At 59.3% G+C, this 56330-nt stretch carries 54 protein-coding genes and 1 other RNA gene (2 of these 55 only partly in view); 32 read left to right on the top strand and 23 right to left on the bottom strand.

Annotated elements, in window-relative coordinates; translation table 11 throughout:
• On the top strand, positions 1 to 555 hold the 3' portion of the coding sequence (locus tag D3P04_RS07145) for a J domain-containing protein (protein WP_119747341.1). The gene continues 72 nt to the left of window position 1, outside the view; 555 of the gene's 627 nt are visible here — the last part of the coding sequence; the start codon falls outside the window, past its left edge; it ends in the stop codon at positions 553 to 555.
• A 123-nt stretch (positions 556 to 678) separates the two neighbouring features.
• Here the strand turns inward: D3P04_RS07145 and D3P04_RS07140 are convergent, their stop codons facing one another.
• From D3P04_RS07140 to D3P04_RS07130, 3 genes are all read right to left on the bottom strand, one after another.
• On the bottom strand, positions 679 to 1890 hold the full coding sequence (locus D3P04_RS07140; RefSeq protein WP_119747339.1) for an NADP-dependent isocitrate dehydrogenase: 1212 nt from the start codon (positions 1888 to 1890) through the stop codon (positions 679 to 681).
• Between the two features lie 87 nt (positions 1891 to 1977).
• Positions 1978 to 2493 carry a hypothetical protein gene (locus D3P04_RS07135; RefSeq protein WP_119747337.1) on the bottom strand — a complete coding sequence of 172 codons (516 nt, stop codon included), beginning with the start codon at positions 2491 to 2493 and terminating at the stop codon, positions 1978 to 1980.
• A gap of 303 nt (positions 2494 to 2796) precedes the next feature.
• Positions 2797 to 3459, bottom strand: coding sequence for an alpha/beta hydrolase (locus D3P04_RS07130; RefSeq protein WP_119747335.1), 663 nt, complete (start codon positions 3457 to 3459; stop codon positions 2797 to 2799).
• Between the two features lie 178 nt (positions 3460 to 3637).
• Between D3P04_RS07130 and iscR the strand changes: the two genes are divergently transcribed.
• Complete coding sequence (gene iscR / locus D3P04_RS07125) at positions 3638 to 4096, top strand: Fe-S cluster assembly transcriptional regulator IscR (RefSeq protein WP_119747333.1); 459 nt, start codon at positions 3638 to 3640, stop codon at positions 4094 to 4096.
• Positions 4097 to 4109: 13 nt separating this feature from the next.
• On the opposite strand, the gene chrA is transcribed toward iscR, so the two are convergent.
• Positions 4110 to 5297, bottom strand: a complete 1188-nt coding sequence (chrA, locus tag D3P04_RS07120; RefSeq protein ID WP_220475283.1) for a chromate efflux transporter — start codon at positions 5295 to 5297, stop codon at positions 4110 to 4112.
• A gap of 244 nt (positions 5298 to 5541) precedes the next feature.
• Here chrA and ftsW point away from each other — a divergent pair, with 244 nt between their 5' ends.
• From ftsW to D3P04_RS07055, 13 genes are all read left to right on the top strand, one after another.
• Positions 5542 to 6705, top strand: a complete 1164-nt coding sequence (ftsW, locus tag D3P04_RS07115; protein WP_119747329.1) for a putative lipid II flippase FtsW — start codon at positions 5542 to 5544, stop codon at positions 6703 to 6705.
• Complete coding sequence (gene murG, locus D3P04_RS07110) at positions 6705 to 7790, top strand: undecaprenyldiphospho-muramoylpentapeptide beta-N-acetylglucosaminyltransferase (protein ID WP_119747327.1); 1086 nt, start codon at positions 6705 to 6707, stop codon at positions 7788 to 7790. The genes ftsW and murG overlap by 1 nt, the downstream gene beginning before the upstream one ends.
• Complete coding sequence (gene murC, locus D3P04_RS07105; RefSeq protein ID WP_119747325.1) at positions 7787 to 9214, top strand: UDP-N-acetylmuramate--L-alanine ligase; 1428 nt, start codon at positions 7787 to 7789, stop codon at positions 9212 to 9214. The genes murG and murC overlap by 4 nt, the downstream gene beginning before the upstream one ends.
• Positions 9211 to 9498 carry a DUF2484 family protein gene (locus D3P04_RS07100; RefSeq protein WP_119747323.1) on the top strand — a complete coding sequence of 96 codons (288 nt, stop codon included), beginning with the start codon at positions 9211 to 9213 and terminating at the stop codon, positions 9496 to 9498. The genes murC and D3P04_RS07100 overlap by 4 nt, the downstream gene beginning before the upstream one ends.
• Before the next feature lie 80 nt (positions 9499 to 9578).
• Positions 9579 to 10520, top strand: coding sequence for a UDP-N-acetylmuramate dehydrogenase (gene murB / locus D3P04_RS07095; protein ID WP_119747321.1), 942 nt, complete (start codon positions 9579 to 9581; stop codon positions 10518 to 10520).
• A 265-nt stretch (positions 10521 to 10785) separates the two neighbouring features.
• Positions 10786 to 11676 carry a D-alanine--D-alanine ligase gene (locus D3P04_RS07090; RefSeq protein ID WP_232844928.1) on the top strand — a complete coding sequence of 297 codons (891 nt, stop codon included), beginning with the start codon at positions 10786 to 10788 and terminating at the stop codon, positions 11674 to 11676.
• Entirely contained in the window at positions 11664 to 12608 is a 945-nt protein-coding gene (locus tag D3P04_RS07085; protein WP_232844919.1) for a cell division protein FtsQ/DivIB, read from the top strand. Before D3P04_RS07090 ends, D3P04_RS07085 begins: the two co-directional genes overlap by 13 nt.
• 3 nt (positions 12609 to 12611) lie before the next feature.
• Complete coding sequence (gene ftsA, locus D3P04_RS07080; protein WP_119747319.1) at positions 12612 to 13946, top strand: cell division protein FtsA; 1335 nt, start codon at positions 12612 to 12614, stop codon at positions 13944 to 13946.
• A 231-nt stretch (positions 13947 to 14177) separates the two neighbouring features.
• Complete coding sequence (gene ftsZ, locus D3P04_RS07075; RefSeq protein WP_119747639.1) at positions 14178 to 15770, top strand: cell division protein FtsZ; 1593 nt, start codon at positions 14178 to 14180, stop codon at positions 15768 to 15770.
• Between the two features lie 228 nt (positions 15771 to 15998).
• Positions 15999 to 16931 (top strand): UDP-3-O-acyl-N-acetylglucosamine deacetylase, encoded by a 933-nt coding sequence (gene lpxC, locus D3P04_RS07070; protein ID WP_119747317.1) that lies wholly within the window; start codon positions 15999 to 16001, stop codon positions 16929 to 16931.
• 187 nt (positions 16932 to 17118) lie between these two features.
• Positions 17119 to 17970, top strand: a complete 852-nt coding sequence (locus tag D3P04_RS07065) for an outer membrane protein assembly factor BamD (protein ID WP_182912763.1) — start codon at positions 17119 to 17121, stop codon at positions 17968 to 17970.
• Between the two features lie 31 nt (positions 17971 to 18001).
• Complete coding sequence (gene recN / locus D3P04_RS07060) at positions 18002 to 19654, top strand: DNA repair protein RecN (RefSeq protein ID WP_119747315.1); 1653 nt, start codon at positions 18002 to 18004, stop codon at positions 19652 to 19654.
• Positions 19655 to 20028: 374 nt separating this feature from the next.
• Positions 20029 to 20283, top strand: a complete 255-nt coding sequence (locus D3P04_RS07055) for a DUF2312 domain-containing protein (RefSeq protein WP_232844918.1) — start codon at positions 20029 to 20031, stop codon at positions 20281 to 20283.
• Between the two features lie 113 nt (positions 20284 to 20396).
• Here the strand turns inward: D3P04_RS07055 and flbT are convergent, their stop codons facing one another.
• The 5 genes from flbT to D3P04_RS07030 form a co-directional block, all read right to left on the bottom strand.
• Positions 20397 to 20831 carry a flagellar biosynthesis repressor FlbT gene (flbT, locus tag D3P04_RS07050; protein ID WP_119747314.1) on the bottom strand — a complete coding sequence of 145 codons (435 nt, stop codon included), beginning with the start codon at positions 20829 to 20831 and terminating at the stop codon, positions 20397 to 20399.
• A complete protein-coding gene (gene flaF / locus D3P04_RS07045) occupies positions 20828 to 21193 on the bottom strand; it encodes a flagellar biosynthesis regulator FlaF (protein ID WP_119747312.1) in 366 nt (121 codons plus the stop codon). Before flaF ends, flbT begins: the two co-directional genes overlap by 4 nt.
• A 78-nt stretch (positions 21194 to 21271) precedes the next feature.
• On the bottom strand, positions 21272 to 22198 hold the full coding sequence (locus D3P04_RS07040; RefSeq protein WP_119747310.1) for a flagellin N-terminal helical domain-containing protein: 927 nt from the start codon (positions 22196 to 22198) through the stop codon (positions 21272 to 21274).
• 330 nt (positions 22199 to 22528) lie between these two features.
• The gene (gene bfr / locus D3P04_RS07035; RefSeq protein WP_119747308.1) at positions 22529 to 23014 is read right to left on the bottom strand and encodes a bacterioferritin; all 486 of its coding nucleotides are present in this window, start codon (positions 23012 to 23014) and stop codon (positions 22529 to 22531) included.
• Positions 22962 to 23255, bottom strand: coding sequence for a (2Fe-2S)-binding protein (locus D3P04_RS07030; RefSeq protein ID WP_119747306.1), 294 nt, complete (start codon positions 23253 to 23255; stop codon positions 22962 to 22964). The genes bfr and D3P04_RS07030 overlap by 53 nt, the downstream gene beginning before the upstream one ends.
• A 142-nt stretch (positions 23256 to 23397) precedes the next feature.
• Here D3P04_RS07030 and queA point away from each other — a divergent pair, with 142 nt between their 5' ends.
• From queA to lpdA, 3 genes are all read left to right on the top strand, one after another.
• Positions 23398 to 24444, top strand: a complete 1047-nt coding sequence (gene queA / locus D3P04_RS07025; protein WP_119747304.1) for a tRNA preQ1(34) S-adenosylmethionine ribosyltransferase-isomerase QueA — start codon at positions 23398 to 23400, stop codon at positions 24442 to 24444.
• An 89-nt stretch (positions 24445 to 24533) separates the two neighbouring features.
• A complete protein-coding gene (locus D3P04_RS07020; protein WP_119747302.1) occupies positions 24534 to 25850 on the top strand; it encodes an MFS transporter in 1317 nt (438 codons plus the stop codon).
• A gap of 80 nt (positions 25851 to 25930) precedes the next feature.
• Positions 25931 to 27322: a dihydrolipoyl dehydrogenase gene (gene lpdA, locus D3P04_RS07015; protein WP_119747300.1), complete on the top strand. Its 1392-nt coding sequence runs from the start codon at positions 25931 to 25933 to the stop codon at positions 27320 to 27322.
• A 185-nt stretch (positions 27323 to 27507) separates the two neighbouring features.
• Here the strand turns inward: lpdA and D3P04_RS07010 are convergent, their stop codons facing one another.
• Together D3P04_RS07010 and D3P04_RS07005 are read right to left on the bottom strand one after the other, a co-directional pair.
• On the bottom strand, positions 27508 to 28254 hold the full coding sequence (locus D3P04_RS07010; protein WP_119747298.1) for a Bax inhibitor-1/YccA family protein: 747 nt from the start codon (positions 28252 to 28254) through the stop codon (positions 27508 to 27510).
• Between the two features lie 98 nt (positions 28255 to 28352).
• Complete coding sequence (locus D3P04_RS07005) at positions 28353 to 29321, bottom strand: NADPH:quinone oxidoreductase family protein (RefSeq protein ID WP_119747296.1); 969 nt, start codon at positions 29319 to 29321, stop codon at positions 28353 to 28355.
• Between the two features lie 177 nt (positions 29322 to 29498).
• Here D3P04_RS07005 and D3P04_RS07000 point away from each other — a divergent pair, with 177 nt between their 5' ends.
• The 12 genes from D3P04_RS07000 to D3P04_RS06945 all read left to right on the top strand — a co-directional run bounded on the left by D3P04_RS07000 (position 29499) and on the right by D3P04_RS06945 (position 43771).
• Positions 29499 to 29855, top strand: coding sequence for a helix-turn-helix domain-containing protein (locus D3P04_RS07000; protein WP_119747294.1), 357 nt, complete (start codon positions 29499 to 29501; stop codon positions 29853 to 29855).
• Positions 29856 to 29951: 96 nt separating this feature from the next.
• Entirely contained in the window at positions 29952 to 30737 is a 786-nt protein-coding gene (locus D3P04_RS06995; protein ID WP_119747292.1) for an inositol monophosphatase family protein, read from the top strand.
• Between the two features lie 56 nt (positions 30738 to 30793).
• Positions 30794 to 32206 (top strand): magnesium transporter, encoded by a 1413-nt coding sequence (mgtE, locus tag D3P04_RS06990; protein ID WP_119747290.1) that lies wholly within the window; start codon positions 30794 to 30796, stop codon positions 32204 to 32206.
• Entirely contained in the window at positions 32203 to 32754 is a 552-nt protein-coding gene (locus D3P04_RS06985; RefSeq protein ID WP_119747288.1) for a 5-formyltetrahydrofolate cyclo-ligase, read from the top strand. Before mgtE ends, D3P04_RS06985 begins: the two co-directional genes overlap by 4 nt.
• Positions 32755 to 33231: 477 nt before the next feature.
• Positions 33232 to 36879, top strand: coding sequence for a vitamin B12-dependent ribonucleotide reductase (locus D3P04_RS06980; protein ID WP_119747286.1), 3648 nt, complete (start codon positions 33232 to 33234; stop codon positions 36877 to 36879).
• Positions 36880 to 37130: 251 nt separating this feature from the next.
• The gene (locus D3P04_RS06975; protein WP_119747284.1) at positions 37131 to 38045 is read left to right on the top strand and encodes a LysR family transcriptional regulator; all 915 of its coding nucleotides are present in this window, start codon (positions 37131 to 37133) and stop codon (positions 38043 to 38045) included.
• Positions 38046 to 38102: 57 nt separating this feature from the next.
• The gene (locus D3P04_RS06970; protein ID WP_119747282.1) at positions 38103 to 38918 is read left to right on the top strand and encodes a putative hydro-lyase; all 816 of its coding nucleotides are present in this window, start codon (positions 38103 to 38105) and stop codon (positions 38916 to 38918) included.
• Positions 38919 to 38945: 27 nt separating this feature from the next.
• Entirely contained in the window at positions 38946 to 39983 is a 1038-nt protein-coding gene (locus tag D3P04_RS06965; RefSeq protein ID WP_119747280.1) for a TRAP transporter substrate-binding protein, read from the top strand.
• A gap of 23 nt (positions 39984 to 40006) precedes the next feature.
• Complete coding sequence (locus tag D3P04_RS06960) at positions 40007 to 40552, top strand: TRAP transporter small permease subunit (RefSeq protein ID WP_119747279.1); 546 nt, start codon at positions 40007 to 40009, stop codon at positions 40550 to 40552.
• Positions 40549 to 41832: a TRAP transporter large permease gene (locus D3P04_RS06955; protein WP_119747277.1), complete on the top strand. Its 1284-nt coding sequence runs from the start codon at positions 40549 to 40551 to the stop codon at positions 41830 to 41832. Before D3P04_RS06960 ends, D3P04_RS06955 begins: the two co-directional genes overlap by 4 nt.
• Positions 41833 to 41843: 11 nt before the next feature.
• Positions 41844 to 42512: a DUF2848 domain-containing protein gene (locus D3P04_RS06950; RefSeq protein WP_119747275.1), complete on the top strand. Its 669-nt coding sequence runs from the start codon at positions 41844 to 41846 to the stop codon at positions 42510 to 42512.
• Positions 42509 to 43771 carry an amidase family protein gene (locus D3P04_RS06945; RefSeq protein ID WP_119747273.1) on the top strand — a complete coding sequence of 421 codons (1263 nt, stop codon included), beginning with the start codon at positions 42509 to 42511 and terminating at the stop codon, positions 43769 to 43771. The genes D3P04_RS06950 and D3P04_RS06945 overlap by 4 nt, the downstream gene beginning before the upstream one ends.
• Positions 43772 to 43899: 128 nt before the next feature.
• On the opposite strand, the gene kdgD is transcribed toward D3P04_RS06945, so the two are convergent.
• Positions 43900 to 44808: a 5-dehydro-4-deoxyglucarate dehydratase gene (kdgD, locus tag D3P04_RS06940; protein ID WP_119747271.1), complete on the bottom strand. Its 909-nt coding sequence runs from the start codon at positions 44806 to 44808 to the stop codon at positions 43900 to 43902.
• A 213-nt stretch (positions 44809 to 45021) separates the two neighbouring features.
• Between kdgD and D3P04_RS06935 the strand changes: the two genes are divergently transcribed.
• Positions 45022 to 46239, top strand: a complete 1218-nt coding sequence (locus D3P04_RS06935) for an aminotransferase class I/II-fold pyridoxal phosphate-dependent enzyme (RefSeq protein ID WP_119747269.1) — start codon at positions 45022 to 45024, stop codon at positions 46237 to 46239.
• A 17-nt stretch (positions 46240 to 46256) separates the two neighbouring features.
• Positions 46257 to 46955 (top strand): FadR/GntR family transcriptional regulator, encoded by a 699-nt coding sequence (locus D3P04_RS06930; RefSeq protein ID WP_182912762.1) that lies wholly within the window; start codon positions 46257 to 46259, stop codon positions 46953 to 46955.
• 81 nt (positions 46956 to 47036) lie between these two features.
• On the opposite strand, the gene ssrA is transcribed toward D3P04_RS06930, so the two are convergent.
• The 11 genes from ssrA to D3P04_RS06875 all read right to left on the bottom strand — a co-directional run.
• Positions 47037 to 47392: a transfer-messenger RNA gene (gene ssrA, locus D3P04_RS06925) on the bottom strand.
• 14 nt (positions 47393 to 47406) lie between these two features.
• The gene (locus D3P04_RS06920) at positions 47407 to 47877 is read right to left on the bottom strand and encodes a DsrE family protein (RefSeq protein ID WP_232844917.1); all 471 of its coding nucleotides are present in this window, start codon (positions 47875 to 47877) and stop codon (positions 47407 to 47409) included.
• Positions 47878 to 47975: 98 nt separating this feature from the next.
• Positions 47976 to 50027 (bottom strand): TonB-dependent receptor domain-containing protein, encoded by a 2052-nt coding sequence (locus D3P04_RS06915; RefSeq protein ID WP_119747265.1) that lies wholly within the window; start codon positions 50025 to 50027, stop codon positions 47976 to 47978.
• 108 nt (positions 50028 to 50135) lie between these two features.
• Positions 50136 to 50579: a PaaI family thioesterase gene (locus D3P04_RS06910; RefSeq protein WP_119747263.1), complete on the bottom strand. Its 444-nt coding sequence runs from the start codon at positions 50577 to 50579 to the stop codon at positions 50136 to 50138.
• A 16-nt stretch (positions 50580 to 50595) separates the two neighbouring features.
• Entirely contained in the window at positions 50596 to 51444 is an 849-nt protein-coding gene (pdxY, locus tag D3P04_RS06905; protein ID WP_119747261.1) for a pyridoxal kinase, read from the bottom strand.
• A complete protein-coding gene (locus D3P04_RS06900; RefSeq protein WP_119747259.1) occupies positions 51441 to 52121 on the bottom strand; it encodes an MOSC domain-containing protein in 681 nt (226 codons plus the stop codon). Before D3P04_RS06900 ends, pdxY begins: the two co-directional genes overlap by 4 nt.
• 17 nt (positions 52122 to 52138) lie before the next feature.
• Positions 52139 to 52522, bottom strand: a complete 384-nt coding sequence (gene rbsD, locus D3P04_RS06895; RefSeq protein WP_119747257.1) for a D-ribose pyranase — start codon at positions 52520 to 52522, stop codon at positions 52139 to 52141.
• 12 nt (positions 52523 to 52534) lie between these two features.
• A complete protein-coding gene (locus tag D3P04_RS06890; RefSeq protein WP_119747255.1) occupies positions 52535 to 53716 on the bottom strand; it encodes a dipeptidase in 1182 nt (393 codons plus the stop codon).
• A gap of 111 nt (positions 53717 to 53827) precedes the next feature.
• Positions 53828 to 54298, bottom strand: coding sequence for a GNAT family N-acetyltransferase (locus D3P04_RS06885; RefSeq protein ID WP_119747253.1), 471 nt, complete (start codon positions 54296 to 54298; stop codon positions 53828 to 53830).
• Entirely contained in the window at positions 54295 to 56112 is a 1818-nt protein-coding gene (locus D3P04_RS06880) for a M3 family oligoendopeptidase (protein ID WP_119747251.1), read from the bottom strand. Before D3P04_RS06880 ends, D3P04_RS06885 begins: the two co-directional genes overlap by 4 nt.
• 164 nt (positions 56113 to 56276) lie before the next feature.
• A protein-coding gene (locus D3P04_RS06875) for an Hcp family type VI secretion system effector (protein ID WP_119747249.1) crosses the window boundary here: on the bottom strand, positions 56277 to 56330 show its 3' portion. 444 nt of this gene lie beyond the right edge of the window; only the last 54 of its 498 coding nucleotides appear in the window; its start codon lies off the right edge, out of view; the stop codon is at positions 56277 to 56279.

Genomic DNA, 56330 nt, shown 5'->3' with positions numbered 1-56330 from the left:
CGTGGAATGTCGGGCGCGTTCGAAACCTCGACCCGCATTTGCGAGAAAGAGGGATGCAACGAGCCTGGCAAATACCGTGCCCCGAAAAATCCGCGCAACCTGGATGATTATTTCTGGTTCTGCAAAGAGCATGTGCGTGAATACAACCAGAACTGGAACTATTTTCAGGGCCAGAGCGAAGAGGAGTTCCAGAGATTCCTGGACAATGCGACCGTATGGGATCGCCCCACGAAGCCTTTCGGACGTGCCGGGAAGGAACAGGCCTGGGCGCGGCACGGCGTCAGTGACCCGCTCGAGATATTGGGGGCGAATGGAACCTCGCCGGAAGCGCGTGCGAAAACCGGCCGGAAACTGCCCCCGACCGAGCGTAAGGCGCTGGATATTCTTGAGGCGAAAGATCACTGGACGCGCGGAGAAATTCGCAAACAATACAAATCTCTGGTGAAGGATCTTCATCCAGATATGAATGGCGGAGACCGCTCGGACGAGGATCGGCTGGCAGAGGTTGTCTGGGCGTGGGATCAGGTCAAGGACAGCCGCAATTTCCGCGATTGAAGCGCGGCGAAATCGATATCAGGCATAGCCGTAAAGGAAGAATCGGCGCGAGGCCGGAAGAGAGATAAAAGTAAGGCCGGGCTTTATGCCCGGCCTTACTTTTACCGTCCAAAGCAGGCTCGATCAGTCGAGCGCCTTGTTCAGATATTCGTCTATCTTTTCAAGGAAGCCCATGGTGGTCAGCCATTTCTGATCCGGACCGACCAGCAGAGCCAGATCCTTGGTCATGAATCCGTCTTCAACCGCCTGCACGGTCACTTTCTCAAGCGTATCCGCGAATTTGGCCAGTGCGGCGTTGTCGTCCAGCTTGGCGCGATGCTTCAGGCCGCCCGTCCAGGCGTAGATCGAAGCGATCGAGTTGGTCGACGTGGCATTGCCCTTCTGATGTTCGCGGTAGTGGCGGGTCACGGTGCCATGGGCGGCCTCGGACTCGACGATTTTTCCGTCGGGCGTCATCAGTACCGAGGTCATCAGGCCAAGCGAGCCGAAACCCTGCGCGACCGTGTCGGATTGCACATCGCCGTCGTAGTTCTTGCAGGCCCAGACATAGCCACCCGACCATTTCAGAGCCGAGGCGACCATATCGTCGATCAGCCGGTGTTCGTAATGGATGCCCTTTTTCTTGAACTCGGCTTCGAATTCCTGCTCGTAGACTTCCTGGAACAGATCCTTGAAGCGGCCGTCATAGGCTTTCAGGATCGTGTTCTTGGTCGACAGATAAACCGGCAAGCCACGGTTCAGGCCATAGTTCAAAGATGCGCGGGCGAAATCCCTGATCGAATCGTCAAGGTTATACATCGCCATGGCGATACCGGAGCCCGGAGCCTGGAATACCTCATGTTCGATGGTCTCGCCGTCATCGCCGACGAATTTGATCGTCAGCTTGCCCTTGCCGGGGAAACGGAAATCAGTGGCGCGATACTGGTCGCCATAGGCATGACGGCCGACGATGATCGGCTGCGTCCAGCCCGGAACCAGACGCGGTACGTTCTGGCAGATGATCGGCTCGCGGAAAATCACGCCGCCAAGGATGTTGCGGATCGTGCCGTTGGGGCTGCGCCACATCTTTTTCAGGCTGAATTCCTCGACCCGCGCTTCATCGGGGGTGATGGTCGCGCATTTGACGCCCGCGCCATATTGTTTGATCGCTTCGGCCGCATCGATGGTGATCTGGTCGTCGGTCCTGTCACGCTCTTCGATGCCGAGATCGTAATATTTCAGGTCGATATCCAGATAGGGCAGAATCAGTTTTTTCTTGATGAAATCCCAGATGATCCGGGTCATCTCATCGCCGTCAAGTTCGACGACGGGGTTCTCTACCTTGATCTTCGACATGGAGGGTCCCTTCGGCTGTTGGATTCGCTGAGGCGGCTATAAAGGATCGCCGGTTAAAAGGAAAGCGCAGTATGCGATTGCATACTGTTATGATTGGGGATTGCTTGGAGGAGTAGCTGCGACGTCCGGGTCAAGGGAGTAGCCCAGACGGGCCTCCAGTTCCGGGTCAAGTTGCGTCAGGACGAAGCTGCGATCTTCGGCGGAGATCTCGCCCACGTCTCTGCGAAGATCCCTCCTGTGAGCGATTGGGGGATCGGCCCGTTCGATTGTGTCACGGATAGAGTCATTTCGGCATTCAAGCTGGAATGTGGATTGTATGTCGGACAGCAATCCAACCGGGTCCCGGTTCAGATCCTCGTATCGGATGAACAGGAAGTTGGAGGCCCGGTTCTTCAGCCCGAACCACGCCCGATATTTCAGTGTGCGCATTTCGCAGACGGAACTGAAGGCGCGGCCTTCGATCGGGTGGCGGTCAAGCTGCAACGGGTGCCGGCCGAGATTGGGGATGAATTGCATTCCCCATTTTTCCCAGCCCTGAATGCGGGGACGACAGATCGAATGCCACGGCGATCTGATCCATTCCGAAAACCCAAGCTCGGACATGTTTGGGTCCATCTCGTACGGAGTGCGATAAAATCGTCTGAGCCAGTCAAAGGGCGCGCGGGTTATCACCACGCACAGGCTTTGCCTCCATATTCCCGGCATGGTCGGAAAACCGTGTTTCCAGCCGTAATGATGAACTGCCTTGATCTTGAAATTCTCGTTCAGGATTTGATCGAGGTAGTTCGTTCCTGAACAACGCTCTCCAAAGACCTGATAGTCCAAAATTTTCTCTGTGCCGCGTGAATGATCTACGAAGCACGGGGCGTGCGTTGCCTGGTGAGTGCCATCGCGCGACACAGGTGTTTAACGCGAACTCTCGGTCAACCGCCTGCGCACGTATGTCTGCACCATGTCGATCATCGGCTTCATATGCGCCTCTTCGTCCCGGAAGAAGTGATCCGCGCCCTCGATTTCCTCGTGGGTGATGGTGATGCCCTTCTGCTCCCGTAGTTTGGCGACCAGCGAATGCGTGTCCTTCGGAGGAGCGACACGATCAGCCGTACCATTGACGATCAGCCCGGAATTGGGGCAGGGGGCGAGAAAGCTGAAATCATACATATTCGCAGGCGGTGCCACGCTGATGAAGCCGGTGATCTCTGGTCGCCGCATCAGAAGCTGCATCCCGATCCATGCGCCGAAGCTGAATCCGGCAACCCAGCAATGCTTGGAATTTGGGTTCATCGCCTGCAGGTAATCAAGCGCCGAGGCCGCATCCGACAATTCGCCGATGCCCTGATCGAATTCGCCTTGCGACCGGCCTACGCCACGGAAATTGAACCGCATCGCCGTGAAGCCCATGTTGTGAAAGGCATAATGCAGGTTATAAACCACCCGGTTATTCATCGTGCCGCCATATTGCGGATGGGGATGCAGGATGATGGCGATAGGGGCGTCCGGTATTCCGGGCTGGGGATGGTAACGACCCTCTAGGCGGCCCTCGGGGCCCGGAAAAATCAACTCTGGCATCGTATTCCTTCAGCGGCTTTCTGGGTTTCTTGACGCATTCCTGCGAGGCTTCTAGACGATTATCTGGTAAGCCGGTACCGCAGACGCAAGAAGACGGGCATAAGGGGCATAACGTAGTGTCAAGGGGGCCGTCAATCTGTGGCCGGATTGCCGCAGGGGCACAGGAAGGGAAATAGCGATGAAACTGTCAACAAAAGGCCGCTACGCCATTATTGCACTGGTCGATCTTGCCATCGCCCGGGGTGACGAATTGACCTCGCTGGCCGAGATTTCGAACCGTCAGGATATATCGCTGCCCTATCTGGAGCAGCTTTTCGTCCGCCTGCGGCGGGCAGAGCTGGTTACCTCGGTGCGTGGTCCGGGCGGCGGTTATCGCCTGGCGCGTGCCCCTGAAACGATCCGGGTAGCCGAAATTCTCGAAGCGGTGGACGAAACCGTCAGCGCCATGCATGTGGGGGCGGGGGCGTCCGGCGGCGTATCGGGATCCCGAGCGCAGACGCTGTCGAACCGCCTGTGGGAAAGCCTGTCCGCCCATGTTTATGTGTTTCTTCACAATCATACGCTGGCGGATGTGGCGAAGAATCAGTTGCTGCCCTGTCCGGCATTGCCGCAAATCCTTAACGTGGTGGATGAATAGCGGCGGCCGGGCCTCACACGAGGCCGGAAAGCGCCATGCCGCCCAACGCACCGGCAATCACCACCTGCCATGCGGGTCTGCCCCATAAACCAAGCATCAGGAAAAGGGCCACGGCCAGCGCAAGATCCGCATCGCCACGGATTCCCGAGGTGAAAACCGGCTCGTAAAGCGCATGTCCCAGAATGCCGACGACTGCAGCATTCGCGCCGGCCATGGCGTGACGCGCATTGCTTATCCGTGACAGCGCAGCCCAGAATGGCATTGCGCCGGCCATCAGAAGAAAGCCGGGAAGAAAAATCGCGACAAGCGCGATTACTGCACCGGGCAATCCGCCCGTTACCTGACCCAACCAGCCCGCAAAGGTGAATAGCGGCCCCGGCATCGCCTGCGCTGCTCCATATCCGGCCAGAAAGCTTGCGTCGGAAACCAGTCCCTGAGTGCCGTTTTGCAGCAGCGGCAGGACGACATGCCCTCCGCCGAACACCAAGGCCCCTGCGCGATAAAAGATATCGGCGAGTTCCACTGGCCAGCCAATTGTCGCCAAAAGGGGAAGCCCGATCAGCAGGACGGTAAAAGTCGCAAGACAATATGCGCCGCCTTTCCGGGACAGTGCGCGCAGGGGCGGGGTGGCCATTTCCCGCAAGGGCGGCGCAACCCGAAAGACGAAGCCAAGCCCTGCGCCCAGCAGGATGGCGGCGACCTGCACAATGGCTTCCGCTGGCAGCAATGCGATCATTGCCAGCGCCGCAAGCGCAATCCCGGCACGGGCGCCTGTCGGAGCAAGGCTTCGCGCCATGCCCAGAACCGCATGCGCGACGATCGCCACAGCGGTGATCTTCAGTCCCGCAACCAACCCTCCGGCCAGCCCGGTTTCCGGCGGCGTCGACCCGGCAAGCGCCGCAAGCAGGATCATCGTCAAGGCGGATGGCAGCGTAAACGCTAATGTCGCGAGCAATGCTCCGGCAAAGCCGCCACGCTGCCAGCCCAGTGCAAATGCGACCTGCGAGGATGCCGGTCCGGGCAGGAACTGACTAAGCGCAAGGATTTCGGCATAGCTGTCATCGCTGATCCAGCGCCGGCGCTGGATCAGTTCAGAGCGAAAATAGCCAAGATGCGCAATCGGCCCGCCAAAGCTTGTCAGACCAAGCCGTAAAAAGGCCGAGGCGATTTCGAGAAGGGCGGGGCGGTTGGCTTCGGTCATCCGGGGATATTGGCGCATTTATATGACAATGCTACAAAATCCTGCCCCTTGTCGCGCACATAAGGCCATTTCGGCGTCGAGCTAGTGTCGATCGCCCCGATCTCACGCGATCATGGCAAAGGCCAGATACAGATTTTCCATGGACTTCACACAATAGGTAGTGGCGCGGCGATGGAAATCGCGCTATGCTTTCCCCCAGATCCGGAAAACCGGACATGGCAGAGGCAGTGACGGCAGGATATCCATGACCGAGATGGTCTTTGGCACGGCTCAGGTGCGGGCAGGCGATCCGATTCTTCCCAGATGGTGGCGAACCGTCGATAAATGGTCCTTGGCCTGTGTGCTGGGGCTGTTTGCGATGGGCATCCTGCTGGGGCTGGCGGCGTCGGTGCCTTTGGCAGAAAAGAACAATCTGCCCAGATTCTACTATGTCGAACGACAGGCGATGTATGGCGGTCTTGCGCTAATCGTCCTGCTGGTCTTCTCGATGATGTCGCCCCGGCAAGTGAGGCGCTTCGGGGTCATGGGTTTCGCTGTGGCGCTGCTGATGCTTTTCGTCCTGCCGGTACTTGGGACGGATCACGGCAAGGGCGCGGTGCGCTGGTTGAGCATTGCGGGATTTTCCTTGCAGCCGTCGGAATTCCTCAAACCGGGTTTCGTCGCGCTTTGCGCATGGTTCATGGCGGCAAGTCAGGAAGTGGGTGGCCCGCCGGGCAGGCTTTATTCCTTCATAACAGCCGGGGTAATCGTGCTGCTGCTGGCGTTGCAGCCTGATTTCGGGCAGGCGTCGCTGGTGCTGTTCGCCTGGCTGGTGATGTATTTCGTCGCGGGTGCGCCGATGGTGCTGTTGATGGGCGTGGCTGGCATGGCGGCGCTGGGCGGCTTTTTCGCCTATGGCGCGTCCGAGCATTTCGCCCGTCGGATCAATGGCTTTCTGTCACCCGAGATCGATCCCCGCACCCAGATCGGCTATGCGACCAACGCCATTCAGGAAGGCGGATTTTTTGGGGTCGGCGTGGGCGAAGGCACAGTGAAGTGGTCACTGCCGGATGCGCATACCGATTTCATCATCGCAGTCGCCGCCGAGGAATACGGGCTGATCATGGTGCTGGCGATCATTGCGCTGTACTGCACCATCGTTGTGCGCAGCCTGTTCCGTCTGCTGAAGGAACGTGATCCTTTCACCAGAATTGCCGGTGCCGGGCTGGCCTGTTCTTTCGGGGTCCAGGCGCTGATCAATATGGGGGTCGCGGTCCGGCTGCTGCCCGCCAAGGGCATGACATTGCCCTTCGTCAGCTATGGTGGCTCGTCGATCATCGCGTCCGCGGTCACGCTGGGAGCGCTGCTGGCGCTGACGCGCACCCGTCCTCAGGGCGAAATCGCTGAAATCCTTCGGCGGAGACGCTGATGCCCGCACCGCTTGCACTGATTGCTGCCGGGGGAACCGGCGGACATATGTTTCCTGCGCAGGCGCTGGCCGAGTTGCTGCTTGCCGAAGGATGGCGGGTGAGATTGTCCACCGATGAGCGCGGCGCACGCTATGCCGAGGGTTTCCCCGAGGCGGTCGAGCGCTCGGTGGTGCAATCCGCGACCACGGCGCGGGGTGGGGTCATCGGCAAGCTGACCGCGCCATTCAAGATTGCCGCGGGGATATTGGCGGCACGTGCCGCGTTCCGGCGTGACCGGCCCTCGGTCGTGATCGGATTCGGCGGCTATCCGACCATTCCGGCGCTTGCCGCAGCGGTCAGCATGGGCCTGCCGCGCATGATCCACGAACAAAACGGTGTGATGGGCCGGGTGAACCGGCTGTTCGCGCCACGGGTTCATCGCGTGGCCTGTGGTATCTGGCCCACGCGGTTGCCTGATGGCGTCGAGGCCGTCCATACCGGCAATCCGGTCCGCGCCTCGGTGCTGGAGCGGGCAGGGGCGGTCTATGATGCGCCGGGCGATGGTGATCTGCATCTTCTGGTGATCGGCGGTTCGCAAGGGGCACGGATATTGTCGGATCTCGTGCCAGGCGCCATTGCGGCCTTGCCGGCAGAGATGCGCGCGCGGCTGCATGTCAGCCATCAGGCCAGAGCCGAGGATGGGGACAGGGTGACCAAAGCTTATCAGGCTGCGGGTATCCGCGCCGATGTGCAGTCCTTTTTCAATGACGTTCCCCAGCGGATCGCACAGGCGCAGCTGGTGATCAGCCGGTCGGGCGCCTCTTCGATCGCCGATATGACCGTGATCGGGCGTCCCGCGATCCTGATTCCTCTGGCGACCGCTGCCGGGGATCATCAGACGGCCAATGCGCAGGCGCTTGCCGATGCAGGGGCGGCATTCGTCCTTTCGGAAGCGGTGCTTGATGCCGAAACCCTGACACGCGACATCCGCGCCATACTGACGGATCCTGTGCAGGCTGGAAAAATGGCTGCTGCTGCCGGTGAACTTGGCCGCCCGGACGCGGCACGGCGGCTTTACGATATCGTGATGGAGATCAAGGAATGAACGCGGCGACCAAACTGCCCGGAGAACTCGGCCCGATCCATTTCGTCGGCATCGGCGGCATCGGCATGTCCGGCATCGCCGAGGTATTGCTGACGCTTGGCTATGCGGTGCAGGGCAGTGACCTGAAACGCTCGAAGATTACCGACCGGCTGGAGGGTCTGGGCGCGACGATATTCGAGGGGCAGGAGGCCGGGAATATCGAGGGCGCCGGTGTGATCGTGATCTCGACCGCGATCAAGAAGGGCAATCCCGAACTCGAAGAGGCCCGCCGCCGTGGCCTGCCCGTGGTGCGCCGCGCCGAGATGCTGGCCGAGCTCATGCGGATGAAATCGAATATCGCCGTCGCGGGCACCCACGGCAAGACGACGACGACGACCATGGTCGCAACCCTGCTGGATGCGGGCGGGCTGGATCCGACCGTTATCAATGGCGGGGTGATTCACGCCTATGGCTCGAACGCCCGCGCCGGTGCGGGCGAATGGATGGTGGTCGAGGCGGATGAAAGCGATGGTAGCTTCAATCGTCTGCCGGCCGATATCGCCATTGTCACGAATATCGACCCCGAGCATATGGAGCATTGGGGCAGTTTCGATGCTCTGCGGAAGGGTTTTTATGATTTCACCTCGGGGATTCCGTTCTACGGTCTGGCGGTGTGCTGTACCGATCATCCCGAGGTGCAGGCGCTTGTCGGCCGGCTGACCGATCGCCGGGTGGTGACGTTTGGCTTCAATACGCAGGCCGATGTGCGCGCGGTCAATCTGCATTACGACAAGGGTATCGCGCATTTCGATATTGCGCTTCAGGCCGAGCGGGACGAGACAGGCGAGGGTTTCCTGACGATCGAAGGCTGCACCCTGCCGATGCCGGGGGATCACAACGTCTCGAACTGTCTCGCGGCGGTCGCCGTCGCGCGGCATCTGGGCATGAAAAGATCCGAGATCCGCGAGGCGCTGGCGAATTTTGGCGGGGTGGGGCGCCGTTTCACGCGTGTGGGCGAAGTGGACGGCGTCACCATCATTGACGATTACGGCCACCATCCGGTCGAAATCGCGGCAGTGCTGAAGGCCGCGCGTCAGGCAAGTTCGGGCCGGGTCATCGCCGTGCATCAGCCGCATCGCTATTCGCGTCTGTCCAGCCTGTTCGATGATTTTTGCACCTGTTTCAACGAAGCCGATGTCGTCGCGATTGCCGAGGTCTATGCCGCCGGCGAAGATCCGATCCCCGGCGCCACGCGGGACGATCTGGTCGCTGGATTGATTGCCCATGGTCACCGACACGCCCGCGCAATCCTGAGTGAAGAGGATCTGACGCGGCTAGTCCGGGAACAGGCCCGGCCCGGCGATATGGTCGTCTGCCTGGGTGCGGGTACGATTTCGGGCTGGGCCAATGCCCTGCCTGAACGCCTGCGGGACCAACCGGCATGAACGCCATGTACTCGATCTCGGGCGGGTTGGCATTGCTTTGGCTTTTTCTGGCATGTTTCCTGCCGCGGCGCTCGCCCGTGGGGCAGGCGCGTCTTGTGGCGGGCATGATCGCCATAGGTGTTCCGATCCTGGGCTGGCTGACCCTGCATTGGGGGCCTGCTGTGGGAATATGTGCGTTTGCGGCAGGGCTCGGCGCGATCCTGCATCGCAACCGGCAGGATATGCGCGAAAATATCGATCAAGGAGATGACGGCGCGGATTTGTCAAAAAGAGCGCTTCGCTGAATTTCCGACAGATATCTGGCCCGGGCCACGGCCTGCCGGTGCAGATTGACCTTCGGCAAGGCCCTGTTTACCAGCATGTCATGACATTAGAACTTCCTACACCCCGCGGTGTCCTCACACCAAACCGCCGCCTGGACAGCCTGACATGGCTGCGGGTCGGTGGCCCGGCAGACTGGCTGTTTCAGCCTGCGGATACGGAGGATCTTGCCGGATTTCTGCGCGATCTCGCCGCGGATATGCCGGTTTTTCCGATCGGCGTCGGCAGCAATCTGATCGTGCGGGACGGCGGAATCCGCGGCGTGGTCATCCGGCTTGGGCGCGGGTTCAACACGATCACGGTCGAGGATGATCGGGTCATCGCAGGAGCGGGAGCCTTGGACGCTCATGTCGCCCGCCGGGCAGCGGATGCCGGCCTGGATCTGACATTTCTGCGCACGATTCCCGGCTCGGTCGGGGGGGCGGTCAGGATGAATGCGGGGTGCTATGGCTCCTATATCGCCGATCATCTGCTTGAAGCCCGGGGCGTGTCGCGTGACGGAAGACCGGTCGTCCTGACCCCGGACGATCTGCGTTTCGCCTATCGCCATTCCGAATTGCCCGAAGGATGGGTCATTACCGAGGCGGTTCTTGGGGCCGGGAAGGGCGATCCGGATGCATTGCACGCGAAAATGGCTGCGCAGCTGGCCCGGCGAGACGAGACCCAGCCCACGAAGGAACGCAGCGCCGGCTCGACCTTCCGAAATCCGGCCGGGTTCAGTTCGACGGGGCAGGCGGATGATACGCATGACCTGAAGGCATGGTCGCTGATCGACCGTGCGGGGCTGCGCGGCCATAGCTGGGGTGGCGCGCAGATGTCCGAGAAACACCCGAATTTCCTGCTGAATGCGGCGGGAGCAACGGCTGCCGACCTTGAGGCTTTGGGCGAACTGGTCCGCCGTCGTGTGCTTGAGGATAGCGGTCAGGAGTTGCAATGGGAGGTGATCCGTATCGGAGAACCCGCAGCCGAACAGGATGAGACCTGATTTTCGGTTGTTGTCTTGCCGGAATCCTGCCGCGAACAGCCGGCGATCAGATCATTCTTTACACCGGTAAGATCATAATATCCGCCCAACCGCAAAAAGGCTCTTTTGTGATTCGGCCTTTGCGGTTATCCTGCGAAAACAATGATTGCAGGATCGGGAAAAACCCGACCGCATCGAACCAGACAAGTCCCGGATCAACCGGGTGACAAGAGGCAGAAACGTGACGGGCAGGTCGAGCAGGACAGCCCATACCGTAGCCGTTCTGATGGGTGGCCCCTCGGCCGAGCGCGAGGTGTCGCTGTCATCGGGGCGTGAATGCGCTGCGGCGCTGCGGGTGGCGGGCTATGATGTGATCGAGATCGAACTCGGTGCAAGCCGGGGCGGCGATATCGTTGCCCGGCTGGCTGAGGCGCGTCCCGATGTCGTTTTCAATGCATTGCACGGCCGCTGGGGCGAGGATGGCTGCGTGCAGGGCATCCTTGAATGGCTGGGGCTTCCCTATACGCATTCCGGAGTCATGGCTTCGGCCATGGCCATGGACAAAACCGTAGCCAAGTCGGCATTCCGTGCAGCGGGCCTTCCGGTGCTCGAAAGCGTGATTGCCGATGCCGTGGATGTCGGTCGCAATCATGTTCTGGTGCCGCCCTATGTCGTCAAGCCGAATAACGAAGGCTCCTCGGTCGGGATCTATATCGTGCATGACGGCGCCAATGCCCCTCCGCAACTCGCCGATACGATGCCTGCAAGTGTCATGGTCGAGACTTATGCCCCCGGGCGCGAACTGACGACGACGGTGATGGGCGACCGGGCGTTATGCGTGACCGAAATCATCACCGATGGCTGGTATGACTATGACGCAAAATACAAGGAGGGTGGATCGCGGCATGTTCTTCCGGCGGAATTGCCCGGTGATATCACTGAAGCTTGTCTAGATTATGCCCTTCGGGCGCATCGCGCGCTTGGTTGCCGCGGTCTGACGCGGACGGATTTCCGGTGGGACGAAGCGCGTGGACTGGACGGGCTGATCCTTCTGGAGGTCAATACGCAGCCCGGTATGACTCCGACATCGCTGGCCCCTGAACAAGCCGCGCATATGGGAATCGACTTCCCTGCATTGATGCGCTGGATGGTGGAGGATGCGCTGTGTCATTCGTGATCGACCATCGTCCCGGGCGTCAGTCAGAACCGCCTTTGCCGCGGCCCAAGCGGGATCCTGCGCCTTCTCGCCTGAAATATCGGCTCGAACGGATGTGGCTGACACCGCTTTACCGGCGGGTGGTCCGGGTTGGCTTGCCCGCTTTTCTGATCGCGATGACCGCCGGGCTATGGATGGCGGATGAGGGGCGCCGTGCAATGCTGACCGACGGGATCGCCGGAGTGGTCGAGAAGATCCAGAGCCGCGATGCCTTTCAGGTCAAGATGATGACGATCGAGGGTGCCTCGCCTGCGGTTGACAAGGCCTTGCGGGGAATGTTGCCGATCGATCTTCCCGCTTCCAGCTTTGATATAGATCTGGTGGCACTGCGCCTGCAGGTTCTGCAACTCGACGCCATTGAAGATATTGATTTGCGGATCAAGCCCGGCGGCGTGCTGTCGGCGGTGGTGAAAGAGCGCGTCCCTGCATTGCTTTGGAGACATCCCCGCGGGATCGAGATGCTGGATGCCACCGGGCACCGGGTGGCCGGGGTGACTTCGCGTGATGTTCGCCGGGATCTGCCATTGATCGCCGGCGTGGGCGCGGATCAGGCCAGCGAAGAGGCATTGGAACTGATCGATGCTGCCGGGCCGATCCTTCCGCGTGTGCGCGGACTGGTACGCCGGGGCGAGCGCCGCTGGGATTTGGTTCTGGACAAGGGACAGCAGATCAAACTGCCTGCGGAAGGCGCGGTAACGGCTCTGGGCGCCGCAATCGCGATGCATCAGGCGGAGGATATTCTGGGCCGGGATATCCGCGTGGTCGATCTGCGGAATCCGTCGCGTCCGATCGTCCAGCTTGGGACCGATGCACAGAACACGATCCGTTCGGCGCGAGGGCAGCCTTTGCTGGGGCCGGATGGAAAGCCATTAGAAGAAGAAAAGGGGGGCTGAACAGTGGCGGAACTGTATCAGACGCAGCGGGCTATGCGGAACATGCGGCGGGCAGCCCTGCAACGCGGGGTGATCGGGATCCTGGATATCGGCACCTCGAAGATCGCTTGCATGGTGCTGAAATTCGATGGTTCGGGAACCATGCGCGAAACCGATGGCGTCGGACCCATGGCCGGGCAGGCGAATTTCCGGGTGATCGGGGCGGCCTCGACCCGTTCGCGTGGGGTGCGTAAGGGCGAGATCGAGACCATGGCCGAGACCGAGCGTGCGATTCGCACAGTGGTGGCGGCGGCGCAGAAGCTGGCCGGCGTTCGGGTTGATCATGTCATTGCCTGCATGTCGGGGGGGCAGCCGTCATCTTATGGACTGGATGGCCAGATCGTACTCGAATCCGGCAAAGTGACCGAACATGACGTCGCCTCGGTGCTTGCATCCTGCGAGGTTCCCGACTTCGGACGGGGACGAGAAGTTCTGCACGCCCAGCCGGTGAATTTCGCAGTGGATAACCGCAGCGGTCTGTCGGATCCGCGGGATCACGCGGGCAATAAACTGGCCTGCGATATGCATGTGCTGACGATCGACGGCGATCTCATCGGCAATCTGGTGCAATGCATTCGCCGCTGCGATCTGGAGCTGGCTGGAATTGCCTCGGCTTCCTACGCATCGGCGCGCGCGGGGCTTGTCGAAGATGAGCAGGAACTGGGGGCCGCATGTATCGATTTTGGCGGTGGCGGCACTGGCGTTTCGATTTTTGTTAAGAAACACATGATCTTCTCGGATAATATTAGAATCGGCGGAAATCTCATCACGCAGGATCTTGCCCAAGGGCTGCGCGTTTCGCTTCCGGTGGCCGAGCGCCTGAAGACGTTGAACGGAGGAGTCGAGGCGACCGGTCGGGATGATCGCGAGATGATCGAGGTCGGGGGCGATACCGGCGACTGGGAAGCAGATCGCCGCACCGTCAGCCGTGCGGATGTGATCGGGATCATGCGCCCCCGAGTTGAAGAAATTCTGGAAAATGTGCGCCAAACCCTTGATGCAGCAGGATTCGATCACATGCCCAGTCAGCAGATCGTCTTGACCGGGGGCGGCAGTCAGATTCCGGGGCTGGACGGGTTGGCGACGCGAATCCTTGGGCCGAATATTCGTTGCGGACGTCCCTTGCGTATCGATGGGCTGGCACATCAGCTGACGGATCCCAGTTTTTCAAGCGCGGTCGGGTTGGCCTTGTTCGCCGCTCATCCGCAGGATGAATGGTGGGATTTCGAGATGCCGGCGGACAGCTATCCGGCGCGCAGCCTGCGCCGTGCATATCGCTGGTTCCGCAACAACTGGTAGACGCGCCGGCTCTGGTGCGGCGTGGAATTGGTGGGGTGCCAAGCTCAACCACCATATTCGGGTAGTTTGGCAAGATACCGCCGAGAGTTGCGGTAATAACCGCAATATTTTGCGGTCAGATTGTGTTTTTCGGGTGACGGGGAAAGCCATATTCGTTACGATCATCCTAATAACAGGGATTCGGACGGGTGAATCACACCCGCGATGATCAGCGACAGACAGGCGGAAACCATGAACCTCAATCTGATGATGAACGACGAACAAGAGCTGAAGCCTCGCATCACCGTTTTCGGTGTTGGTGGTGCGGGCGGCAACGCGGTCAACAACATGATCGAGAAGCAACTCGACGGGGTCGAGTTCGTGGTTGCGAATACCGACGCTCAGGCGCTTGCCCAGTCCCGGGCGACCAGCCGCGTGCAGATGGGGCCGAAAGTGACCGAGGGTCTTGGCGCAGGCGCCAAACCCATCATCGGCGCGAAGGCTGCTGAAGAAACGATCGAGGATATCGTCGATCATCTGATGGGCGCCCATATGTGCTTCATCACAGCCGGGATGGGCGGCGGCACCGGCACCGGGGCTGCGCCGATCATCGCGCAGGCCGCGCGCGAGATGGGCATCCTGACCGTCGGCGTCGTGACGAAGCCGTTCCAGTTCGAGGGAACGAAGCGGATGCGTCAGGCCGAAGAAGGCGTCGAATCGCTTCAGAAGGTCGTCGATACGCTGATCATCATTCCCAACCAGAACCTGTTCCGGCTGGCGAATGAAAAGACCACCTTTACCGAAGCCTTCGCCATGGCAGACGATGTTCTGTATCAGGGCGTCAAGGGCGTGACGGACCTGATGGTTCGTCCGGGCCTGATCAACCTTGATTTCGCCGATGTTCGCGCCGTCATGGATGAAATGGGCAAGGCGATGATGGGAACCGGCGAGGCTGCGGGCGAGAATCGGGCGCAAGAGGCCGCGGAGCGCGCCATTGCCAACCCGCTTCTGGACGAGATCAGCCTGAATGGCGCCAAGGGCGTTCTGATCAATATCACCGGCGGCTATGACATGACCCTGTTCGAACTGGACGAGGCCGCCAATGTCATCCGCGACAAGGTGGATGGCAACGCGAATATCATCGTCGGTTCGACGCTGGATCCGGATATGGAAGGATCGCTTCGCGTATCGGTCGTGGCGACCGGTATCGACGCGTCTGCCGCCATCGAAGATGTGCCTGCGCCTCGTCGCAGCATGGCCGAGCCATTGACCCAGAACCCGCCCGTCATGCGCGAAGCGAATGCAGAGGCGGATGCCGATCTGGCCGTGCCGCCACGCCGTATTCCGGCGGCTGTCAGCGAAAAAACTGAACTCGCCGCGAAGCAGGCCATTGATGACGACCTTCCGCCTCCGGCTTGGCAGGGCCGTGCGCCGGCCCGTACGGCTGCGGTTCATATCGACGACAACCCCGATGATTTCGTTGCTCCCAGCCGCCCGGCAGGCCAGCCCCGGCCAGAAGTGCAGGAGCGGCTGCGCAGAGCGGTCGAGCAGCAGGGCGCGCCCATGGCCGAGCGCAAGGAACGCAAGCCGCAACAGCCTGAAACCGATTCCAAGGGCATTCAAAGCCGGATGAGCGGTCTGGGCCGGATGCTTGAAAGAATGGCCGGACATCAGGATCAGGGCGGACAGACGAAACCTGCGGCATCCTCGATCGCAGAGCGTGTCAACGAGCGTGTGGCGGCCCGCAACCGCCAGCAGGAAACGGATTTCGATGACCTCGCCAGTCCCGATCATGCCGAGGACAATGTCGAGATTCCTGCTTTCCTGCGCCGTCAGGCAAATTGAGCGTATCACAAATTTAACCGATAATGATTCGGGAAGAGCCGCAGTCAGCGGCTCTTTTTTTGTTCTTAATCAGATGTCTATAGGGGGTATGTGTGTTGATATCTTCAAAGCGGCTGCGAATGTTACAAACGTTCATAATTCGTTAATTGAACCTCTGTGTGGCTCGTCTTAGCTGGATAGCTACCGGAAGAACTCTGTTTCCGGAAAAGAACAAAGGCAGGCTGGACCATGCAGGCAACGCTAAAAACGAATGTGATCTTTGAAGGAGTCGGCTTGCACTCGGGTGCCCCGGCTCGTCTGGAGATTCGTCCCGCACCGGCTGGTCATGGCATCGTGTTTCGCCGGATCGATCTGAAGCCGTCGGTTGATATCCCTGCAAGATGGGATTTCGTGACTCCGTCGAAACTGTGCACCTTGCTTGATAACGGGCAAGGTCAGACGCTTTCCACGGTTGAACATATCATGGCGGCGCTGGCGGGTACGGGTATCCATAACGCCCTGATCGAAGTCGACGGGCCCGAGGTGCCGATTCTGGACGGATCCGCTGCGCCTTTCGTTGCCGGTATCCTGCGTACGGGTATCGAGATGCATGCCGAGCCGCTGCGTGCGATTCGCGTCTTGCGCCCTGTCGAGGTGCGCGACGGCGAGAGCTTTGCGAGACTGCGCCCTGCCGATCATCTTGAGATCGAGTTCGGTATCGATTTCGTGGACGAGGCAATCGGCCATCAGGAAAAGCGCCTGGATATGGCCAATGGCGCATTCCTGCGCGAATTGGCGGATAGCCGGACCTTCTGCCGGCAGTCGGATGTGGATGCGATGCGCAAAAGCGGGCTGGCTTTGGGCGGTACCTATCTGAACGCGGTGGTTGTCGACGGCGCGCAGGTGCTGTCGCCGGGCGGATTGCGCCATCGGGATGAGGCCGTGCGGCACAAGATGCTTGATGCGATGGGCGATCTGGCGCTTGCCGGTGCTCCGCTTCTGGCGCGTTATACCGGGCATCGGGCAGGTCATGCGATGACCAACCGCCTGCTGCGTGAATTATTCGCCGATCCGACCGCGTGGACGTGGGAAATCTGCTCACCTTCGCTTGAAGAACGCCTGCCGGGCGCCGGCGTCGCCAACTATCGCTATGCGGCCGAGGGCGAGCTTCTCGTGCGGTGATGCACGGGTCTTTATGCATGTTTCGACCCCAAATGGCCCTATCAGCGACAGGGCCATTTTTCACCGGAAAATTCTTTTGTGATTTTCAAAGGATTGCCATTTTGCGCCCCCTGATGTTCTGTGCTAGGAGGTTGCGGCTGCCAGACCTAAAGGGCGGCGGCACAGCAGAATCGTTGGGCAGGTGAAGATGGTGCGCTCGAAATTCTCGGCTTCCTTGATGGCTGCTGTTCTGGCAGGCATGACTCTCGCAGGGTGCTCTGCTCTGCGTGATTCGGATGATGACAAGCAGAATCTGGAACGCTTCACTGCCGAGCAGATCTATAAACGTGGCGAATACGAGCTTGAGAACAATCGCAAGCCCGAAGACGCCGTTCATTATTTCAGTGAGGTCGAACGGCTTTACCCCTATTCCGAATGGGCCAAGCGGGCATTGATCATGCAGGCCTATGGGTATCACCGGGCGGGTGATTACGAAGAGGCGCGGGGTGCTGCCCAACGTTTCATCGCGACCTATCCCGGCGATCAGGATGCGGCTTATGCCAAATACCTGCTTGCGCTTTCCTATTACGACCAAATCGATGAGGTCGGGCGCGACCAGGGACTGACCTTCCAGGCGCTGGTGGCGCTGCGTGAGGTGATCGAGGAATATCCCGACTCGGAATATGCCCGCAGCTCGATCCTGAAATTCGATCTCGCATTCGACCATCTGGCTGCCAAGGAAATGGAGATCGGGCGCTATTACCTGAAGCGTGGCCATTATACGGCGGCGGTTAACCGGTTCCGTGTCGTTGTCGAGGAATATCAGACGACCACACAGACGCCCGAGGCATTGATGCGTCTGGTCGAGGCCTATCTTGCGCTTGGTCTGACGGATGAAGCGCAGACCGCAGGCGCCATTCTTGGACATAACTTCCAGTCTTCCCCATTCTATACGGATGCATATCGTCAGTTGCGTGGGCGCGGTCTGACGGCCGAAGCGCGCGGGGATAGCTGGCTGACCAATGTCTATCGTCAGGTGGTTCAAGGGAAATGGCTGTGAGCTGCTAGGCCACAGCAGCCGGAAAGAAGCCATGCTTCAATCGCTGGACATCCGCGACATGCTGCTGATCGACCGGCTGGATCTGGAGTTTCAGCCGGGGCTGAATGTACTGACCGGCGAAACCGGCGCGGGCAAGTCGATCCTCCTGGATTGTCTGGGCTTTGTTCTGGGCTGGCGCGGACGTGCCGATCTGGTTCGGACGGGTGCGGCTCAGGGCGAAGTGACAGCAGTGTTCGACCTTCCGAAAGATCATCCGGCGCGGGGGATACTGGCCGAGGCCGGAATCGAATGTGAAGAAAATGAGCTGATCCTGCGCCGCGTGAATGGCGCGGATGGACGAAAGACCGGCTGGATCAATGACAGGCGAAGCTCTGGCGAGGTATTGCGCAAGCTGTCGGAATATCTGGTCGAGTTACACGGTCAACATGATGATCGTGGTTTGCTGAATCCACGCGGGCATGCTGCGCTGCTGGATGCATTTGCGCGGATCGACAAGGGGCCGGTCCGGCAAGCATGGGCATCCCGGCGCGATGCCCGGCGCAGGCTGGCCGAAGCCGAGGCAGCTTTGACCAAGGCCCGCGAGGAAGAGGATTTCCTTCGCCATGCGGTTGCGGAACTGGACGAATTTGCCCCACGGCCCGGCGAAGAAGCAGAACTGGATACGCGCCGGCGCAGCATGCAGGCCGCTGCGCGAATCCGGGAAGATGTCGCCCGCGCCTTGCAACTTCTTGGGGTCGAAGGGGCCGAATCCGCAATTCTGGACGCAAATCGCTGGCTTGAAGGGGCGGCAGACTCGGCAGAAGGACGGCTGGATGCCCCGATCTCTGCTCTGTCGCGTACACTGGTTGAGCTGGGTGAAGCTTATGCCGGCGTCGAAGCCGCGCTTTCGGAAATGGAATTCGATCCCCACGAACTGGAAACCAGCGAAGAACGGCTGTTTGCGCTCCGGGCTCTTGCCCGAAAGCACGATGTTCTGCCGGACGATCTGGCAGGTCTTGGCGACGATCTTCGTGTACGGCTTGAACGGATTGTTTCAGGTGAGCAGTCATTGACGGAACTGCGCAAACAGGCCGAGGCGTCGGAACGTGAATGGCAGACCGAGGCGGATGCCTTGACGGCGATACGTCGTGAGGCTGCCGTCCGCCTTGACAAGGCGGTGATGGCCGAGCTTGCACCGCTGAAGATGGAACGCGCCGTTTTCCAGACCGGCATTACCCAAGGCGATCCGGGCTCCGATGGTCAGGACGATGTTGCATTTACGGTGGCAACCAATCCGGGAGCTCCTGCCGGACCCCTGGACAAGATTGCTTCGGGGGGCGAGTTGTCGCGTTTTCTGCTTGCGCTGAAAGTATGTCTGGCACGGGGAAACGATGCGTTTGTGCTGATCTTCGATGAGATTGATCGGGGCGTTGGCGGCGCGACGGCTGATGCGGTCGGAAGGCGATTGAAGAAACTGGCACAGGATGCGCAGGTTTTGGTCGTAACCCATTCCCCGCAGGTGGCCGCATTGGGCGACAGGCATTTCTTTGTCTCGAAATCGGTCGAAGACGGCATCACGACCTCGGCCGTTGCAGAGTTGAACCCCGAGGCGCGGGTGCAGGAAATTGCCCGGATGCTGTCAGGAGACAAGGTGACCGATGCCGCCAAGGCGGCAGCGAGATCCTTGCTGGACGGATCGGAATGAGATCGATGGCGATGCGCCGGGCGCAACAGCATGCAGGTCCCTGCCGGGATGCCCATACCGACTGAAATCTTCGGCTTCAGGCTTCAAATTCGTGACGGATGTGCTTATTGGATGCTCGTCAGGGGGCACCGCCCGTCCGGGTGGGCTGGCGATGAAAGAGATGACAGTGAATATGGTGCATCGTGGAATTGACTGAACAGCGCGGGAAACAGAGGGTGATCAGCTTCCTGCAGCCCGGTTACCAGTCGTTCACGCCAATACATGCAGAGACGATGCATTTTGAATTCTGAACAATGGCTTGAAATAACGGCATGCGAACTTCGAAATTCGCTGAACGCTGAAAGAACCCGATCCGGTTTGTGAAGGAAGATGAAATGGACATGCAGGCTGAAACCTATCAGGTCACCGCGGACGAGTTGCGGCAATTCGTCGAGCGTATCGAAAGGCTGGAGCAGGAAAAGAAAGATATCGCCGATCAGATCAAGGAAGTATTCGCAGAAAGCAAAAGTCGCGGCTTCGATGCCAAGGCGCTCAAATCGATCATTTCCTTGAGAAAGAAAGACAAGGATCAACTGGCCGAGGAAGAAGCGGTGCTGGAGCTCTATAAGGAAGCTTTGGGAATGGTTTAGGCGTCGTTACCCGATCGGACCCGTGTTTTCAAAGCGACCCGGGTGGGACCGCTCTGACGGGCAAGTGCGCAGCTCATCGGCGTCGCGCGTTCGCACGACACCAATCCGGCAGCTTATCCGGCGGAGCTCCGTCTTACAGGATCGTGTTGATCCTGAGCGGCGAAAAGCCGCGCCTCTCTGGGCAGCAGTTCCTTCAGCTTGCGCATCGCGCGATAGGCGTTATTCGCAACTGCATGCTCACTTGCTGCGCTTAGAAGGATGCGGCTGTCACGGTCGTCGAAGACCTGGCTAAGCTGTTCTATGGCGATTATCAGTTGCTTGCGGCCCCGATCGGGATCCGTGGTACCAGCGATCAGAAGCTGTGCGATATAGCAGGCTCGGGAAACCGGAGTTTTGGCATCATCCGGATGAATCGCGTCTTTCAGGCGTAGAATATGGGTATTTGGCGTCTTGATCGTAAAGCTGGTTCTACGGGCGCCGTTTTCGATGACCGCGCCGTTGATCAGGATGCGTTCATTCGGGTTCAGTTTGAGAGTAAGACCGCTCATGCCTGCACCTCGCCACGCAAACCTTTCATGACTGACATATTGATATCGATCAGAACGTCGACGGAAAGCTTTCGAAACATGACAGCGCGGCCGTGTCGAAGCGAAAAATCGGCAAGCGACAACAGCCCGGCCTTGGCATTATCCGGAAGTTTATTACCCTCACTCAGCAGATCCGAAGACAGAATGGTCCAAAGGCGATTATTGTGATCCACGGCATCGATGATCTTCAAATGATCGTTATCTGCGGATGCGTTTCGCAACAGGCGGGTGACGCGGGCTAAGGCGTCGTATTCCGTGTCACGGGGGGTGCGCGTAATCTGCGCGCCGTAACCATGCGATGAGGATGTTGCAATCGCGCTCACGTTAGTCGTTCCCGGACTGAAATGTTAGGAGATCCGGGACGCCGATATGCGTCCCGGAGGTTCTTGAGGGGGTTCCGGTTAGCGGAACAGGGCCAGAACCGCGCCCGGCGCCTGGTTGGCGATGGACAGTGACTGGATGCCAAGCTGCTGCTGGGTCTGCAGGGCTTGCAGGCGGGCCGAGGCCTCTTCCAGGTTGCTGTCGACCAATGCTCCGATGCCCGAGGTCAGGTTGTCCTTGATCTGACCTACCGATTTTTCCTGCGCTTCGATGCGGTGTTGTTTCGCGCCGAGTTTCGCAGCGGCGTTGATCGAGAATTCGATCAAGGCTTCGACGCTGGTATCGGTATCGGCCGTAACAGTTGACGTTACCTTCCCGGTGGTCGCGTCGACTGCGTGATCGACGGCCCCACTGATAAGTGCTTCAGCCGCCTTGGAGGTGGTTGGCTTGGTCCATGCCGCCAGTTTGTCGTAGACTGCGGTAGTAAAGTCCTGGGACTGGACGACGATCGCCGTATGACCGGTAGTTGTTGCGCCATAGCTGCGGTCAAGAGAGGCAAGAACGGTATATTGTGTTGCCGGATCGCCGCCGGTTCCACCCGTGTTCAGCAGATTCACGCCGTTAATTTGCGACGAATCGATCTTGGCCTTGATTCCGTCAATCAGTTCGCTGATCTCGTCCCAGTTTTTTGCCACATCCTGATCAGAATTGGACGAAGCTGTCAGGCGATCCTTGATGATTTTCAGGTCATCGACGATGCCATTGGCATTTTCAACCGCGGTCGAGACAACCTTTGATGCGACATTAAGGCCCTGTTGAATCGTCTTGAAAGCATCGCGGTCGGTCTCCATCGTCTTGGCGACGGCCCAGATGGCCGAACCGTCGGCGGCGGTGTTGATGCGCTTGCCGGTCGAGATTTCACGCTGGGTTATGCCCAACATCTTGTTGGTGTTTTTCAGCGTTTGCAGCGCGACGATGGCGCCGTTATTGGTCAGAATGCTGGTCATTCACATTATCCTGTAAAAAGGCGAATTATCCGCCAGAGTTTCGGTAACATGGCCTTCTGACCGGGCTGGGTATCCCCACGACTTCTGTTCGAGATCGGTTCTATCGAGGGGTGGTTGACGGTTCGTGAAGAAAACCGCGTCATAAGTCCGAGAAATAATACAATTTTATCGAGTTCCGGAATTGCAGTGCCTGCGGGATGCGGCGTGCAACAAAAACGGCCGTGCGCGAGGCACGACCGTTGTGATCCGGTGGCTTGAGCACCGGACCTGTTTTGCAGATTTCATAAATCCAGCGCCTGCATCCGTTCCCGGAGCCCGGCCGGAACGGTTTTATTCGGCTTCGTTCGCAGGGCTGGCGTTGAGCTGGCCGTAATTTTCGGCCCCGATTGTTCCGTAAAGCTCGAGCTGGGTTTCGAGGAAGTCGATATGACCCTCTTCATCGGCGATCAGATCTTCGAACAGCTGCTTGCTGACATAATCCCCGACCTTCTCGCAGTGATCGCGCGCTTCGATATACAGGGTGCGCGCGTCATGTTCCCCCGCAAGATCGGCCTCGAGCGTCTCCTTGAGGCTCTGCCCGATTCGCAGCGGGTCGAGTTTCTGGAGATTCGGGTGACCTTCGAGAAAGATGATTCGCTGGATCAGACGATCCGCATGGTTCATTTCTTCGATTGATTCTGCACGCGATTTGCTTGCGATCTTACCGTAACCCCAATCTTCTTGCAGGCGATAATGCAGCCAATACTGGCTGACCGCCGTCAATTCAGACCGCAGTGCGGCGTTGAGATATTCGATGACTTTTGCGTCGCCCTTCATTTGGGTGGCCCTCCATGCTGCCTGATGCTGCCCGCAAAATCGGCGGGGCGACACCCAGATTATCGCAGTGGCGCATGGTGTCCAGAAACAGCGGCATGCAACTGCCACAATCTGCACGTTTTCCCAGGGCGTGATAGATTTTACCCGGTGTGATGATCGTTTGCGGATCCGAGGCGCGCATCCAGTCGATAGCGGCGTGGATGTCGTGATCCGAAATCTGTGTGCAGTGGCAAACGATCATGAAAGGCTCCTGTACCAGAAACACTTATCAAACTTGTCGGGTATGTAAAGACCAAGTTTTTCACTTAGCTTTTCACATTACCGCTATCGGCTTTTGTCCAGCTATCTTGACCGGGCAGACATAGCGGAGCAAAAGCCCGGATATGAACCTGTCGGATTTCGATTTTCACCTGCCTCAACACCTGATTGCGACCCGTCCCGCGCGGCCGCGAAGTTCGGCGCGTCTGCTGCTTGCCGAAGGCGGGAGGATTGCGGACCGGCATGTCTTCGATCTGCCGCAGATCCTGCGTGCGGGTGACTTGCTGGTGCTGAACGACACCAAGGTGATTCCGGCAAGACTGACGGGCGTGCGCCGGCGTCAGACCGGGCAAGGCGAGGTGGTGGCGAAAGTCGAGGTAACACTTCTGGAACCCGCCGCCGATGGCTGGCACGCGATGGCAAGGCCGTTGCGGAAATTGCGCGAAGGAGAAGTGATCAGTTTCGGCGATGCGCTATCCGCAACGGTTGCCGAGATTGCCGAGGGAAGCCTGCGTCTGCGCTTTGATGCCGAGGGTGACGCTTTCGATGCGGCACTGGCCAAAGTGGGGGCGATGCCGCTGCCACCCTATATCGCCTCATTGCGCGCACCGGATGAGCAGGACCACCGGGATTACCAGACCGTCTGGGCAAGGCGGCAAGGCGCGGTCGCTGCGCCAACTGCCAGCCTGCATTTCGATACGCCTCTGCTGAAAGCTTTGGAAGAACGTGGCGTCGAGTTCGTTCACGTCACCCTGCATGTGGGCGCCGGCACCTTCCTTCCCGTCAAGGTCGAGGATGTGACCACGCACCGGATGCATGCCGAATGGGGAGAGGTCAGCGATCAGGCCGCCGCCCGGATCAACGCCGCGAAGGCCGAAGGACGAAGGGTCATTCCGGTCGGGACAACGGCCTTGCGATTGATCGAATCAGCGGCCGATCCAGAAGGCCGGATGCAGGCCTTTGCCAGTTCGACCGAGATTTTCATCTATCCCGGTTATCAATTCCGGGTGAGCGATGGGCTGATGACCAATTTCCATCTGCCGAAATCGACTCTGCTCATGCTGGTTTCCGCGCTTATGGGGATCGATAAAATCAAACAGATTTATGCGCATGCCGTTTCCGAAGAATACAGATTCTTCAGTTATGGAGACGCATCGCTTCTGTTACCCTAGGCGCGAATCCCACTGGCAAACCGTTGCGTTCGCAGTTAGGGGCGATCGCTTGGTCTGATCGATTCGATATTACTGGAGCGGGTGTCGGCATGACGTCGGTAATGCGCAGCACATGGCCCCTGTTGATGGGCGTTCTCTTCCTGATGGTGGGTAACGGGATGCACGGCACCTTGCTGGGTATCCGGGGCGAGATCGAACATATCGGCACGTTCCATATGTCCGTCGTCATGTCCGGATATTACGGCGGTTTCCTGCTGGGCAGCCTGATCGTACCCAATATCATCCACAATGTCGGCCATGTGCGGGTCTTTGCCGCCCTGGGCTCGATGATCTCGGCGATATTGGTGCTTTTTGCCATCGGACCGAACTGGATTTCATGGACGATTTTGCGCTTCCTGATCGGGTTCTGCTTCTGCGGTGTCTATATCACCGCGGAAAGCTGGCTGAACGAATCCTCGACCAATGAGAATCGCGGCAAGACGCTGGCCGCCTATATGATCATGCAGCTTCTGGGGATCGTCGCGGCGCAGGCATTGCTGAATGTCGGTGATCCGGCCGGGTTCCTGTTATTCGCCATTCCTTCGGTGCTGGTGTCGCTGGCTTTCACGCCGATCCTGCTGTCGGCCCGACCGGCTCCCCGGTTCGAGACGATCAAACGGATGTCCTTTTCCCGGCTTTACCGTGCGTCGCCTCTTGGTTGCGTGGGGGTCTTCCTGATGGGAGGCGTATTCGCAGCGCTTGCAGGCATGTCGGCGGTCTGGGGCGCAAGGGTTGGGCTGTCGGTCGCCGAGATCTCGATTTTCGTGGCGGCGATATATGCTGGGGGACTGGTGCTGCAATACCCGCTGGGATGGGTGTCGGATCGGTATGACCGCCGCAAACTGGTGATGCTTCTTGCCGCAACCGGCGCGTTGACCACAGTTTTCGTCGTGGTTCTTCAACCGGGCGGTGCGGGGCTGGTTCTGGCCGGCGCGGTGCTTGGCGGCGTATCGCATCCGATCTATGCGATGTTGCTGGCATATACGAACGATTATCTGGATCAATCCGATATGGCTGCAGCCTCGGCGGGGCTTTTGTTTATCTACGGGCTTGGCTCGTTGGGCGGTCCGATCATCACCGGTTGGCTGATGGGGGTTACGGGGCCGGACGGATACTGGATTTACATGGGTGTCCTTCTGGTTGCGGTGACCGCCTATGCGGCGTGGCGGATGACCAGGCGCCCGGCATTGACCGCAGACGAACAGGGCAGTTATGCCGCCATTGGCACCAATGCCACGGCGCTGGTTGTCGAGGCGGCTCTGGACGAGGCGCAATCCGATACCCCTTCCGACGAAAGCGGAGACGGACAGGCCGAGCCACTTGCAGAGCGGAAACCGGATGACGCGGAGTCTTCGGATACAGTTTGACGGAACTCCTCCCCGGCTGCGCTTGCCGCCTATGAGATAATGGTTTAACGCTGAACTATCTTCAGTAAGCGGGGGACCGGATGGCTCAGAATTTCGATATGGTGGTGATCGGCGCAGGGCCGGGCGGTTATGTCGCCGCGATCCGGGGCGCGCAGCTTGGTCTGAACGTGGCCTGTATCGAGCGCGAACATCTGGGCGGTATCTGCCTGAACTGGGGCTGTATCCCGACCAAAGCCCTGCTGCGCAGCGCCGAAGTGTTTCACCTGATGCACCGGGCCAAGGATTTCGGTCTTAGTGCCGACAAGATCGGCTTCGATCTGGACAAGGTGGTTGAACGTTCTCGTGGTGTGGCCAAGCAACTGACGGGCGGGATTGGGCATCTGTTCAAGAAGAACAAGGTCACGACCATCATGGGCGAGGCGAAGATCACCGGTAAGGGAAAGATCACCGTCAAGACTGACAAGGGCACCGAAGAGGTGACGACGAAATCCATTGTTCTGGCGACGGGCGCGCGGGCGCGGGAATTGCCGGGGCTTGAGCCGGACGGAAAACTGGTCTGGAACTACAAGCACGCGCTGAAGCCGCCGCATATGCCGAAAAAGCTGCTGGTGATCGGCTCGGGTGCGATCGGAATCGAATTCGCCAGCTTTTTCAACACGCTGGGCGCGGATACCACCGTGGTCGAGGTCATGGACCGTGTGCTGCCGGTCGAGGATGCCGAGATCAGTACCTTTGCGAAGAAACAATTCGTCAAGCAGGGCATGAAGATCAGGGAAAAGGCTTCCGTCAAGAAGCTTGACCGTGCTGGCGCGAAGGTGACCGCTCATATCGAGGCGGGAGGCAAAACCGAAAAGCAGGAATTCGATACCGTGATTTCGGCGGTCGGCATCGTCGGTAATGTCGAGGGGCTGGGTCTGGAAGAGCTTGGCGTCAAGATCGACCGTAGCCATGTCGTGACCGACGAATATTGCCGCACCGGGGTCGAGGGGCTGTACGCCATTGGTGATGTGGCCGGCGCGCCCTGGCTTGCGCATAAGGCCAGTCATGAGGGCGTTATGGTGGCCGAACTGATCGCCGGGCAGCATCCGCATCCGGTCAAGCCTGATTCGATTGCCGGTTGCACCTATTGTCATCCGCAGGTTGCCAGCGTTGGCATGACCGAGGCGCAGGCGAAAGAGGCGGGGCATGACGTAAAGGTCGGGCGTTTTCCCTTTGTAGGCAACGGCAAGGCGATTGCGCTTGGCGAGCCGGAGGGGATGATCAAGACGGTGTTCGATGCGAAGACGGGCGAGCTTCTGGGCGCGCATATGGTCGGCGCAGAGGTGACGGAACTGATTCAGGGCTATGTCATCGGCCGCACGCTTGAGACGACCGAAGCCGAATTGATGGAAACGGTCTTCCCGCATCCGACCCTGTCAGAGATGATGCATGAGTCCGTTCTGGATGCCTATGGCAGAGCGATCCATTTCTGAGCTTTTGTCCTGTTGGTGACGTGGCGGGGGCTTTGCGCCCCCGTTGTCGTTTCAGTGACGACTCCCTCCGCAGGATGTTGAGCTGAAAAAGAAATGGATCGGGTGGGGTGCATCAGTGACCTGTCAGTTGCGCATGAAAAAGGCCGGGCGATCGCCCGGCCTTTGCGTGTTTGAATAGGGAGCGGTTATTCGCGGTTGCCAAGGAACTGCAGCAGGAACATGAACAGGTTCAGGAAGTCCAGATACAGCTGCAGAGCACCCATGATTGCCGTCTTGGCCAAGAGTGAACTGTCCGAATCCGCCATCCGCAGGTAGGTGTTCTTGATGTTCTGCGTGTCGTAGGCGGTCAGCCCCGCAAAGATCAGTACGCCGAGGATCGAGATCGCGAATTGCAGCCCGCTGGACTGCAGGAAGATATTGACGATCGAGGCGACGATCAGCCCGATCACGCCCATGATCAGGAAGCTGCCCCAGCCGGAGATGTCTTTCTTGGTCGTATAACCCCAAAGCGACAAGCCAGCGAATGAGATGGCCGTGACAAGGAAGGTCTGAACGATCGAGAAATTCGTATAGGCGATGAAGATCCAGCTGATCGAGATGCCCATCAAGGCGGCGAAACCATAGAATACCATGGTCGCGGCCTGAACTGACAGGCGGTTCAGCGCGGCGCCGAAGCCGAAGACGACCAGCAGCGGAGCGAACATGATCACCCATTTGAGCGGCGTTTGATAGATCGTCACGCCAAGCGATGTCAGTTGACCATCGGGCGCGACCGCCAGCATGTTGGTGCCCCAGGCAAGGATGGCGGTCACAAGCATTCCGACCGACATCAGCCCATACACGCGGTTCATATAGGCCCGCAGGCCCTGATCGATCACCGCTGAGCGGGTGCCGACGCCCTGCGCGGTGCGGTAAGTGTTGTAGTCTGCCATCAATATCTCCCCTGTAAATATGGCATAGAGGTCATGGCAGTTATATTGGCAGGAACCCGCCGTGAATCAACCTCGGAAGGCGCGATATTTGCAGCATTTTACATGCTGATGAGAATTTTACCGACAGCTTTGCGGCTGCGCAGCATCTCATACCCGTCGGCCAGCCGTGACAGCGGCAGGATCTCTCCGGCGACGGGGGTGAGTTTTCCCTTGTCAAACAGCGCAAACAGCTCTTCTAGGCTTTGTCGCAATGCTGTCGGATTCAATTCGCGGTAACCGCCCCAGTAGAAGCCGTGAATGGCGATATTTTTAACGAGCGCGTGGTTAAGCGGCAATTCCGGAGGCGTTCCCGAGGCGAAGCCGATGACGAGGAAGCGGCCCCCGCGCCTTAACGCCCCGAAGGCCTGTTTTCCTGCTGTACCGCCCACCGGATCGTAGACGACATGAACGCCGCCTGCCTTGCGAAGCTCGGCCCTGAGATCGGTGCACTCGGCGCTGTCGATCACCATCTCCGCCCCGGCATCCGTGACGGTCTGCAATTTGTCCGCGCCGCGGACCACGCCAATGACCCGCGCGCCGAGGGCATGGCCGATTTCGACCGCGGTCAGTCCGACTCCGCCTGCCGCGCCCAATACCACCAGCGTTTCATCCGGCTGCAATCGCGCTAATCCGGTCAATGCCAGATGGCTGGAACCATAGGCGATCTGAAAGCCGGCGGCCTGTTCGAAACTCATCCGGCGGGGGATCTTTATGCAGGCGTCTTGAGGCACCGCGATCATCTGGGCCAGTGTACCTGAATAGCAGACCGCAACCCGGTCTCCGGGGATCAGCCCGCTGCCGTCCGGCGCCTCGAGAACCTCGCCCGCACCTTCCAGCCCCGGAACGAAGGGCGGCTGGACCCGTTCCTGATATTCACCCCGTGCCTGCAGCAGATCCGCGAAGTTCAGTGCAGCGCAATGCATGCGCAGCAGAACTTCGTCCTGCGAGCGAATTGGTGGCGAAAGCTCCTCTATAGCGGGATCCTGCCCATAAGAATTCACGCTTGCGGCACTGATTGTTTCGGGCATGTTCACCTCGGCGAAAAGCAGTATTATTTCATTGAATTACACAAGTATATTAAAGGCGATTCAAGTCAGATAACTTTTTCTGTATTTTCATTCAGCTTTTGGTATGCTTTCCGAGCTAACAGCCGTAGATTGCGCGGCTATGCGTAGTTCAATTTGGGATTGTAGTGAGGGTTTACAATGAAACACAGTGTAGATGTCCATGTTGGCAAGCGGATTCGTCATCGTCGGTGGATGATCGGGGTAACTCAGCAACAGCTTGCGGATAAGGTCGGGATCAAATTTCAGCAGATCCAGAAATACGAAACCGGGATGAACCGGGTTTCGGCATCTCGCCTGTGGGACATTGGGCATGCACTTGACGTTCCGGTGAATTTCTTTTTCGAAGGACTGCACGAAAATGCGATGGCTGAAGTCGAGGGGGATATCCTCGCTGACAAGGAAGCATTGCAGCTCGTACGTGCATATTATTCGATTCCCGAGGCGCAGCGGCGGCAGATTTTTGAGCTGGCGCGGGTGCTTTCCAACGTCGCCTGATTTGTGAAATTCCGATGACCGGCGTTTCGCCGGGGCTGGAAGCCGTAAGCCATTGACGCTAAACCGTCATTACGGGGCAGAGCGGCGGAGGCATCCATGCAGGACGCGCAACGGATCATAGATACGGCGCATGAAATGGCGGATGCGGCAAGGCAGGCGATCCTGCCGCATTTCCGTGACCGGAATCTTGCTGCCGACAATAAGCGTCCGGCGGATTTCGACCCGGTGACGGTTGCCGACCGTGCCGCCGAAAAGGCGATGCGCGAGGTATTGTCCCGGCGTTGCCCCGACGATTCGGTTTTTGGCGAGGAATATGGCCTTAGCGAGGGGCGCAGCGGGTTGACCTGGATCCTCGATCCGATTGATGGCACTCGCGCATTCATCTGCGGTGCGACAAGCTGGGGCGTCCTGATCGGTCTGAAGGATAGCGATTCCATCCGTTACGGCATGGTAGATCAGCCCTATATCGGTGAGCGTTTCGAGGGCGGATTGGGTATTTCGCGCTTTACCGGTCCCTCGGGCCAGAAGCCGCTTGCTGTGCGGCAGGGCGTAGAGCTTGGGCAGGCGACGCTGTTGACGACCTTTCCCGAGATCGGCACCCCGGATGAGGGTGAAGCATTCGGGCATGTGGCAAACCGGGTCAGGCTGACGCGATATGGGCTTGACTGCTATGCCTATGCCCTGCTTGCGCTTGGGCAGGTGGATCTGGTGATTGAAGCGGGGTTGCAGCCCTATGATATTGCCGGACCTCTGGCCGTTGTCGAAGCGGCAGGAGGAATCGTTACTGATTGGCAGGGCGGCTCTGCCGCTTCCGGTGGGCAGGTCATTGCGGCTGCGTCGGAACTTCTTCACCGTCAGGCGCTTGAGTTGTTGAACGCCTGAAATCCCAGCTTTACATGAATTGAAACCCGACATCATTGCCTGACAGGAGATTCCGGATGAGCGAAGACGAGCGCCCCGAAACCGAAGAACTGGTTACCGAGGCACCGTCGGAGCGCGAGGAGGATGAATTCCTGCCCCGGCGCGAATTGCTGGATCAGATCCACGAAGCGATTGCGATGGGGGACAAGGCGCGGCTGAACGACTTGCTCGAGCCGATGCATGCCGCCGATATCGCCGATATCATCGAGAGGCTGGATCCGTCGCGGCGCCGGGATTTCCTTGAACTTTACGCGGGCGAGATCGACGGCGAGATCCTTTCCGAAATCGACGAGGCGATCCGCGAGCAGGTGCTTGAGCAGCTTCCGCCCGAGGTTCTGGCCGACGCCGTCCGCGAGATGGACAGCGATGATGTCGTGGATCTGGTTGAAGATCTGGACGAGGAAGACCGGGAAGGGATTCTGGCCGCTCTGGACGATTCCGACCGGGCAGCGGTTCAGCAGTCACTGACCTATCCGGAATATTCCGCCGGGCGCCTGATGCAGTCCGAGGTGGTTACCGCCCCGGAGCACTGGACTGTGGGCGAGATGATCGACTTCCTGCGGGCAGAGGAATGGCTGCCCGAACAATTCTATCATGTCATTCTGGTCGATCCGCGGCGGCATCCTGTCGGCTATGTTCAGCTTGGCCGGATGCTGGCCGCAAAACGCGACGCGCTGCTTGGCACATTGCGCGAGGACAGTTTCCGCACCATCAGCGCCTATGCCGAGGAAGGCGATGTGGCTTATGCCTTTAACCAGTATCACCTGATTTCGGCGCCGGTCGTGGACAAGGATGACCGGCTGGTCGGTGTCATTACCATCGACGACGCGATGGCCGTTCTGGACGAAGAACATGAAGAGGATATCCTTCTGCTTGCCGGTGTGGGCGAGGATTCATCCATTACAGACAGCGTGACGGAAACTTTACGTCGGCGCATTCCGTGGCTGATGGTGAATGTATGCACGGCGATCGTCTCATCGCTGGTGATTTCGATCTTTGAGACGACGATCACGGATTTCGTGGCGCTTGCCGTGCTGATGCCGATTGTCGCCTCGATGGGCGGGAACGCGGGAACGCAGACATTGACCGTCGCAGTTCGGGCGCTTGCGACCAAAAGCCTGACCACGGGCAATGTATGGCGGGTTGTCCGGCGCGAAGCGATGGTGGGCTTGCTGAACGGGCTGACATTCGCCGTGGTGATGGGAGTGGTGGCATGGTTCTGGTTCGGCGGCATCTCTCTGGCGGGCGTGATCGGCATGGCCATGATCGTTAATCTGGCGATTGCGGCGCTTGCCGGCGTTCTGATCCCGCTTACACTTGATAAACTGGGTGCCGATCCGGCTCTTGCATCAGGGACTTTCGTCATGACCATGACGGATGTGGTCGGTTTTTTCACCTTTCTCGGTCTTGCTTCGATGGTGCTGGTATGAGTGTCACAGACAAAGCCGCGCTGCGTGCCCGGGCACTGACCGCCCGTCAGCGTGAAGGCGGCGATCAGGCGGGGATCACGCGGCATCTTTCCGCGGCGCTGCATCCTCATGGCGGCGCGATTTTGTCGGGCTATTGGCCGATGCGGGGCGAGGCCGATCCGATTCCCGCCATGCGGGACCATTCCGGGCCACTTTGTCTGCCTGTGGTTCCGGGCAAGGCCGTTCCGTTGATATTCCGGCAATGGCAAGGCGAGGCATTGGAGGCGGGACCGTTCGGCACTTCGCATCCTTCCGAATCATCTCCGGTATTGCGGCCCGAAGTGCTGATCGTGCCGCTTGCCGCGTTTGATCGGGCCGGCAATCGTATCGGCTATGGTGGCGGTTATTATGACCGGACCCTCGAACTTCTGCGTTCGCAGGGGAGTGTCATCGCAATCGGGTTGGCTTTTGCCAGTCAGGAATTGCCGCAGCTGCCGGTCGAAGCCTATGATCAGCCTTTGGATCTGATCGTTACCTGCCGCGAGATTATCCGTCCGCGCGCCGGATGAATTTGCAGCCGTTTCTGTTGCCCGTTTGCATCAGCTGTGCGCAAGCTGTGGATGAGCCCGGGATAACTCTGTGGAAAACACGCGAGTATCTATTCGCATTCTTCTGATTCCATACGAAAAATCATGGTTTGAGGGCCTCCCCGGGTGTTTGGTGGGGCAAAGCTGTGTGCGAATCCCGCGGATCACGACTTGGCGATCTGTCAACGCTTATCTGCTCAAAGAATGTCAAAAAAAGATGTTGAAAGCGTCACCTAAACGCGGCACTTTGTATGGTGTGGCCATGGCGGCACAAGATGTGGTGGGGGAACCCCGAAAAGCATCGCCGCCATGCCCCGGAATTTGGTTCAATACGAGATGGCGGCGATCAGCTTGCCGAGCCCGGTCCTATGGCCGGGTATCGGCCCCGGTTTGCTTGTGTCATGTGGCGGATTCCGGACGAGGGACAGTGACTGAACAAAGAGACTGAAGGGGCAGGACATGAAGATCGAACGGCGCTTTACCACCGCAAAGAGTGGCGCATATGGCGAGATCGAATACACCACGACGGTCAGCGAGATCCGGAATCCGGATGGCACGATCGTTTTCCGCAACGAGAATGTCGAGGTGCCGAAGGGCTGGAGCCAGGTTGCCAGCGACGTGATCGCGCAGAAATATTTCCGCAAGGCTGGCATTCCGGCCGCGTTGAAGCGGGTCAAGGAAAAGGGCGTGCCCGAGTTCCTGTGGCGCAGCGTTGCGGATGAGGCCGCGCTTGAAGGCCTGCCCCAGGATCAGCGTTATGTCGGCGAGACCTCGGCACGGCAGGTCTTCGACCGTCTTGCGGGGGCATGGGCATATTGGGGCTGGAAGGGCGGCTATTTTTCCAGCGAAGAAGACGCAAGCGCCTATTACGATGAAATGCGCCATATGCTGGCCCGGCAGATGGCCGCGCCGAACAGCCCGCAATGGTTCAATACCGGCCTGCATTGGGCCTATGGCATCGACGGTCCGTCGCAGGGCCATTATTATGTCGATTTCAAGACCGGCAAGCTGGTGAAGTCCGACAGTGCCTATGAACATCCTCAGCCGCATGCCTGCTTTATCCAGTCAGTCAGCGACGATCTGGTCAATGAAGGCGGCATCATGGATCTGTGGGTGCGTGAAGCGCGGCTGTTCAAATACGGCTCGGGCACCGGCACCAATTTCAGCTCTCTACGGGGTGAGGGAGAGGCGCTTTCGGGCGGCGGCAAGTCATCCGGGCTGATGGGTTTCCTGAAGATCGGCGACAGGGCGGCGGGCGCGATCAAATCCGGCGGCACCACCCGCCGCGCCGCCAAGATGGTGATCTGCGACATGGATCACCCCGATATCGAGCAGTTCATCAACTGGAAGGTGATCGAGGAACAGAAGGTCGCAAGCCTTGTCGCGGGCTCCAAGGCGCATGAGGCGAAACTGAACGAGATTTTCGCTGCCATCCGCGAATGGGACGGCAGCATGGAAGATGCGACCAATCCCGCGAAGAATGACGGGCTGAAAACGGCGATCCGCAGCGCCAAGAAGGCGATGATCCCCGAGACCTATATCAACCGGGTGCTGCAATATGCGCGGCAGGGTTTCGACAGTATCGAATTCCCCACCTATGACACCGATTGGGATTCCGAGGCCTATGTGACGGTTTCGGGCCAGAATTCGAACAACTCGGTGCGCGTGACCGATGCCTATCTGAAGGCCGTTCACGAGGACGCGCCCTGGGAATTGCTGCGCCGCACCGATGGCAAGGTAGCCAAAACCATCTCGGCCCGTGAATTATGGGAACAGATCGGTCATGCCGCCTGGGCCTGCGCCGATCCTGGCATCCAGTTCCATGACACGGTGAACGCATGGCATACCTGCCCCGAGGATGGCGCCATCCGAGGCAGCAATCCCTGCAGCGAATATATGTTCCTTGACGATACCGCCTGCAATCTGGCGTCGATGAACCTGCTGAAATTCTACGTGGATGGCCGGTTCGACGCGGATGCCTATGTCCACGCCACAAGGTTGTGGACCGTGACGCTGGAAATCAGTGTGCTGATGGCGCAGTTCCCCTCGAAAGAGATCGCGCAAAGATCCTATGACTATCGCACGCTGGGGCTGGGCTACGCCAATATCGGCGGGTTGCTGATGAATATGGGCTTTGGCTATGACAGCGACGAAGGTCGGGCGATGTGTGGCGCGCTGACTTCGATCATGACCGGCGTTGCCTATGCGACGTCGGCCGAGATGGCCGGGGAACTGGGGGCATTCCCAGGATATGCACGCAATGCCAAGCATATGCTGCGCGTGATCCGCAATCACCGCGCCGCCGCTTTCGGCACCGATGCCTATCAGGGCGTGAATGTGAAGCCGGTCGAATTGGATGCCGAGAATTGTCCCGATCAGCGTCTGGTATCGATCGCCCGCGAAGCATGGGACGAGGCCCTGACCCTGGGTGAAGATCATGGCTTCCGCAATGCTCAGGCCACGGTGATCGCGCCTACCGGTACGATCGGTCTGGTGATGGATTGCGACACCACTGGGATCGAGCCGGATTTCGCATTGGTGAAATTCAAGAAACTGGCCGGTGGCGGCTATTTCAAGATCATCAACCAATCGGTTCCAGCGGCGCTGGAGAAGCTGGGCTACCCCTCGAACCAGATCGAAGAGATGATCGCTTATGCCGTAGGGCATGCCTCGCTGGGCAATTGCCCCGGCATCAACCACAGCGCGCTTGCCGGTCACGGTTTCGGTCCGCGCGAGATCGAGAAAGTCGAGGCGGCTTTGGCGAGCGCCTTCGACATCCGTTTCGTGTTCAATCAGTGGACCCTGGGCGAGGAATTCTGCCGCGAGACCCTTGGTATTCCCGCCGAGAAGCTGAATGATCCCACATTCGATCTGCTGCGTCATCTGGGCTTTACCCGTGCGCAGATCGAGGCCGCGAACGATCATGTCTGCGGGACGATGACGCTTGAGGGCGCGCCCTTCCTGAAAGACGAGCATTTGTCCGTTTTCGATTGCGCCAATGCCTGTGGCAAGAAGGGCAAGCGCTACCTTTCGGTCGAAAGTCATATCCGTATGATGGCGGCGGCGCAGTCCTTTATCTCTGGCGCGATCTCGAAGACGATCAACATGCCGAACGATGCCACTATTGCGGATACGCTGGCGGCTTACGAATTGTCCTGGTCGCTGGGGATCAAGGCGAATGCGCTGTATCGCGACGGCTCGAAGCTGTCGCAGCCGCTGGCTTCGGCATTGGTCGAGGATGACGAGGAGGCCGAGGAAATTCTTGCTACCGGCAGCCCGCAGGAAAAAGCGGCGATCATCGCCGAAAAGGTGGTCGAGAGGATCATCGTCAAGGAAGCCGTGCGCAGCCATCGCGAAAAACTGCCGCAGCGGCGCAAGGGTTATACGCAAAAGGCCATTATCGGCGGGCATAAGGTTTACCTGCGCACCGGCGAATATGACGATGGCGCACTCGGCGAGATCTTCATCGACATGCACAAGGAAGGCGCTGGCTTCCGGGCGATGATGAACAATTTCGCCATCGCCGTGTCAGTCGGTCTGCAATATGGCGTGCCGCTGGAAGAGTTCGTCGATGCCTTCACCTTCACCCGGTTCGAGCCGGCAGGCATGGTGCAGGGCAATGACAGCATCAAGAACGCGACCTCTATCCTTGACTATGTGTTCCGTGAACTTGCCGTTTCCTATCTGGATCGGACCGATCTGGCTCATGTGAAACCCGCAGGTGCAAGCTTTGACGATCTCGGCGGTGGTGAAGGAGAAGGCAAAAGCAACGTCGCCCCGATCAGCGATCAGAGTGAATTGCGGTCGCTGACCATGCTGAAGCAGATCAGCAGCGCGGGTTATCTGCGCAAGCGTTTGCCGCAAGAGCTGATGGTGCTGCAGGGCGGCGTGTCGGCGCGGGCCGTTTCCACTGGAGTGGCAGAAGCCGCAATCATGCATGAGGTTGCGCCCGCGGTTGTCGCATCGACCGGGATTGATGCGCGTACCAAGGCGAAGATGCAGGGTTACGAGGGCGATCCTTGCGGCGAGTGCGGCAATTACACTTTGGTACGGAACGGCACCTGCATGAAGTGCAATACCTGCGGAGGAACCAGCGGGTGCAGTTGAAGAACATTCCTGACACTGCCGTTGTCCGGGGCAAAGGCGGTATCAGACTTAAGGTAAGTTCCGGGGCGGGTGCGCTCGCCCCTTGCGCGGATCGGTAAACAGGCAGCAGCCATGTTCGAGCGGTGAATCAACGACCCGATCCGCGACACTGAGGGGGCCATGTGCCCCCTCTTTTTCTTGATAGACGGTTGCCCGGTGATGGGTCCATGCTGACTTGACCGTTATGGATCGTAGATTAACATTGTCGTAGCATGTTTGGCTTCCGTGATATCGAGATCATTCGCGCCATCGTCCGGCATGGCGGCTTCCGCGCTGCCTCGGATGCGACGGGGCTGGCGCAATCTGCGATTTCACGTCGTGTCCGGCATCTGGAAGATCGGATGAAAATCTCGATCTTCGAACGCGACGGGCGCGGCGTACGCCTGACTGCGGCAGGTCGCCGACTGGTCGACGAGGCCGAGATACTGGTGACTCAACGCGATCGCATTCTGGGCGAACTGACGCAGGGTGTGATGGCGGGCGTCGTGCGTCTTGGCGTGGCCGAAACCATGACCCATACGATTCTGCCGCGGATGCTGACCGATCTGCGGACCCGGCATCCGCAGCTGCGCTTCGAGATTTCGGTCGATACCTCTTCGCAAATAAGCCAGTTGCTGATCGATGACGGGCTGGATGTGGCGATCATGATGCGCGATCAGCTTCCACGCGGTATCAGCATGACGCCCTTGCCCTCGGTGACGTTGGGCTGGTTCGCCGCATCGTCGCATTTCCGTCTGCCGCGCCCTGCAGGTATCGACGATCTGGCAGCATTGCCCATCGTGTCATTTCCAAAGGGCACCTTGCCCCATCGTCAGGTCGTGAACCTGTTGTCGCCGGGACGGAAGACGGCGGCGGCGATTCATGGCTCGGCCTCGCTGGCTACCGTGCTGCATCTGGTCAGGCAGGGATTCGGCATTGGCACCATCCCGCATGATATCGCTGCCGCATGGCCGCATACCGGGCTTGAGGAAATCGAGGTTCTGCCAGAGGCCCGCTTGCCTGATCTGGATTTTTCGATTTGTTACATGCCTGAAAGAAATGATGAAATCGGGCGTGAAGTCACGCGTGCAGCGGTAGAGGCAGGCGTCGACCGATCTGATAATGAGATCAATACTGCGCATAACTGAACTATTGATCAACTAAGTTCTCTTGCGCGATCCTTGTTTCATCGCAAGGAGACTGTCATGAATAAATCCGGTCTGTCCGATCCGCGCCAGTTGCGTCGTGAAATTCGTGACGGGGGTTTCTGCGGGCCGACCGCAGGCTCGGGTGGCGATGCCTTGCAGGCCAATCTGGTGATCCTTGCAGCAGAGGATGCCGGTGATTTCATGCGCCTCTGCCAAAGCAATCCGCGTCCGTGCCCGCTGCTGGCGGTCGGAGAGCCGGGCGATCCTTCGTTGCCGGCGCTGGGGCAGGGGATTGATCTGCGTCACGATCTTCCGCGTTATCGCGTGTGGCGCGAGGGCGAACTGACCGATGAGCCTACCGATATCGCCGATCTGTGGCGGGATGATCTCGTGTCCTTCGCGCTTGGCTGCTCGTTCAGCTTCGAGGATGCGCTGACCCGCGCCGGAATCCCGATGCGTCATCATCAGACCGGTTGCAACGTGCCGATGTACCGCACCAATTTGCCGACCCGGGCGGCAGGGCGCTTTTCCGGGCCACTGGTCGTCAGCATGCGCCCAATGCGCCCCGCCGACGCGATTGAAGCGGTGCAGATTTGCGCCCGCTTTCCGCTCGCTCATGGCGCGCCCGTCCATCTGGGCGATCCGGCGCAGATTGGCATTGCAGATATCATGGCTCCCGATTACGGCGATTCTCCCGATATCCGCGACGGTGAACTTCCGGTGTTCTGGGCCTGTGGCGTCACCCCACAAGCCGCCATTGTCACGGCACGCCCCGCTTTGGCAATCACGCATGCTCCCGGCCATATGCTGGTCACCGACATCCCCGCCGGACGGGCCGAGGCCATGCTGACGGGCGTGTCGCCCGCCGAATAAACAAGAAAACCAACAGGAGAGAAACTCATGAAACGTATCGTCCTTACATTTGCTGCCGGAACCGCGCTGCTTTCCGGTCCGGCTTTCGCAGAGGAACTGGCCGTTGTCGGAAGCTGGAGCAACCTGCCGCTTTACCAGGATTTCGAGACTCCGTTCTGGACCGAAAAACTGCCCGAACTGACCGGCGATGAATTCACCGCGCAACTGACCAGTTTCGACCAGATGGGCGTTGCGGGCGAAGACGTCTACCGGATGTTGGGCGATGGGGTTTTCGATATCGGCGCAACCGTGGCCGATTACACCGTGGGCGACGCGCCCGAATTGGAGGGACTGGACGTACCGCTGCTGGCCGCGACCGCAGCCGATGCCAGAAAGATGGTCGAGGCTGCACGCCCGATGGTCGACGATATCATGCGCGAACGCTTTGGTGCTCAGGTTCTGGGTATCGCGCCCTATCCGCCTCAGGTGGTGTTCTGCAAGGGCGAGGTGGCCTCGTTGGCTGATCTGAAGGGCAAGAAAGTCCGTGGCTCGGGCCGGATGACGACGAAATTCCTTGAAGCACTTGGCGCCGAGGGCATCAATATCGACTTTTCCGAGGTTCCCGGCTCGCTTGAGCGCGGCGTGATCGATTGCGCGGTTACTGGTGCCGGTTCCGGTTATTCCGCCGGCTGGTGGGAGGTGTCGGACCATCTGATGACGTTGCCGCTTGGTGGCTGGGATCCGGTCGTGATCGCGATGAATGGCGATCGTTTCGACGGGCTGAGCCCCGAACAGCAAGAGACCCTGACCAAGGCCGTGACGGAAAATCTGGAGGCTCCCGCATGGGATGCACTTGAAGGCGGACTCAAGGATGATATCGCCTGCCTGACGGGTAATGGCGACTGCCCTGAGGGCGAAGCCGCCTCGATGACACTGGTCGAGCCTTCGGATGCGGATACCGAAACCGCCCGCAAGATCCTGACGGAGGAAGTGTTGCCGGACTGGGCGGACCGCGCCGGTGACGATTGGGTTGGGCGTTGGAACGAGTCGGTCGGTCAGTCGGTCGGCATCACCATCGGCGAATAAGCCAGAAGGCGGAGATTGCTGCCATGATCGAGAATCTTCACGGCGCGTTGCGACGCGCCAACCGGCTGATCGCCCTGATCCTGGGCGTGGCGCTGCTGCTGACGGTCGCGTTCATTCTGGTTGATGTGGTGTTGCGCAAATTCGGCCTTGGATCGCTGGGAGGATCGGATGAGATTTCGGGCTATGTCATGGCTGCGGTCGCCAGCTGGGGCCTTGCCTGCGGGCTGGTCGAGCGCGCCCATGTCCGTATCGACCTGATCCGCCAGAAACTTGCCCGGCCAAGCCGCGCATTGATGGATATCTTTGCGATGATCGTCACGAATGGCGTCGTCCTGCTGATCGCCTGGCAATGCTGGCCGGTGCTGCAAAAGACGCTGGAGCGGGGATCGCACGCCAATACACCATTGGAAACGCCCCTGTGGATCCCGCAAGGGATCTGGTTCTCCGGCTGGCTGTGGTTCGCGCTGACCGCCACCGGGCTTTCACTGATCGGCATCGCTTATCTGGCCCATGGCCGCCGCGCGGAGTTCGAGGCCGCGCTGGGAATCGGATCGGAGATCGAGGAATGATCTGGAGCGTCGCGTTTTCCCTTCTGGGCCTGATGGCCCTGACGATCCCGGTCGGTATCGTACTGTTTCTTCTGGGTATCGGTGTCGGGCAATTCTATTCCGCTTTCCCGCTGCTGCGTGGTCTGGGGCAGGTGGTCTGGTCGTCATCCGCTTCTTCGACGCTGATCGCCATTCCGCTATTTGTTCTGCTGGGCGAACTCCTCGTGCGCGGCGGCGTGGCCGAGCGCACCTATGCCGCGCTGGATAAATGGCTATCATGGCTGCCGGGCGGGCTGGTGCACGCCAATATCGCCACGGCAACGATGTTTTCCGCCACGTCGGGTTCGTCGGTTGCCACTGCCGCGACCGTCGCAACGGTGGCCATGCCGCAGGCCGAGCGGCTGAATTACGATCCGCGGCTGTTTTCCGGCGCCATCGCGGCGGGCGGCACGCTGGGGATTCTGATCCCGCCCTCGATCAACCTGATCGTCTATGGTTTCCTGACCGAAACCTCGATCCCGAAACTGTTTTCGGCCGGGCTTGTTCCTGGGCTGCTGATGGCCTTGGCGTTCATGGCCGCTACCGCCGCGATTTGCGCTGCCCGTCCGCATCTGGGCGGTCCTTCGCGGAGTTTCGGCTGGAGTGAGCGGTTGCAAAGTCTCGCCCAGCTGATCCCGATCATCATTTTATTCCTGGTCGTTATCGGCTCGATCTATGCCGGCTGGGCCACGCCCACCGAATCGGCGGCCATCGGTGTGGTGATGGCGGCGCTGATCGCGGTATTCATGGGAGACGGGTTAAGCCGGGCTGCGATATCCGACGCGCTGCACGGCACCATCCGCATCTCGGCAATGATCATGTTGGTGATCGCCGGCGCTTATTTTCTGAATTTCGCCATGACTTCGGCGGGGTTGGGCCGTCAACTGAGCCAATTGATCCAGGGCTCGGGCCTGTCGCCATTCGGCACGCTGCTGCTGGTGGTTGCGCTTTATCTGGTGCTGGGCTTCTTCATCGAGACCCTGTCGCTGATGGTCGCAACCATTCCCATCGTCGTGCCGATCATGGCGGGGCTGGGCTATGACAAGGTCTGGTTCGGCGTGTTGTTGATTGTACTGATCGAGATGGCGCTTATCACTCCGCCAGTGGGGCTGAATCTGTTCGTCGTCCAAAGCACCCGCAAATCGGGGTCGCTGAACGACGTCATCATGGGGGCGATTCCCTATGTATTGGTGATGAGCGCGATGCTTGCCGCGCTGATCGCTTTCCCGGGGCTGGCGCTGTGGCTGCCCTCGATCTTGTGAAAGGAGACCGCATGCGCTTCACCCTTGGCGACACGCCGCTGGATCTGGAGCTGTCCCATCTCGTCATCGCCGGCTGGACCGGCCGGGACCGGGACGCCATCCAGCACCATATCGAGGAACTGGCAGAGATCGGCGTCAGCCCTCCCTCGGCGACGCCACTTTTTTACCGTGTGTCAGCTGCGCTGTTGACCACCGCGTCAGAGATTCAGGTGGTCGGCAACGCATCCTCGGGTGAGGTTGAGCCGCTGATCGTGCAACATGGTGAACGGCGCTGGCTGGGGCTGGGTTCGGATCATACCGACCGCGCGCTCGAGGCGCACTCTGTCGCCATGTCCAAACAGGTCTGCGCCAAGCCCTGCGCGACAGAGCTGTGGGCATGGGAGGACCTGTCCGACCGGCTGGAGGAGATCCGGCTGGAAAGCTGGATCGAGGAAGACGGCGCTTGGCTGCCTTATCAGCAGGGAACGCTGGCGGCGATTCTGCCGCTGGCGGACCTGATCGAAGGTGCCTCGCTGTCGCTGCTGGCCGGAGAGGGCGCGGTTGCGATGATGTGCGGCACCTTTGGAGCGATGGGCGGAGTCCGGCCGGCGGCGCGTTTCCGCATGGCCATGACCGATCCGGGGACGGGGCGACAGATTTCGCATGAATATGTCACGACTGCCTTGCCGGAGGTCGCATGACCGACATGCTGCGCCAGAAAGCCGAAGCTGCGATTGCCCGGGTAGAAGGATTGCCCGACCATATTCGCCGCGCGATTTTCACCGAATTTTCGCCTGATCGCATCCGCGCCGAGCTTGAAATATTGGCTGCGCGTCACGCGAAAGGTGAGAATATGCCACTTTTCGGGACGCTTGTCTCGGTCAAGGATCTGTTCGATGAGGCGGGGCAGGTGACGGGCGCAGGTTCGCGATTATTGGCGGATCGTGATGCCGCGGTAACCGATTCCCTGTCTGTCCAGCGGTTGCGGCAAGCGGGGGCATTGATGTTCGGGCGGACCTCCATGTCCGAATTCGCTTATTCCGGCGTTGGCCTGAACCCCCATCACGGCACCCCCTCCAGTGCATTGGTAGAAGGGGTGATCCCCGGTGGCTCATCCTCCGGCGGTGCGGTGGGGGTGGCCTTGGGGCTGACCGACGCGGCCATTGGCACCGATACCGGTGGCTCCCTGCGCATTCCGGCGGCTGCGAATGGGATCTGGGGAATGAAGCCCAGCCAGGGGCTTGTCGATGATTCCGGGGTTCATCCGCTTGCGCCAAGCTATGACACGCCCGGCCCTATGGCGCGCGATTTGCCGCTGCTGCAGGCGATGCTGAGGGTCATGGCCGAAGAACCGCTGACTGCACAGATGCCCGAGCATCTGACCCTGGCGGTGCCGCACGGTGCCTTTACCGATGGCCTTTCTCCCGTGGTCGCGGGACTGTTTGATGCCGAACAGGCCAGATTGCGCGCGGCGGGGCATGTGCTTGAACCGGTGGACATGACCGCGATCGGGCAGGGTGTCGGGCTGAACAAGATCATCGTCGCGGTCGAGGCATATCGGATTTATGCGCAGGATCTGGCGCGGCTGGAAATGGTGGGCGACCCGCGTGTGCTGGCCCGGATCCGATTTGCCGAGACCTTGTCACCCGCGCAGATTCAGGATGCCTATGCTGCCCGCGCCGAAATCGTTGCCGGGTTCGATCGGATCATGACCGGCTTCGATGCCGCGCTGGCCCCGACATTGATGCAGATGCCTCCGACCATTGCCGAAACCGAGGCCGATTTCGACCGTCTGAATGCCGCGATGCTGCGCAATACGTCGCTGGTCAATCTGGCCGATGGCTGTGCGCTGGCGATGCCGACACCCGGGATCGACCCGCGCTGGTCAATGACCATGCTGATCGGTCGCAAGGGTGCTGATGCGGCGATTCTGGCCGCTGCAGAGCGGCTGCAAGCCTGATCGGTCGTGAACGCACCGGGGGGTGCAGATAAGGCTGCCGCCATGAATCATGAGCGACAGGAAACCTGACCGTGAGCTTTGCATTTGTGACGGCCTCCCCCTCGCTTCAGCCATGGGGGAGGGCAGCATCAACGTCCGGGAAGTGCGGCAATCAATTCGGCAAGCTCCGCTTCTTCGGCCTTGGTCGGATCCACAAGTGGAGAACGAACCGGTCCGGCGTCAAAGCCCTGCAGTCTGACACCGGCCTTGACCAAAGACACTGCATAGCCGGGAGCTCGAGAACGAAGCGCCATGAACGGATAGAAGAACTGCTTGAGATAAGCCTCGCAGGTATCGGTATCGACAGCACGGACGGCTTTGTAAAAATCAACTGCCAGATCAGGGACGAAATTGAATACTGCCGATGAATATGTGGTAAATCCTGCAGCCAGATAGGCCTCGGCAAATAATTCCGCTGTAGGCATTCCGCCAAGATAGGTCAGCCGATCCCCGATTGTAGAGGTAATCTGCCGCACCAGCCCCATCTCGCCGCTGCCATCCTTGAGACCGATGAGATTCGGGCAATCATCGCATAGCCGTGCGACCGTGTCGGCCCTGTAAATCGCGTTGTCGCGGTTATAGATCATGACCCCGATCGAGACAGCGTCACATACCGCTTTTGCATGCGCGTAAAGCCCTTCCTGCGGAGCATCGATCAGGTATTGGGGAAGCAGAAGCAGCCCGTCAGCACCTGCGGCTTCGGCCTCTTTCGCGATGGAGACGGCGATTTCCGTTCCATAGCCGCAACCGGCAACGATTGGCGTATCGCCAGCCGCCTCTTTTGCCGCGCGGGTGATGGCCGGCAGTTCCGCAGGGGTGAGCGAGAAGAATTCGCCAGTGCCGCCCGCCGCAAAAAGTGCGGCAGCATCATAACCCGAGAGCCATTCGATATGGCGTTTATAGCTATCCTCGGAAAATTTTCCATTCTCGTCGAAATGCGTGACAGGAAAAGACAGCAGCCCGGATCCGAGGCGTGTCTTGAGTTCATCGGGATTCATCGGAGGCACTCCTTACAGGCGGAAAATCTCGTTGGACAGATAGACTATTGCGTTCGATGGAAGTCAACAGTTGTATGATGTCTGTTTTTGTGTTGGGCTTCACAAATCTCCCACCGAAAGGGTCCGCCGCATTTCTTTGGCCACGCAAGCAAAGGCCGACCATCCAGACGGCTCGTGACGGCGGGCTTGCATGTTTTCAGAAAGGCCGCAGACATGAATTATGAATCGAGGCGCGCGCAGCTTATCAAGCCATCGCCTGCCATCTCGGTGTCGATACAGGCGAAAGAACTGACCCGGCAGGGTATCGACGTGATCGACCTGAGCGTCGGTGAGCCCGATTTCGATACGCCGATGAACATCATTCAGGCCGCTACCGAAGCCATGAAGGCAGGGCAAACGCATTACACGGCGCCCGACGGGACCCCAGAACTCAAGCAGGCGATTGCGGACGCGTTCCGGCGGGATCAGCGGCTGGACTTCGCCAATAACGAAATCACCGCTGGCAATGGCGCGAAACAGATCATCTTCAATGCCCTGATGGCGACTTTGGAGCCAGGGGACGAGGTAATCATTCCTGCTCCTTACTGGGTGTCCTATACTGATATGGTGCTGCTGGTGGGTAGTACGCCCAAAGTCGTCGAATGTCCCTACGACATGAATTTCAAGCTGACGGCTTCGGCGCTTGAAGCGGCGATTACGCCCAGAACCCGCTGGCTGTTTCTGAATTCGCCCTCGAATCCCACGGGCGCAACCTACAGCAAGGAAGAGTTGATCGCGCTGGGCGATGTGGTCAAGCGACATGAGAACGTGATGGTTCTGGCCGATGAAATCTATGATCAGATCCAGTACGGCGATGCCTCTCCTCTTTCCTTCCTGGCCGCCAATCCCGGCCTGAAAGACCGGGTGCTCATCGTCAATGGCGTCTCCAAGGCCTATGCGATGACCGGCTGGAGGCTGGGCTATGCGGCCGGTCCGGCACCGCTGATCAAGGTCATGGGAAAGATTCAGTCGCAATCGACATCGAATCCCAGTTCGGTGTCGCAGGCGGCGGCGATCGAGGCTTTGTCCGGCCCGCAGGATTTTCTGGACGAGGCCCGGGCGGAATATGCCGCGCGTCGAGAGATCGTTTTTACGGCTTTGGAAGCAATCCCGCAATTGCGGGCGCCACGTCCGGATGGCGCCTTCTATGCCTATGTCGATTGCAGCGCCCTGATCGGACGTATCGCGCCGGATGGCAATGTCCTTGAGAATGATTCCGATGTTGCCCGTTTCTTGCTGAATACCGCCCGGATCGCGGTCGTGCCGGGGGCTGCTTTTGGCATGTCTCCTTATTTCAGGATGTCTTTCGCCACCTCGCGCAAGGCCCTGGAGACAGCATGCGACCGGCTTGGCCGCGCGGTGCAGGATCTGTTCGCTGTTGGGGCAGGTTAATCGGAAAGGGGTGCCGAATGCTGGGTAAACGTGAAAGTCTTTCGTCGCAGCTCAAGAATGAACTGCGCCAGAAGATCGAGGACGGGACCTATAAGCCTGGCGACAGGATTCCCACGGAAGGTGAACTTTGTGCCGAATATGGCGTCAGCCGCACGGTTGTGCGCGAGGCGGTGGCATCCTTGCGGGCGGATGGGCTGCTGTTGCCCCGTCAGGGAATTGGCGTGTTTGTCAATGAAACCCTTACGCTTCGACCATTCGCGATCTCGATGCTGCCTGATGCCGCAGTAAAGGAAATCGTTCATATCCTTGAATTGCGGCTGAGTGTCGAACTGGAAGCCGCCGCCATGGCGGCGACCCGCCGCACGGAAAAGCAACTGGAAGACATCCGCATTGCGCATAACAGGATAGAAGCACTCGAAAGCTCGGACGGGACGAATAGCGGGCAACTTGATTTCAACTTCCACAAGATGATCGCGCGTGCATCCAACAACCCCTATTTCGAAAAATTCCTTGAGTTTCTGGGCCCGCAGATCATTCCACGCCTGCGTATTCATGCCGGAGATGGTGATGCAATGCGCAGGAAATGGCAGGCAGAGCATCTGGCGCTGATCGCGGCAATCGAATGTGGCAATGCCGAGGCGGCGCGCAATGCGATGCGCGATCATCTTCGCGACAGCCTGGAACGCTATCGCAACTCGAAATCCGCCGGTGCTTAAGCTTAAGCCCGGATACTATCCGTCATCGCGATAGCCCATAAAGCCAACTCTCTCAGGCGGTCGGGAAAATGGAGGGGGGAAGGTGCAGGATTCTGTTGCCAGGCTCCTGCGGGCCCCGCCTGAAGCTGCTAGGCGTCAGGGCTTAAGGTTTCGGTTTGGTTACTGCTTACGCAGCAACGGCCACCGGAGCACGGTTGTCATTGGCAACTGTACATTATGCACCGATAACGGTGGTCGCTCACCGGGACAAAGCAAACCCCTTTAGACGTTCGTCGATCCTGTTTCGGCCCCAAATGCCCCCAATGAAGGGTTATATGGTGGAGCCGCCGGGTACCGCCCCCGGGTCCGATCCGCTTATTACGAGCGCGTTTATGTCCATAGCCCGGCCGAAACCGAACAGGATGAATATAGAGACTCGCACAGGCCGCCGCAAGGCCCGGCTGATATCGGATCAGGGTTTGATATAGGCGAAGCCCTCGGCCTGCAATTTGCCCAGCTCGGCCACGCCCGAGGGTACGATATCCTCTGGCCAGACGTCGAACAGATCGGTTTCCGGGTCGATATTGCGCCCGGTCAGGGTATTTTTGCAGACCAGAAACTGCACGCCATCATTTTTCAATCCGGCGATAATGCCCTGTAATTGCTGATCATCGATAGCGGCTTGCAGCAACCCCAGCCCGTCGCCATGCATGACAACGCGCAGATCCAGATTATCCGCGCCGACCGCGCTGATGTGATTGCTGATATTGTTCAGCGCCGGTTTGTATCCCGCGCCGTTTTCACCGCCAGTACCATTGATATGGTAGACCACCTTTTGCGGAGCATAGGTTGCCTCGGCATGGCTGACGCCAGTGGCCGCGATCCAAAGGCCAAGCGTTGCGGCGATGATCGTCAGAATCCGCATGATATCGTTCTTCTCCATCTATTGCCTGGACGGTGATTGCCAGGGACGGGATATGAAACGGGGCGCATCGCTGTCAAAGCGCGCGCCCCGCACCTCCGTTACTTCAACCTTTTGGCTTAGAAGTCCACAGTTACCCCAAGCGAAACGGTGCGCCCCGGAGCATAGATCGGCCGGATGCCACCACCACGTTCACTATTCGCAACATAGCTTGAGCGTTCGTAATAGGTCTTGTCGAACAGGTTATCGACATTCAACTGAACCACGACATTCTCGTATTGTTGCGGACGCCATTGCGCATAGGCATTGACGACGCCGTAACCTGCGGGTTCTTCGAAACCGGCTGCGGTAAGATAATCGCCGCTCATCTTGTTGGCCAGTTCGATATTGCCGCCGAGTTTCAGGTTATATTGCGAGAACTCCTGGTCGACATAAATCGACGCGACCTCGCCGATCGGGACGACATCACCGCCCTCGGGCAGGATTTTCTGGCCATCGGCGGTCAGTTTGGCTGCGGTTATACTCGCGCCGACCCGGCCCGAACCCCAGCTGTAATTGCCCTGAAGGGTGATCCCTTTGCTGCGGTATTCCTCTTCGATGTTATCGAGATTGTTAAGACCGGTTTCCTCAGAATAATACGCATTGGGCAGGTTTTTCAGCCTTGTGTCGAAGAAGGTGATGTTCCCGGTCCAGTTATCCTGCGAAGCGTTGAAACCGATCTTGTAGTTTTCCGAGCTTGCGGCCTCGAAGTCGGGTTCGGTGATCGTATTGCTGCCACGGGCATGAAGATAGCCGTATTCACCAATGTCATAGCCAAGCCATGTTCTGGATGCGCCGGCGAAAATCTCGTAACCGGGGGCGAATTCATAGGACAATGTGCCGTTCACGCTGGCCCCTGAATCGCTGAAACGCTCGCCGTTCCAATCGGTGAAGCGGTGATGATCCAGACGCAGGCCCGTGGACAGATCGATGCCGTTGGAAAACTCGAACCGGCCCTGAACGAATGTGCCGATCTGTGCGGTTTCCAGATTGTGGATGCGCACATATTCCTCGCCCGTCGGTAATCCATCCCTACCGATGATGGGACCGCTTTCGTAATTGTCGATTGTATAATCGGCATATGAGAAATCGACGCCCGCGGTGATCGTGCCCTGACCAAGCTGAAAGCGGTTCTTGAACACACCGCCGAACCCTTCGGCCTGCATGTTCATATCGCCATTCGTTCCGCCCTCGATATAGTCCGGTCGGTCATATTCGTTGCGATTCAGATAGATCAGAGCTTCGGGATCCCAACTGGCTGTGGGCGCCGTCTCGGTATAACGCAGGCTCAGCGAGTCGCGGGTGACCTTCAGCGGGTAAACCGCGCCCTCCTCGCGTGGCAGGTCGAAATTCATCTTGGCGGGGCGGTCTCCGTCATCGACGGCATGTTCATAAGACATTTCGACGCGATGACCTTCGAACTCATAGCCAAGTTTGACCAACGCGCCGGTGACGCCCGTTTCGGAACCCGCGATTTCATCGCCATCACCGTTTTCATAATTGTCGCCCTGCGCGCTGTGCAGCATGGCGAACCAGTCAAAGCCGTCATAAACGCCGTAACCCGCAAGGCTGGCCGACAGTCCGCGCCCGTTTGAGCCATAGGACAATCCGGCCCGCCCGCCCTGGCTGCGCCCGTCGGTCAGCAAATCGCGTGCGCCGAGGGTTTCGTAACGTACCGCCCCGGCACCGGCGCCAAAGCCCGCATCCGCAGGTGCGGCACCCGCATCGACATCGACGCGCTTCAGAAAGGCCGGGTCGATCACATTCGATCCGGCATGATGCCAGTTATCGCCGAATTGCGGTACGCCATCGACCGTCACGGCAAGATTGGATTGTTCGATCCCGAACACATGCACGCGCTTGGCCGGACCAGTCCCCGCCGAGACGCTGACAGCGGAATCCCGTGCGAAAACATCCGAGATATCCGAGGGTTTCAGCGCTTCAAGGTCTTCGCGGCTGACGATCACGCCACCGGTTGCCTCGACGGATTCCTGTCCCTCTGTAACCAACGTGATCGGCGCAAGTACCGTAATCCCCGGATTCTGGGAGATCTGTGCTTCCTGCGCAAGAAGCGATGTCGAAAGCGCGATTACCGAAACCCCGGTTAACGGAGCGAGATGACACAAGTTCATTGCCAGCACCTTTGTTTTTATTGATTCTGGCTGTGCATTATCTAGCTGTGCCGACAATTCCAAGTATTTTAATAAGGAATCTGATGGGGTGAGCTTTGCTGTGGTTTTTCAGGCATCACCCTTTACGCTGATAAGGGTCTGCATACCGGTCGCCACGTGAATGCGCTGTTCGCCATCTACGCCCCAGACATCCAACTGACACACCGTCAATGTCCGTCCCGGTTTGATCACGCGGCCGATGGCTTCAAGCCATTCACCGCGCGCAGGATTGATCAGGTTCAGCTTGAATTCCACCGTCAGAACCGCGCTGCCTTCGGGGAACAGGCTGTAGCCTGCATAGCCGCCGGCGCTGTCGGCGATGGATGAGGTGCCGCCGGCGTGGAAATACCCATGCTGCTGCGTCAGTTCTTGCCGGAACGGCAGGCGGATCGTCACTTGTCCGGCCTTGACCTCGGCCAGCTCTGCGCCCAGATGCGCCATCAATCCTTGCCGGTCGAAACTGTCCTGCACACGGCGAATGACGGCCGGATCCAGCTTTCCTCCGATTTCCATGCCGGTGGTCTCCCTGTCAGATTTCCAGAAGCGCACGCCGAAAGCCGGGCTCGAACAGGATCACTTCGCGTGCGCCGATCGAGCGGGCGTGGTCCAATGCCCGGCCAGTCATGGCCTGCGCCATATCCACTGCTTCGGGCAGCGGATGATTCCGGCCAAGCCCCGCCACGACAAGCCCGGTGAACAGATCCCCGGTGCCGGGCAGGGCGACCGGAATATGCGGAGTGGGATGGCGGCTGATCCCGTCCGGCCCCAGGATAACCGATTCCAGATAATGTGCGGGCGTATCGGCCAGGGCGCATCCGGTGGCGATCAACTGCGCGTTCGGGGCCAGCCTCAAACCCGTGGCCGCTTGCTGCAAATCTTCCAGCGTCATGATCGGGCGGCCGCTCAGATGTTCCAGTTCAAATGAATTCGGCGTGGCGATATCGGCCAGAGGCAGCAATCCATCCTGCATCACCCCGGCGATTTCCTCGGGCACATACAGGCCCGGTGCGTGATCCCCCATGACCGGATCGCAGATATAGATCAGGTCGGGGTTGGCCTTTTTGCAGCGGGTCACGAAATCCGCCAACAGCCGTGCCACCTCGACCGAGCCGATATAGCCCGACAAAAGATAGGTCGCGCGCTGCGGCAATCCTCGCTCGTCCGCCCCCAGCAGAAGATCCGCAAAGAGAGACGGGGTAACGGGGGCTCCGCGAAGGGTCGGGTAATCCGGCGTATTCGAAAAGATCACCGTCGGGATCGCGGCCACTTCCAGCCCGGCGGCCTGCATCGGAAACAGCGCTGCCGAATTGCCGACATGACCATGCACGACCTGGCTTTGCACGGAAATTACCAGTGGCGGTCTTGGTGTTTCTGTCATGAAGATCCCTCCAGCCTCTTGCTCCAATCCTCGACCCGGCCGCTTTCCAGCCGCCGCCGCGCATAGCGTTTCCAGCCCTCGGCCAGAACATCCAGCGCGGCCATCTGCGACAGGGCTTCGATATTCATTCGATCCACATACATCATCTGCCACAGGCGATGGAGGGTCCAGTCCGGAGCAGGGCGCTCGATCAGCGTGAGAGTATCACCGGGACCTGCGCTGCCTGTTTCCAATACGCGATAATACCATCCGCTGCGTCCACTGCCTTGCACCCGCAATGCCATGTCTGCAACGCCAAAGCGATGATTCAGCTTCCAGCACGGCTGACGCCCCTGTGACACCTGTATCAAGGCGGTGCCCAGCCGGAAGATATCGCCCACAGCCACGCTTTTCTCGGTCAATCCCGATGACGATATATTCTCGCCAAATGCACCGGGCGCGTTCAGCAGATCGAGTGCACCGATTTCGTCCTGCCATGCCGGGTAATGGTCGCGCGGATAATGATGCAACGCCTTTTCTTGACCACCATGTACCCGCCGATCAGCCTGTTCGTCTCCCGCGATTCCTTCGACTTCGATCGCGACCGGTGCAGTGACGGGTGTCTTTGCGATTGCGCTTTGATGTCTGGTTCCGGCAAGCATGGCGGCTGGTCCGGTCAGCAAGATCACGGCAGTCATGCCTGCGCTCCCTCCCGTCAAAACGCGACCCCGGACCAAAGGCAGATATTGGCGTAAGGGGTGAATTCCCCGGTCCTGACAATCGCGCGGGCGCTTCCGCTGATCCGTTTCAGGTCTTCATGCGTCAGCCGCTCGACCGATCCAAGCGGTTTATGCGACAGCGCGTCGATCAACTCCGAGCCTGTCTCATGCGCCATGGCAGAGCGTTCCACGATCAGCTCCGACAGCACAGCGTCAAGCACATCCATGAAGCGTGGAATGCCTTGCGTGACGGCAAGGTCGATGCAGCGTGTATCCGGCGGTACCGGTAATCCGGCATCCCCGATGACCAGCAGATCCCCATGCCCCATTGCCGCGATCAGGCCCGATAATTCGGCGTTCAGCAATATTCCGCGTTTCATTCCGGCTCTCCTTCACGCCTCCGGCAGGACATCCCCAAGAAAGCGCATCATATTCCCGCCCATGACCTTTGCAATCTGCGCCTCGCTTAGCCCTGCATCCATCAATGCCTGCGTCAATGCCGATAAATGCGCGGCGTCGAACGGCGCATTGACCGATCCGTCGTAATCCGACCCCAGCGAGACATGATCTTCACCCACAAGAGCGATTGCGGCCCGGATCGCCCCGGCAATATCGGCAGGCGTCTTGCCGCAGACGACATCCGCCCAGAAGCCGATGCCGATGACGCCGCCCTTGGCGGCAATCTGCTTCACCAGATCGTCATCCAGATTGCGATGGCTGGCGCAATGATTGTGGATGCCGGTATGAGACAGGATCGGCTTCGTTCCTTCGATCGCCAGCACATCGCGGACCATCTGCGGCGAAGCATGCGCCAGGTCGATGACCATGCCCTTTTCGATCATGCCCCTGACGACCTGATGGCCGAATTCCGTCAGCCCGGCCCCGCTGCCGCCCTCGCCATGCAAGGAACCGCCCAATTCGTTGTCGAAGAAATGCGTCAGTCCCATCAGCCGGAAACCTGAATCGTAAAGAACATCCAGATTGGCCAGATCACCCTCCAGCGGATGCCCGCCCTCTGATCCCAGCATGACGCCCAGAACCTGCTCGCCGTTCCTTCTGGCGTCCAGTAAGCCGGCCAAATCTTCGCGCGTGCGGATGAGCCGCAATTGATCGGGTGCGTTCTTGGCCATCCGTTGCAAATCCTCGGCCTGCACAAGCGCGCGCTCACGCAGCGAAAACCACGAACGAACCGGCCGCAACTGCCCCATGAAAAGCGGTGTGATATTGTCGGGCGCTTCGGTGCTGTTCTGATCATAATTCTGCCCGCGAGGACTTTTCGTCACCGTCGTGTAGACCTGCAAGGCCACATTGCCCTCAAGGAGCCTTGGAACATCCGTGTGTCCGCGATCCGCACGTTTCAGCAGATTGCGGTCCCATAGCAGCGAATCCGCATGCCAGTCTCCAATGACCAATCGCTGATGCAGCGCCGTTGCCTCATCGGAAACAGGCCATCCCTCTTCCGGCATGGTCGTCGGATTCAGCCCGCGCTCGACATAGCCCGGCGCGAAGATGAAGAATGCCGTCGCCCCCAGCATGACAAGCACGCCAAACCCGGTCAAAATCCGCCTGATCATTTCCCCGCCCCTGTTTCGTCCAGCTTTTCCCGAAACCCGCCGCTTCTTCTTCATCCAAATATCCGTGGGGGCGGGCACGCCGCATGGCACGGCCGGGGGCGGCAGCCCCCATTATTCCAACGACATGAACATGATCATCTGCGGCCCGGCGTTCCCATGCAACCAGATTTCGCCAGTCTCGGTAAACCCGGCCTTGCGATAGACTGCAATGGCCGTCGGATTGGCCATATTGACCGTCAGCCAGACTCGCGCCCGGCCCGGGTATCGCGACGACAGATAGGTTTTCAGCACAGCCATCGCCGCCGATCCAAGCCCGCGCCCTTGCCGGTTCCGATCCAGGATCATGCCCCGCAGTCCCAGATCCTTGGGCGCTGCGAAATCATGGGTCAGATGATAGGCGTGGTCGATCTTGAAAAGCCCGACGGCATGGCCATCCTCGCGGATCTCGTGCAGATCGACCGTTGTTTCCGGCTCGGCCAATGCCGCCGCCACCGTTCCGGAGAATTTCTCCTGATCGGGCCGCACCGCGATATGCAGCACCGCATCCGCTTTCCGACGGTTCAGCGGATGCAGTGAGATCATTCTTCGAGTGCTTCCAACTGATCAATGAAACCCTCGATGATCGACAAGCCCTTGTCCCAGAACGCCGGATCCGAGGCGTCCAGTCCGAATGGCTCCAGCAGTTCCTTATGATGTTTGGAGCCGCCCGCCGTCAGCATTTCGAAATACTTGTCCTGAAAATCGGGCAGACCCTGCTCATAAGCGGCGTAAAGCGCATTCACCAGCCCATCGCCGAACGCATAAGCATAGACATAGAAGGGCGAATGCACGAAATGCGGGACATAGGTCCAGAATGTCTCGTAACCCGGCATGAACTCGAAGACCGGCCCCAGCGATTCCGCCTGCACCGACATCCACAGCGCGTTGATATCGTCCGGAGTCAGTTCTCCCTCGGCGCGGGCCGCATGCAGCTTGCACTCGAAATCGTAGAAGGCGATCTGGCGCACCACGGTATTGATCATATCCTCGACCTTGCCCGCAAGCAGCGCCTTTTTTTGTACAGGATCGGTGGTTCTGGCCAACAATGCGCGGAAGGTCAGCATCTCGCCGAAGACCGAGGCCGTTTCGGCAAGCGTCAATGGCGTGGCTGCCAGCAATTCGCCCTGATCCGCTGCGAGACGCTGATGCACACCGTGACCAAGCTCGTGCGCAAGGGTCATCACGTCACGTGGCTTGCCCAGATAATTCAAAAGCACATAAGGGTGCGCGGTGGTCACCGTCGGATGGGCGAAAGCGCCCGGTGCCTTGCCGGGCTTGACGCCCGCATCGATCCAGCCGCGATCAAAGAACGGCTCGGCCAGTTCGGCCAGTCGGGGTGAAAACCCCGCATAGGCGTCCAGAACGGTGCTGCGCGCCTCGTCCCAGCCGATGGTCCGGGGCGCGTCCGTGGGCAGGGGGGCATTCCGGTCCCAGACCTGCAGCTTATCCAGCCCCAGCCATTTCGCCTTCAGGGCATAATAGCGATGCGACAGACGTGGATAGGCCGCCGTTACCGCATTGCGCAGCGCCTCGACCACTTCCGGCTCGACATGGTTCGACAAATGCCGGCCGTATTGGGGCGTGGGCATCTTGCGCCATTTGTCCTCGATGGCCTTTTCCTTGGCCAGCGTATTGTGGACGCGGGAGAAGAGCTTGATATTCTTTTGGAAAACGTTGGCAAGCGCATGCGCTGCGGTTTCGCGCCGGTTCCGGTCGTGATCGGTCAGGCGATCAAGCGTCGCTTCGATTCCCAGCGTTTCGCCGTCTACCTCGAATTCCAGGGCTGCGGTCGTTTCATCGAACAGTCGGTTCCAGGCGGCCGCGCCGACGACGGAATTGTCGTGAAGAAATTGCTCCAGTTCATCCGAAAGTTGATGCGGGCGCATTGCGCGCATCCGGTCGAAGACAGGCTTGTAGCGGGCAGGACCATCAGCGGCGGAAAAGAGCGTGTTATATGTTTCGTCCGGTATACGGTTGAATTCCAGACTGAAGAATACCAGAGGCGTTGTGATGTCGGTGATCCGGCCTTGCAGATCGCCCAGCATCTTGGCGCGTTCCGCATCAGTCGTGTTCTGATAATAGCGCAATCCGGCATATGACATGATCCGGCCTGCGATGATGTCGATCCGTTCATAGCTCTCGATACAGGCCAGCATCTCCGAGGCAGACAACTCTGCAAGCCTGCCTTTGTATGCCTTGGCAAAATCCGCGACGTCGCGCGCGAGCTTTTCGATATCCTCGCTCAGTTCGGCGGAGTCCGGAGCGGGGTAGAGGTCGCTCAGATCCCATTCGGGCAATTGTCCCAGATCGTTGCCTTTCGCCGCATCGCGGGAATCGAATGTCGCTTTCAATGTCATATTTGGTCCTTTCCCAGTTCCCCTAGATTTGGACCCTAATGTCGGCTCCCGCAAGGCTTGCGCGACATGATCGTCAGATGGTTGTCATGAATGGCCGGGTGGATAGAAAAAGGCCGGAACATCGCTGTTCCGGCCTGTCATGAGATATTGATCGAAATGGCGGCTTACGCGCTCCATTCCTTGTTTTCGGCGATATCCCAGCCGGCCAGGGTTTCGGC

The sequence above is a fragment of the Paracoccus onubensis genome, from assembly GCF_003591515.1.
Taxonomy (GTDB): domain Bacteria; phylum Pseudomonadota; class Alphaproteobacteria; order Rhodobacterales; family Rhodobacteraceae; genus Paracoccus; species Paracoccus onubensis.
The sequence above is the reverse complement of the archived record's forward strand: the minus strand, read 5'-3'. Positions and strand labels throughout refer to the sequence as shown.

What these genes read in the sequence shown, in the direction of transcription:
- D3P04_RS07140 (WP_119747339.1), bottom strand. Translation starts at nt 1,890, where the DNA reads ATGTCGAAGATCAAGGTAGAGAACCCCGTCGTCGAACTTGACGGCGAT.
- D3P04_RS07135 (WP_119747337.1), bottom strand. Translation starts at nt 2,493, where the DNA reads ATGTCCGAGCTTGGGTTTTCGGAATGGATCAGATCGCCGTGGCATTCG.
- D3P04_RS07130 (WP_119747335.1), bottom strand. Translation starts at nt 3,459, where the DNA reads ATGCCAGAGTTGATTTTTCCGGGCCCCGAGGGCCGCCTAGAGGGTCGT.
- iscR (WP_119747333.1), top strand. Translation starts at nt 3,638, where the DNA reads ATGAAACTGTCAACAAAAGGCCGCTACGCCATTATTGCACTGGTCGAT.
- chrA (WP_220475283.1), bottom strand. Translation starts at nt 5,297, where the DNA reads ATGACCGAAGCCAACCGCCCCGCCCTTCTCGAAATCGCCTCGGCCTTT.
- ftsW (WP_119747329.1), top strand. Translation starts at nt 5,542, where the DNA reads ATGACCGAGATGGTCTTTGGCACGGCTCAGGTGCGGGCAGGCGATCCG.
- murG (WP_119747327.1), top strand. Translation starts at nt 6,705, where the DNA reads ATGCCCGCACCGCTTGCACTGATTGCTGCCGGGGGAACCGGCGGACAT.
- murC (WP_119747325.1), top strand. Translation starts at nt 7,787, where the DNA reads ATGAACGCGGCGACCAAACTGCCCGGAGAACTCGGCCCGATCCATTTC.
- D3P04_RS07100 (WP_119747323.1), top strand. Translation starts at nt 9,211, where the DNA reads ATGAACGCCATGTACTCGATCTCGGGCGGGTTGGCATTGCTTTGGCTT.
- murB (WP_119747321.1), top strand. Translation starts at nt 9,579, where the DNA reads ATGACATTAGAACTTCCTACACCCCGCGGTGTCCTCACACCAAACCGC.
- D3P04_RS07090 (WP_232844928.1), top strand. Translation starts at nt 10,786, where the DNA reads ATGGGTGGCCCCTCGGCCGAGCGCGAGGTGTCGCTGTCATCGGGGCGT.
- ftsZ (WP_119747639.1), top strand. Translation starts at nt 14,178, where the DNA reads ATGAACCTCAATCTGATGATGAACGACGAACAAGAGCTGAAGCCTCGC.
- lpxC (WP_119747317.1), top strand. Translation starts at nt 15,999, where the DNA reads ATGCAGGCAACGCTAAAAACGAATGTGATCTTTGAAGGAGTCGGCTTG.
- D3P04_RS07065 (WP_182912763.1), top strand. Translation starts at nt 17,119, where the DNA reads ATGGTGCGCTCGAAATTCTCGGCTTCCTTGATGGCTGCTGTTCTGGCA.
- recN (WP_119747315.1), top strand. Translation starts at nt 18,002, where the DNA reads ATGCTTCAATCGCTGGACATCCGCGACATGCTGCTGATCGACCGGCTG.
- D3P04_RS07055 (WP_232844918.1), top strand. Translation starts at nt 20,029, where the DNA reads ATGGACATGCAGGCTGAAACCTATCAGGTCACCGCGGACGAGTTGCGG.
- flbT (WP_119747314.1), bottom strand. Translation starts at nt 20,831, where the DNA reads ATGAGCGGTCTTACTCTCAAACTGAACCCGAATGAACGCATCCTGATC.
- D3P04_RS07040 (WP_119747310.1), bottom strand. Translation starts at nt 22,198, where the DNA reads ATGACCAGCATTCTGACCAATAACGGCGCCATCGTCGCGCTGCAAACG.
- bfr (WP_119747308.1), bottom strand. Translation starts at nt 23,014, where the DNA reads ATGAAGGGCGACGCAAAAGTCATCGAATATCTCAACGCCGCACTGCGG.
- D3P04_RS07030 (WP_119747306.1), bottom strand. Translation starts at nt 23,255, where the DNA reads ATGATCGTTTGCCACTGCACACAGATTTCGGATCACGACATCCACGCC.
- queA (WP_119747304.1), top strand. Translation starts at nt 23,398, where the DNA reads ATGAACCTGTCGGATTTCGATTTTCACCTGCCTCAACACCTGATTGCG.
- D3P04_RS07020 (WP_119747302.1), top strand. Translation starts at nt 24,534, where the DNA reads ATGACGTCGGTAATGCGCAGCACATGGCCCCTGTTGATGGGCGTTCTC.
- lpdA (WP_119747300.1), top strand. Translation starts at nt 25,931, where the DNA reads ATGGCTCAGAATTTCGATATGGTGGTGATCGGCGCAGGGCCGGGCGGT.
- D3P04_RS07010 (WP_119747298.1), bottom strand. Translation starts at nt 28,254, where the DNA reads ATGGCAGACTACAACACTTACCGCACCGCGCAGGGCGTCGGCACCCGC.
- D3P04_RS07005 (WP_119747296.1), bottom strand. Translation starts at nt 29,321, where the DNA reads ATGCCCGAAACAATCAGTGCCGCAAGCGTGAATTCTTATGGGCAGGAT.
- D3P04_RS07000 (WP_119747294.1), top strand. Translation starts at nt 29,499, where the DNA reads ATGAAACACAGTGTAGATGTCCATGTTGGCAAGCGGATTCGTCATCGT.
- D3P04_RS06995 (WP_119747292.1), top strand. Translation starts at nt 29,952, where the DNA reads ATGCAGGACGCGCAACGGATCATAGATACGGCGCATGAAATGGCGGAT.
- mgtE (WP_119747290.1), top strand. Translation starts at nt 30,794, where the DNA reads ATGAGCGAAGACGAGCGCCCCGAAACCGAAGAACTGGTTACCGAGGCA.
- D3P04_RS06985 (WP_119747288.1), top strand. Translation starts at nt 32,203, where the DNA reads ATGAGTGTCACAGACAAAGCCGCGCTGCGTGCCCGGGCACTGACCGCC.
- D3P04_RS06980 (WP_119747286.1), top strand. Translation starts at nt 33,232, where the DNA reads ATGAAGATCGAACGGCGCTTTACCACCGCAAAGAGTGGCGCATATGGC.
- D3P04_RS06975 (WP_119747284.1), top strand. Translation starts at nt 37,131, where the DNA reads ATGTTTGGCTTCCGTGATATCGAGATCATTCGCGCCATCGTCCGGCAT.
- D3P04_RS06970 (WP_119747282.1), top strand. Translation starts at nt 38,103, where the DNA reads ATGAATAAATCCGGTCTGTCCGATCCGCGCCAGTTGCGTCGTGAAATT.
- D3P04_RS06965 (WP_119747280.1), top strand. Translation starts at nt 38,946, where the DNA reads ATGAAACGTATCGTCCTTACATTTGCTGCCGGAACCGCGCTGCTTTCC.
- D3P04_RS06960 (WP_119747279.1), top strand. Translation starts at nt 40,007, where the DNA reads ATGATCGAGAATCTTCACGGCGCGTTGCGACGCGCCAACCGGCTGATC.
- D3P04_RS06955 (WP_119747277.1), top strand. Translation starts at nt 40,549, where the DNA reads ATGATCTGGAGCGTCGCGTTTTCCCTTCTGGGCCTGATGGCCCTGACG.
- D3P04_RS06950 (WP_119747275.1), top strand. Translation starts at nt 41,844, where the DNA reads ATGCGCTTCACCCTTGGCGACACGCCGCTGGATCTGGAGCTGTCCCAT.
- D3P04_RS06945 (WP_119747273.1), top strand. Translation starts at nt 42,509, where the DNA reads ATGACCGACATGCTGCGCCAGAAAGCCGAAGCTGCGATTGCCCGGGTA.
- kdgD (WP_119747271.1), bottom strand. Translation starts at nt 44,808, where the DNA reads ATGAATCCCGATGAACTCAAGACACGCCTCGGATCCGGGCTGCTGTCT.
- D3P04_RS06935 (WP_119747269.1), top strand. Translation starts at nt 45,022, where the DNA reads ATGAATTATGAATCGAGGCGCGCGCAGCTTATCAAGCCATCGCCTGCC.
- D3P04_RS06930 (WP_182912762.1), top strand. Translation starts at nt 46,257, where the DNA reads ATGCTGGGTAAACGTGAAAGTCTTTCGTCGCAGCTCAAGAATGAACTG.
- D3P04_RS06920 (WP_232844917.1), bottom strand. Translation starts at nt 47,877, where the DNA reads ATGGAGAAGAACGATATCATGCGGATTCTGACGATCATCGCCGCAACG.
- D3P04_RS06915 (WP_119747265.1), bottom strand. Translation starts at nt 50,027, where the DNA reads ATGAACTTGTGTCATCTCGCTCCGTTAACCGGGGTTTCGGTAATCGCG.
- D3P04_RS06910 (WP_119747263.1), bottom strand. Translation starts at nt 50,579, where the DNA reads ATGGAAATCGGAGGAAAGCTGGATCCGGCCGTCATTCGCCGTGTGCAG.
- pdxY (WP_119747261.1), bottom strand. Translation starts at nt 51,444, where the DNA reads ATGACAGAAACACCAAGACCGCCACTGGTAATTTCCGTGCAAAGCCAG.
- D3P04_RS06900 (WP_119747259.1), bottom strand. Translation starts at nt 52,121, where the DNA reads ATGACTGCCGTGATCTTGCTGACCGGACCAGCCGCCATGCTTGCCGGA.
- rbsD (WP_119747257.1), bottom strand. Translation starts at nt 52,522, where the DNA reads ATGAAACGCGGAATATTGCTGAACGCCGAATTATCGGGCCTGATCGCG.
- D3P04_RS06890 (WP_119747255.1), bottom strand. Translation starts at nt 53,716, where the DNA reads ATGATCAGGCGGATTTTGACCGGGTTTGGCGTGCTTGTCATGCTGGGG.
- D3P04_RS06885 (WP_119747253.1), bottom strand. Translation starts at nt 54,298, where the DNA reads ATGATCTCACTGCATCCGCTGAACCGTCGGAAAGCGGATGCGGTGCTG.
- D3P04_RS06880 (WP_119747251.1), bottom strand. Translation starts at nt 56,112, where the DNA reads ATGACATTGAAAGCGACATTCGATTCCCGCGATGCGGCGAAAGGCAAC.